The organism is Bradyrhizobium betae (genome assembly GCF_008932115.1).
In the GTDB taxonomy this organism is placed as follows: Bacteria; Pseudomonadota; Alphaproteobacteria; order Rhizobiales; family Xanthobacteraceae; genus Bradyrhizobium; species Bradyrhizobium betae.
On the sequence record NZ_CP044543.1, the window covers coordinates 6768681 to 6826351 of the forward strand.

At 61.8% G+C, this 57671-nt stretch carries 45 protein-coding genes, 1 tRNA gene and 2 pseudogenes (2 of these 48 cut by a window edge); 33 read left to right on the forward strand and 15 right to left on the reverse strand.

Going from position 1 to position 57671, the window contains the following annotated elements:
* Nucleotides 1-261: the 3' portion of a response regulator gene (locus F8237_RS32585; protein WP_151650172.1), read on the forward strand. 117 nt of this gene lie to the left of the window's left edge; only the last 261 of its 378 coding nucleotides appear in the window; its start codon lies beyond the left edge, outside the window; its stop codon occupies nt 259-261.
* A gap of 106 nt (nt 262-367) precedes the next feature.
* Here the strand turns inward: F8237_RS32585 and F8237_RS36540 are convergent, their stop codons facing one another.
* The 3 genes from F8237_RS36540 to glk form a co-directional block, all read right to left on the reverse strand.
* Nucleotides 368-523 carry a hypothetical protein gene (locus F8237_RS36540; RefSeq protein WP_167527504.1) on the reverse strand — a complete coding sequence of 52 codons (156 nt, stop codon included), beginning with the start codon at nt 521-523 and terminating at the stop codon, nt 368-370.
* Nucleotides 524-677: 154 nt separating this feature from the next.
* The gene (locus F8237_RS32590) at nt 678-881 is read right to left on the reverse strand and encodes a hypothetical protein (RefSeq protein ID WP_151650173.1); all 204 of its coding nucleotides are present in this window, start codon (nt 879-881) and stop codon (nt 678-680) included.
* A gap of 131 nt (nt 882-1012) precedes the next feature.
* A complete protein-coding gene (gene glk / locus F8237_RS32595; protein ID WP_151650174.1) occupies nt 1013-1984 on the reverse strand; it encodes a glucokinase in 972 nt (323 codons plus the stop codon).
* 262 nt (nt 1985-2246) lie between these two features.
* On the opposite strand from glk, the gene pncA reads away from it, so the two are divergent.
* The 13 genes from pncA to F8237_RS32660 all read left to right on the forward strand — a co-directional run bounded on the left by pncA (nt 2247) and on the right by F8237_RS32660 (nt 17248).
* Complete coding sequence (gene pncA, locus F8237_RS32600; RefSeq protein WP_151650175.1) at nt 2247-2885, forward strand: bifunctional nicotinamidase/pyrazinamidase; 639 nt, start codon at nt 2247-2249, stop codon at nt 2883-2885.
* Nucleotides 2886-2901: 16 nt separating this feature from the next.
* Complete coding sequence (locus F8237_RS32605; RefSeq protein ID WP_151650176.1) at nt 2902-4017, forward strand: alpha/beta fold hydrolase; 1116 nt, start codon at nt 2902-2904, stop codon at nt 4015-4017.
* 150 nt (nt 4018-4167) lie between these two features.
* Nucleotides 4168-6201 (forward strand): NAD(+) synthase, encoded by a 2034-nt coding sequence (locus F8237_RS32610; RefSeq protein WP_151650177.1) that lies wholly within the window; start codon nt 4168-4170, stop codon nt 6199-6201.
* A gap of 463 nt (nt 6202-6664) precedes the next feature.
* Nucleotides 6665-7480: a sugar phosphate isomerase/epimerase family protein gene (locus F8237_RS32615; RefSeq protein ID WP_151650178.1), complete on the forward strand. Its 816-nt coding sequence runs from the start codon at nt 6665-6667 to the stop codon at nt 7478-7480.
* Between the two features lie 30 nt (nt 7481-7510).
* Nucleotides 7511-9148: an ABC transporter substrate-binding protein gene (locus tag F8237_RS32620; protein WP_151650179.1), complete on the forward strand. Its 1638-nt coding sequence runs from the start codon at nt 7511-7513 to the stop codon at nt 9146-9148.
* A gap of 3 nt (nt 9149-9151) precedes the next feature.
* Entirely contained in the window at nt 9152-10135 is a 984-nt protein-coding gene (locus F8237_RS32625; RefSeq protein WP_151650180.1) for an ABC transporter ATP-binding protein, read from the forward strand.
* Nucleotides 10132-11124: an ABC transporter ATP-binding protein gene (locus F8237_RS32630; protein ID WP_151650181.1), complete on the forward strand. Its 993-nt coding sequence runs from the start codon at nt 10132-10134 to the stop codon at nt 11122-11124. Before F8237_RS32625 ends, F8237_RS32630 begins: the two co-directional genes overlap by 4 nt.
* The gene (locus F8237_RS32635) at nt 11124-12053 is read left to right on the forward strand and encodes an ABC transporter permease (protein ID WP_162006312.1); all 930 of its coding nucleotides are present in this window, start codon (nt 11124-11126) and stop codon (nt 12051-12053) included. The genes F8237_RS32630 and F8237_RS32635 overlap by 1 nt, the downstream gene beginning before the upstream one ends.
* Nucleotides 12050-12910, forward strand: coding sequence for an ABC transporter permease (locus F8237_RS32640; protein WP_151650183.1), 861 nt, complete (start codon nt 12050-12052; stop codon nt 12908-12910). Before F8237_RS32635 ends, F8237_RS32640 begins: the two co-directional genes overlap by 4 nt.
* A 164-nt stretch (nt 12911-13074) precedes the next feature.
* Nucleotides 13075-14925, forward strand: coding sequence for a dihydroxy-acid dehydratase (gene ilvD / locus F8237_RS32645; RefSeq protein ID WP_151650184.1), 1851 nt, complete (start codon nt 13075-13077; stop codon nt 14923-14925).
* A gap of 237 nt (nt 14926-15162) precedes the next feature.
* Nucleotides 15163-15486: a hypothetical protein gene (locus F8237_RS32650; RefSeq protein WP_060912228.1), complete on the forward strand. Its 324-nt coding sequence runs from the start codon at nt 15163-15165 to the stop codon at nt 15484-15486.
* Nucleotides 15487-15767: 281 nt separating this feature from the next.
* Nucleotides 15768-15857 (forward strand) — tRNA-Ser (locus tag F8237_RS32655).
* Nucleotides 15858-16018: 161 nt separating this feature from the next.
* Nucleotides 16019-17248 carry a tyrosine-type recombinase/integrase gene (locus tag F8237_RS32660; protein WP_151650185.1) on the forward strand — a complete coding sequence of 410 codons (1230 nt, stop codon included), beginning with the start codon at nt 16019-16021 and terminating at the stop codon, nt 17246-17248.
* 27 nt (nt 17249-17275) lie between these two features.
* Here the strand turns inward: F8237_RS32660 and F8237_RS32665 are convergent, their stop codons facing one another.
* The 4 genes from F8237_RS32665 to F8237_RS32680 all read right to left on the reverse strand — a co-directional run bounded on the left by F8237_RS32665 (nt 17276) and on the right by F8237_RS32680 (nt 22935).
* Nucleotides 17276-17815: a hypothetical protein gene (locus tag F8237_RS32665; RefSeq protein ID WP_151650186.1), complete on the reverse strand. Its 540-nt coding sequence runs from the start codon at nt 17813-17815 to the stop codon at nt 17276-17278.
* 474 nt (nt 17816-18289) lie between these two features.
* Nucleotides 18290-18616, reverse strand: coding sequence for a helix-turn-helix domain-containing protein (locus F8237_RS32670; protein WP_244626033.1), 327 nt, complete (start codon nt 18614-18616; stop codon nt 18290-18292).
* A 3005-nt stretch (nt 18617-21621) separates the two neighbouring features.
* Nucleotides 21622-22107, reverse strand: a complete 486-nt coding sequence (locus F8237_RS32675; RefSeq protein WP_151650187.1) for a hypothetical protein — start codon at nt 22105-22107, stop codon at nt 21622-21624.
* A 30-nt stretch (nt 22108-22137) separates the two neighbouring features.
* Nucleotides 22138-22935 (reverse strand): hypothetical protein, encoded by a 798-nt coding sequence (locus F8237_RS32680; RefSeq protein ID WP_151650188.1) that lies wholly within the window; start codon nt 22933-22935, stop codon nt 22138-22140.
* A gap of 84 nt (nt 22936-23019) precedes the next feature.
* Here F8237_RS32680 and F8237_RS32685 point away from each other — a divergent pair, with 84 nt between their 5' ends.
* From F8237_RS32685 to F8237_RS32705, 5 genes are all read left to right on the forward strand, one after another.
* On the forward strand, nt 23020-23229 hold the full coding sequence (locus tag F8237_RS32685; protein WP_151650189.1) for a hypothetical protein: 210 nt from the start codon (nt 23020-23022) through the stop codon (nt 23227-23229).
* A gap of 417 nt (nt 23230-23646) precedes the next feature.
* Nucleotides 23647-23826: a helix-turn-helix domain-containing protein gene (locus F8237_RS32690; protein ID WP_338025205.1), complete on the forward strand. Its 180-nt coding sequence runs from the start codon at nt 23647-23649 to the stop codon at nt 23824-23826.
* Between the two features lie 429 nt (nt 23827-24255).
* Nucleotides 24256-27747: a helicase-related protein gene (locus tag F8237_RS32695; RefSeq protein ID WP_151650191.1), complete on the forward strand. Its 3492-nt coding sequence runs from the start codon at nt 24256-24258 to the stop codon at nt 27745-27747.
* A 114-nt stretch (nt 27748-27861) separates the two neighbouring features.
* Nucleotides 27862-30750 carry a DUF1156 domain-containing protein gene (locus F8237_RS32700; protein WP_151650192.1) on the forward strand — a complete coding sequence of 963 codons (2889 nt, stop codon included), beginning with the start codon at nt 27862-27864 and terminating at the stop codon, nt 30748-30750.
* Between the two features lie 10 nt (nt 30751-30760).
* The gene (locus F8237_RS32705; protein WP_151650193.1) at nt 30761-34096 is read left to right on the forward strand and encodes a DUF499 domain-containing protein; all 3336 of its coding nucleotides are present in this window, start codon (nt 30761-30763) and stop codon (nt 34094-34096) included.
* An 81-nt stretch (nt 34097-34177) separates the two neighbouring features.
* Here F8237_RS32705 and F8237_RS32710 read toward each other — a convergent pair whose 3' ends face one another.
* The 6 genes from F8237_RS32710 to F8237_RS32735 all read right to left on the reverse strand — a co-directional run bounded on the left by F8237_RS32710 (nt 34178) and on the right by F8237_RS32735 (nt 40775).
* Nucleotides 34178-34639: a hypothetical protein gene (locus F8237_RS32710; protein ID WP_151650194.1), complete on the reverse strand. Its 462-nt coding sequence runs from the start codon at nt 34637-34639 to the stop codon at nt 34178-34180.
* A 1254-nt stretch (nt 34640-35893) separates the two neighbouring features.
* Nucleotides 35894-36238 (reverse strand): STAS-like domain-containing protein, encoded by a 345-nt coding sequence (locus F8237_RS32715; RefSeq protein ID WP_201280165.1) that lies wholly within the window; start codon nt 36236-36238, stop codon nt 35894-35896.
* Between the two features lie 4 nt (nt 36239-36242).
* Complete coding sequence (locus F8237_RS32720; RefSeq protein ID WP_151650195.1) at nt 36243-37454, reverse strand: hypothetical protein; 1212 nt, start codon at nt 37452-37454, stop codon at nt 36243-36245.
* A 30-nt stretch (nt 37455-37484) separates the two neighbouring features.
* A complete protein-coding gene (locus F8237_RS32725) occupies nt 37485-38126 on the reverse strand; it encodes a hypothetical protein (protein ID WP_151650196.1) in 642 nt (213 codons plus the stop codon).
* 193 nt (nt 38127-38319) lie between these two features.
* Nucleotides 38320-38487 (reverse strand): hypothetical protein, encoded by a 168-nt coding sequence (locus F8237_RS36165; RefSeq protein ID WP_162006313.1) that lies wholly within the window; start codon nt 38485-38487, stop codon nt 38320-38322.
* Nucleotides 38488-39101: 614 nt separating this feature from the next.
* Nucleotides 39102-40775, reverse strand: a complete 1674-nt coding sequence (locus F8237_RS32735) for an AfsR/SARP family transcriptional regulator (RefSeq protein WP_151650198.1) — start codon at nt 40773-40775, stop codon at nt 39102-39104.
* Nucleotides 40776-40986: 211 nt separating this feature from the next.
* Here F8237_RS32735 and F8237_RS32740 point away from each other — a divergent pair, with 211 nt between their 5' ends.
* The 8 genes from F8237_RS32740 to F8237_RS32775 all read left to right on the forward strand — a co-directional run bounded on the left by F8237_RS32740 (nt 40987) and on the right by F8237_RS32775 (nt 49054).
* Nucleotides 40987-42114, forward strand: a complete 1128-nt coding sequence (locus F8237_RS32740; RefSeq protein ID WP_151650199.1) for a phosphatase PAP2 family protein — start codon at nt 40987-40989, stop codon at nt 42112-42114.
* A gap of 116 nt (nt 42115-42230) precedes the next feature.
* Nucleotides 42231-44246 (forward strand): S8/S53 family peptidase, encoded by a 2016-nt coding sequence (locus tag F8237_RS32745; protein WP_151650200.1) that lies wholly within the window; start codon nt 42231-42233, stop codon nt 44244-44246.
* A gap of 252 nt (nt 44247-44498) precedes the next feature.
* The gene (locus F8237_RS32750) at nt 44499-44804 is read left to right on the forward strand and encodes a hypothetical protein (protein WP_151650201.1); all 306 of its coding nucleotides are present in this window, start codon (nt 44499-44501) and stop codon (nt 44802-44804) included.
* 98 nt (nt 44805-44902) lie between these two features.
* Nucleotides 44903-45919 carry a hypothetical protein gene (locus F8237_RS32755; RefSeq protein WP_151650202.1) on the forward strand — a complete coding sequence of 339 codons (1017 nt, stop codon included), beginning with the start codon at nt 44903-44905 and terminating at the stop codon, nt 45917-45919.
* Nucleotides 45920-46008: 89 nt separating this feature from the next.
* Nucleotides 46009-46257, forward strand: coding sequence for an acyl carrier protein (locus tag F8237_RS32760; RefSeq protein ID WP_151650203.1), 249 nt, complete (start codon nt 46009-46011; stop codon nt 46255-46257).
* 50 nt (nt 46258-46307) lie between these two features.
* Nucleotides 46308-47450, forward strand: coding sequence for a hypothetical protein (locus tag F8237_RS32765; RefSeq protein WP_151650204.1), 1143 nt, complete (start codon nt 46308-46310; stop codon nt 47448-47450).
* On the forward strand, nt 47447-48526 hold the full coding sequence (locus F8237_RS32770) for a hypothetical protein (protein WP_162006314.1): 1080 nt from the start codon (nt 47447-47449) through the stop codon (nt 48524-48526). Before F8237_RS32765 ends, F8237_RS32770 begins: the two co-directional genes overlap by 4 nt.
* Before the next feature lie 192 nt (nt 48527-48718).
* Nucleotides 48719-49054, forward strand: coding sequence for a hypothetical protein (locus tag F8237_RS32775; protein WP_151650206.1), 336 nt, complete (start codon nt 48719-48721; stop codon nt 49052-49054).
* 313 nt (nt 49055-49367) lie between these two features.
* Here F8237_RS32775 and F8237_RS37050 read toward each other — a convergent pair.
* Nucleotides 49368-49585, reverse strand: a pseudogene (locus tag F8237_RS37050) (hypothetical protein).
* Nucleotides 49586-50046: 461 nt separating this feature from the next.
* On the opposite strand from F8237_RS37050, the gene F8237_RS32785 reads away from it, so the two are divergent.
* Genes F8237_RS32785 through ccoG form a run of 4 tightly spaced genes read left to right on the forward strand, consistent with a single transcriptional unit; the run spans nt 50047 to nt 53647 of the window.
* Nucleotides 50047-51384 (forward strand): hypothetical protein, encoded by a 1338-nt coding sequence (locus F8237_RS32785; protein ID WP_151650207.1) that lies wholly within the window; start codon nt 50047-50049, stop codon nt 51382-51384.
* 10 nt (nt 51385-51394) lie between these two features.
* Nucleotides 51395-51904 carry a DUF2249 domain-containing protein gene (locus F8237_RS32790; RefSeq protein ID WP_151650208.1) on the forward strand — a complete coding sequence of 170 codons (510 nt, stop codon included), beginning with the start codon at nt 51395-51397 and terminating at the stop codon, nt 51902-51904.
* The gene (locus F8237_RS32795; RefSeq protein WP_151650209.1) at nt 51901-52215 is read left to right on the forward strand and encodes a metal-sulfur cluster assembly factor; all 315 of its coding nucleotides are present in this window, start codon (nt 51901-51903) and stop codon (nt 52213-52215) included. Before F8237_RS32790 ends, F8237_RS32795 begins: the two co-directional genes overlap by 4 nt.
* 7 nt (nt 52216-52222) lie before the next feature.
* Nucleotides 52223-53647, forward strand: coding sequence for a cytochrome c oxidase accessory protein CcoG (gene ccoG, locus F8237_RS32800; RefSeq protein ID WP_151650210.1), 1425 nt, complete (start codon nt 52223-52225; stop codon nt 53645-53647).
* A 162-nt stretch (nt 53648-53809) separates the two neighbouring features.
* Here ccoG and F8237_RS37490 read toward each other — a convergent pair.
* A pseudogene (locus tag F8237_RS37490) lies at nt 53810-53995 on the reverse strand (hypothetical protein); the annotation flags it as partial.
* 1103 nt (nt 53996-55098) lie between these two features.
* Between F8237_RS37490 and F8237_RS32810 the strand changes: the two are divergent.
* Both F8237_RS32810 and F8237_RS32815 read left to right on the forward strand, forming a co-directional pair.
* The gene (locus F8237_RS32810; RefSeq protein WP_151650211.1) at nt 55099-55842 is read left to right on the forward strand and encodes a DUF7168 domain-containing protein; all 744 of its coding nucleotides are present in this window, start codon (nt 55099-55101) and stop codon (nt 55840-55842) included.
* A gap of 390 nt (nt 55843-56232) precedes the next feature.
* Nucleotides 56233-57671, forward strand: partial view of a tyrosinase family protein gene (locus F8237_RS32815; RefSeq protein WP_151650212.1) — the 5' portion only. It continues 670 nt past the right edge of the window; 1439 of the gene's 2109 nt are visible here — the first part of the coding sequence; its start codon is at nt 56233-56235; its stop codon lies beyond the right edge, outside the window.

Sequence of the window (57671 nt, forward strand, 5' to 3'; positions counted from 1 at the left end):
GACGCCTGCGCCTTCGCGATGACCGCGCAATACGATTTCGCGATCCTCGACATCAACCTGATGGGTCTCTACGTCGATCCCGTCGCCGACCTCATCGAGCGCCGCGGAAAGCCGTTTCTGTTCGCCACCGGCTACGGGCCGGAACTGCTGCCGTCCTTGCTCCGGCGCAGGCCAATCCTGCGCAAGCCGATTTCCCTCGACCAACTCAAGGCGATGATCGACACGCTGTTTCCGGGTGCGATCGGCAGGTTGCCCCACTGAGCGATGGCGCCACGCCGGGCGACGGCAAAGTTGTCGCGCCGACATCGTCAACGAAATTGGCCGCCTTGAGGGCGGCCAATGAGTTCAGGGCAATTGCGCCGCAGCCTCAGATCAGGGCGGCGCCAAGATCGATGCCGCGCGCCATCACGCCTAATGAAGCGACGAGGCCCACGCAGCAGAACAGCAAGATGATCTTGAACGAAGAATCGGCGATGCGCGTTTCGACGGCAGCCGGCATTGCGGCGAGCGAAATCATGCTCATGTTCATTCCCCCCTTGTTGACCCTGAATTGCATCAGGTGAGGGAACTCTTAGAGCAAAAAGTTTGACGCGAGCTTGCGAGAGATCGTTAAGGGAACCGTAATCGAGGCGCGTGCTCGCGCGAGCAGCCGCCGGTCCCGCAAAGTCCCGCAAGTCTCAGCTGCGACCGTTCTTCAGCACGTTGGCAATGGTATGGGCCGTCATCGCCGCACGGTCCGACGCGCGCTGCGCGGACAGACGGTCGCGCGCCTTTTCCTCGATGAGCAGCTCGATCAGCGCCAGCCGCTTGCTCTCGTCGTCCGCCTCGAGCAGCAGACGGTGATAGCGGTGATAGTCAAACCCAATGTCCTGCTTACGCATGTCACGCCCCCGCAACTACGCCACACACTGACTGGATTGTTTCTCATCGGAAACAAACGGGCAAGCACGATCGTGCGTGGAACCGGGCGCCGGCTGCAATCAGCTGTGCATGACTGGAACCAGTGCGCGACTCAGTCCAGATTGTGGTCGGCGAACACCTTCAGGCCGAGGAAGCTTGCATCGGGCTTGGTGATCAGCCGGGTCGGGATGTTGCGCAGGTAATCCTGGAAGCGGCCTTTGGCTTCGAAGCGCGCGCGGAACGCCGAGGCTGCAAGGAAATCCGGAAAGCGCGGCACGATTCCGCCGGCGATATAGACGCCGCCGCGCGCGCCAAAGGTCACCGCGAGATTGCCCGCGACCGAGCCGAGGATGGCGCAGAACATCTCCAGCGTCGCCAGGCTGAGGGGGCAGCTGCCCTCCAGGGCCGCCTTGGTGATGGCGGCCGCGTCGCGGTGCGGCACCTGGGCGCCGTCGATCTCCGCCAGTGCCTCGTAAAGGCTTTGCAGGCCGGAGCCGGACAGCGCACCGCGCTCGATCGAGACATGACCGAGGCGTTTGCGCAGGCACGCGATGACACGTTCCTCACGCTCGTTCTCCGCGGGCAGGGTCGCGTGGCCGGCCTCGGTGACGACAGCCAGCCGGGCGCCATGGCGCTCGACCAGACAGGAGACGCCGAAGCCGGTTCCGGGCCCGACCACCAGCAAAGGTTCACCGGGGAGGCCTTGTTGGCCGCCGAGCGGGATCAGGTCGGCCGGCTTCAGGGCAGGCAGCGACCAGGCCACCACCTCGAAATCGTTGAGGACATGAACGCTGTCGAAGCCGAGAGCCGGCTGGAGCTCGTTGCCGTCGATGACCCAGGGGCTGTTGGTCATGACGCAGCGGTTGTTAGTCACCGGACCTGCGACGGCCAGCACGGCTCGGCTGGGCCGCCCGGCACCGGACCGGCGCGCGAGAACATCGGCGATGGCTTCCCGGACCGTGGGGAAGTCTGCGACCTTCACATAGTCGATGGGGCCGGTCTCGTCGCCATGGCTCAGCGCGAACCGAGCGTTCGTGCCGCCGATATCGGCGAGAAGAATTTGTCCTGTCTTGTCGATACTCATGACCCCGTGGCTGCCGCGGCCTTTGCCGGCCGTCGGGAACCTCTGCCTCCACACCTGATCCGATCCGCAGTCTGCGGACGGTTCCGAGAATCCTCGCTTGACTGTTCCTAGTCAACACGGACGAGGCCAAACCGTTGCATCCAACGGGGGATGGCGAACCATATCGCGCGATATCGCCGCATAGGGTCGGTGGTTGCGAAGCCGCGCGGGAAGATCGACACTGGAGAAGAGCGTCCGGCGCGTCTCGTGCCGGGCGGCCAGTATGGGGCCTGTGATGAAGATTTCCGACCGTGACGTGCTGCTGGTGATCGACGTGCAGAACGACTTCTGCTCCGGCGGCGCGCTCGCCGTTCCCGGCGGCGAGAAGGTCGTCCCGGCCATCAACCGGATCGCCCCAAAATTCGCCAATGTCGTGCTGACCCAGGATTGGCATCCGCGCGACCATGTCTCGTTCGCGCCGAACCATGCAGGCAAGCAGCCGTTCCAGACCATCGAGCTGGATTACGGTACGCAGGTGCTATGGCCGGCGCACTGCGTGCAGGGCACGCCCGGCGCCGAATTCCATGGCGATCTCGACCTCACCGGAGCAAGCATGGTGGTCCGCAAGGGCTTTCGCCGCGGGATCGATTCGTACTCCGCGCTGTTCGAGAACGACCACCGGACGCCGACGGGTCTGCTCGGCTATTTGCGCGAACGCGAGCTGAAGACCGTCTTCGTCGCCGGTCTGGCGCTCGACTTCTGTGTCCGCTTCTCGGCGGAAGACGCCCGCAATGCGGGGTTCGAGGTTGCCGTGATCGAGGACGCCTGCCGCGGCATCGATCTCGATGGTTCCGTGGCCGCGACCCACAGGAGTTTTGGGGAGCGCGGCATTTCCGTGATCAGCTTCGAGGCGTTCCTGTGAGCATCGCGAGCTAGCCATGGTGGAGAAGGCCGGCAAACAGCCAGGCGGACCGGAGCGCGCTCCGGATGACCCGCTGCTGTGGCCGTTTGCGGCGGCGCGGCTCGCGATGGACGCGTGCTTCTGGTGGCTGGAGCGCGGTCCGCCGGAACAGGACGAGAGCGGCGTGCCGTGGACGACGCCCAACTCCGTCGCGTTGGAGCTCGCAACGATGCGCCTGCGCGATTGCACGCGGGGGCGATCGGGCCAACCGGCGCTGGTCTGCGCGCCCTACGCGCTGCATCGGGCTGTCATCGCCGACTTTGCGCCCGGCCACAGCGTGGTGCAGTCGCTGCAAGACGGCGGCATCGACCGGGTCTATCTCACCGACTGGCGGTCCGCCACGCCGGACATGCGCCACCTCTCGATCGACAGCTATCTGTCCGATCTCAACGTCGCCGTCGACGAGATCGGCGTGCCGGTTGATCTCATTGGTCTGTGCCAGGGCGGGTGGTTGTCGCTGCTCTACGCAGCGCGCTTTCCCGCCAAGGTGCGGCGGCTGGTGCTGGTTGGCGCGCCCGTCGATCTCTCGATCGAGTCCGCGCTCTCCCGGCTCGCTCGCAGCGCACCGGAGATGGTCTACGACCAGCTCGTCGCGCGCGGCGGCGGCAATGTCAGTGGCGACGAAATGCTGCGGTTCTGGTCCAAGCCGCCGAGCCGCGATGATATCGCGGCGGCCTTGCAGAAAGATCTCTCGGACGAGGAGGGCGCGGCTTTGCTCGCGCGGTTCGACCGCTGGAATTCGGAGACGCTCAATCTGCCCGGCACCTACTATCTCCAGATCGTCAACTGGATATTCCGGGAGAACCGGATCGCGAGCGGCAGCTTCGTCGCGCTCGGCCGCCGGATCGACCTGAAGGACGTCATGGCGCCGGTCTTCCTGCTGGCCGGGCTCGACGACGACGTGGTGCCGGCCGCGCAGGCGCTCGCCACAGCCGATCTCCTCGGGACCCCACCCGCCTTCGTCACGGCGGCCTCCGAACCCAGCAATCATCTCGGCCTGTTCATGGGAGCGCGGACCCACGTGCATGCCTGGCCCCGGATCGCAAAATGGCTGCGCGACGATCTGTCCGGCATGCTGGTCCGCAGCGCCTGACGCGGTCGAGGCGGGGCCGGCGAAGCTGCAAATCCGTTATGCATGATGCCGGATGGCCTGCACGGGGGCATGCTGATGGGTTACATATAGCCTGTGCTTGCGGCCGCCCGACCAAGGCCGGCCGCAAAGAGATTGAGGGTCCTGCGCTCGATGAGTTTTCACTCGATTTACGCCCACGGGTTTGCGCGCGTGGCGGCCTGTGTCACCACCTCGCATGTGGCCGATCCCACGGCGAACGCGAAGGCGATCCTGGCGGCGGCCAACGCCTGCCACGAGCAATCGGTGGCGGTCGCGGTGTTTCCCGAGCTGTGCCTGTCCGGTTACGCCATCGAAGACCTCGTGAAGCAGGACCCATTGCTCGATGCGGTCGAGCGCGGGCTCGCCGCGATCGTCGAGGCCTCCGCGACGCTGATGACCGTGCTGATCGTCGGTGCGCCGCTGCGCTTTGGGGCCCGCATCTACAATTGCGCTGTCGTCGTCCATCGCGGCGCCGTCCTCGGCGTCGTGCCCAAGAGCTATTTGCCGACCTATCGCGAATTCTACGAGGGGCGTCATTTCGCCTCCGGCGCCGGCGTTGCCGGGGAGACCATTGGCTTTGGTGGGCTGCATGCGCCGTTCGGCGTCGACCTCCTGTTCGCGGCCGAGGACGTTGCGGGCCTGACCATCGGCGTCGAGATCTGCGAGGATATGTGGATCCCGGTGACGCCGGCTTCCGAGCTCGCGCTTGCCGGCGCCAGCGTCCTGATCAATCTCTCGGGCAGTCCGATCACGATCGGCCGGGCACGCGCGCGCGCACTGCTGTGCCAGTCGACTTCGGCGCGCTGCCTTGCGGCCTATGTGTATTCGGCGGCCGGGGCAGGGGAATCGACCACGGATCTGGCCTGGGACGGCCAAACCTCGATCTACGAAAATGGAGCTCTGCTGGCCGAGGGCGAGCGGTTCCGCCAGGGCGGCCAGATCACGCTCGCCGACGTCGATCTCGACCTGCTCAGGCAGGAGCGTGCGTTGATGGGCACGTTCGACGACAACCGCCGGCAGCGCGAGGCGTTCTTCCGCAAGATCACGTTTGCACTGAAGCCGCCCGCCGGCGACATCGGTTTCCTGCGCAAGATCGAGCGTTTCCCGTTCGTGCCCAGCGACGAAAGCCTGCTCGAACAGGACTGCTACGAGGCCTACAACATCCAGGTGGCCGGCCTCGTGCAGCGCATGCGAGCGACCGGCACCAAGCGCGTCGTCATCGGCGTGTCGGGCGGCCTCGATTCCACCCATGCGCTCATCGTCGCCGCCAAGGCGGTCGACCTGCTCGGGCTGCCGCGGGAAAATATCCTTGCCTACACCATGCCCGGCTTCGCCACCGGCAGCGAGAGCAAGACCAATGCGCTGGCGCTGATGAAGGCGTTGCAGGCGAATTGGCGGGAGCTCGATATCCGCACCACGGCGACCCAGATGCTGAAGGATATCGGCCATCCCTTCGGCAACGGCGAGAAGGTCTACGACGTCACCTTCGAGAACGTGCAGGCAGGCTTGCGCACGGACTATCTGTTCCGGCTCGCCAACCATCACGGTGGCATCGTTATCGGCACCGGCGACCTCTCCGAGCTGGCGCTCGGCTGGTGCACCTATGGCGTCGGCGACCAGATGGCGCACTATAACGTCAATGCGGGGGTGCCGAAGACCCTGATCCAGCACCTGATCCGCTGGGTGATTGCGTCGAAACAGTTCGGCGACGACGTCAACCGCACGCTTGGCTTGATCCTGTCGGCCGAAATCTCGCCCGAGCTGGTTCCGGTGGAGCCAGGTGAGAAGCCGCAGAGTACGGAAGCGTCCGTCGGTCCTTACGAGCTGCAGGACTTCAACCTGTTCTACACGCTGCGGTTCGGCATGCGGCCGTCCAAGATTGCCTTCATGGCGCAGCACGCCTGGAAAGACGTTGCCAAGGGCGAGTGGCCTCCGGCGTTCCCCAACGACAAGCGCAAGGCCTATGATCTTGCCGAGATCCGCCGCTGGCTGGAGGTGTTCCTGCGCCGCTTCTTCGCGTTCAGCCAGTTCAAGCGCTCGGCGATGCCGAACGGGCCGAAGGTTTCGTCCGGTGGCTCGCTGTCGCCGCGCGGCGACTGGCGTGCGCCGTCGGATTCGAGCGCGGCGGCATGGCTCGAGGATCTCGAGCGGAATGTTCCGAAGTGACTTGACGCGTGCAGGTTGGCCCCACAACGACTTCGCGCCGCGCGGCTCATGAAGCCGGCGGCGCGAAATTGCGTTCAATCTGAAAAGTTCGAGGTCCGGAGTGCCTAGGAGTCCGGACCTCGTAACCTTGCCCCAGCCTTTGATCCCCCGCCCCATGTGGTCCCCCAACCCCATGCAGCGCGATCAGAGGGTGATGCCCTTGGAAGGCCGCCGATCGATGGCTGGGATGTACGCGAAGTATGGTTAGGATTCCAATCCGGATCACTACGGACGCGAACGCGTTTGGACTCGCGCGGCGATGCATACGCCTGCACCGCTTGCGCGCGTGGCTGCCTGAAATCGATGCAAGCGATCGACGGGATGTCCACATCTCCCTCGGCGTTTCGGAACCCGCATTTCACGGGACTGTCATTGAACTGGTCTAGCGCTGCCCTTGTCATCGTTGACGGCCAAGGAGCAAGCCATGTCGAAGCCGGTGTTGGGCGCCGCACTGTCCATCAAATCGATCCCCGCCCACCGCGACTGGCTTCTCGAACGGCAGCGCGACCTCGAAATCCAGGATTTCTTCCGCGCCGATCTGCTCGATGGTGACTGGCGGAGCGCCGCCGCCGAGATCAAGCAGATGCTCTCGGGCCATACCGGCCGGCTCGGCATCCACGGCCCGTTCTGGGGCTTCGCAATTGGCAGCCACGATCCGATGATCCGCCAGGTCGTGACGAAGCGCCTGCTGCAGGGGCTGGACGCCGCTGAGTTCCTCGGCGCGACGCAGATGGTGATCCATTCGCCGTTCACGACCTGGGACCACAACAACCTCGATCTCTATCCTGACAATCGCGGCAATCTCGTCGAACGCGTCAAGGCGACGCTCGCCGCAGTCATCGCGCGCGCTGAAACGATCGGCTGCGAAATCGTCATCGAGAATATCGAAGACAGGGACCCGCGCGACCGCGTGCGGCTCGCCAAGGCGCTCGAAAGCGCCAAGGTCCGGGTCTCCCTCGACACCGGTCATGCCAATTACGCCCACATCTCCACCGGCGCGCCGCCGGTCGACTATTACGTCGAGACCGCCGGGGACATGCTGACGCATGTTCATCTGCAGGACACCGACGGTTTCGCCGACCGGCACTGGGCGCCGGGCGAGGGCAACATCCCGTGGGTTGCCGTGTTCCGCGCGCTCGGCCGACTGACCTCGAATCCGCGCTTGATCCTCGAGCTCCGCAATCATGACGACGTCCGCACCGGCGCAGCCCATCTGGCCGCGCTCGGGCTCGCCGAATAACCGCCGTTACAGAGCGCAGGATTGACCATCATGAGCAAGCTCACCCGTCGCACCATTCTGAAATCCGGCGGTGCTGCCGCCAGCACGCTGCTGCTGCCGCGCTTTGCGATCGGACAAGCGGACAACCGCCCGTCGGTGACGATCGCCGTACAGAAAGTCACGAATTCGAACGTGCTCGACGTGCTGCGCGAGCAGTCCAACGTCGGCGAGCGCGTGTTCTTCTCCTCGATCTGGGAAGGCCTGATCTCGAAGAACTGGCGCGGCAGCCTCGAGGCGGTGCCGGGCCTTGCCACCGAATGGCGCCGCATCGACGATCAGACCGTTGAGCTGAAGCTGCGCCAGGGCGTGAAGTTCCACAATGGCGACGAGCTGACGGCCGAGGACGTCGTCTTCACCTTCAGCCGCGCGCGCATGTTTGGCGAGACCGAGGCCAAGAGCCGCTCCACCATCCAGGCCTTCGAGAAAAATCCGACGCCGCGTCCGGGCAAGGAATTGCCGCCTGATGTGCCCGCGGTTGCGCGCCGTATCTGGCCGGACCTCGTGCGCGTCGACGCCGTCGACAAGTACACGGTGCGCTTCTACAACGCGACGCCCGACGTCACGATCGAGGGCCGCCTGTCGCGCTACGGCTCCGACATTGCCAACCGCCGCGCCTGGGACGAATCCGCGAGCTATCTCGACTGGGCGCGCAAGCCGATCACCACCGGCCCCTACAAGGTCGTCGAGCTCAAGCCCGACGTGTCGCTGACCCTCGAAGCACACGACGAATATTGGGGCGGCCGCCCGCCGCTCAAGCGCATCCGCTTCCTCGAAGTGCCCGAGGTCGCGAGCCGCATCAACGGCCTGCTCTCGGGCGAATACCAGTTCGCCTGCGACATCCCGCCGGACCAGATCGCCGGCATCGAGAAGAACGCGGCCTTCGAAGTGCAGGGCGGCACCATCCTCAATCACCGCCTGACCGTGTTCGACAAGAACCACGCCCAGCTCGCCAATCCGCTTGTCAGGCGCGCCTTCACCCATGCGATCGACCGCCAGGCCATCGTCGACAGCCTGTGGGCCGGCCGCACCCGCGTGCCGAAGGGTCTGCAATGGGAGTTCTACGGCGACATGTTCAACGCCGACTGGAACGTGCCCGCCTACGATCCGAAGCTCGCGCAGGATCTGTTGAAGCAGGCCAATTACAAGGGCGATCCGATTCCCTATCGCCTGCTCAACAACTACTACACCAACCAGGTCGCGACCGCGCAGGTGCTGGTCGAGATGTGGAAGTCGGTCGGCCTCAACGTGCAGATCGAGACCAAGGAGAACTGGTCGCAGGTCATGGAACGTGCGCCGACCCGCGCGGTGCGCGACTGGTCGAACTCGGCCGCCTTCAACGATCCGGTGTCGTCATTGGTGGCCCAGCACGGCCCGAACGGCCAGCAGCAGCAGATCGGCGAATGGACCAACGCCGAGCTGAACACGCTCTCGGAGTTCCTGGAGACCTCGACCGACCGGGCCGCCCGCAGGAAGGCGTTCCGCCGCATGCTGGAGATCGCCGAGCGCGAGGATCCCGCTTACACGGTGCTGCACCAGAACGCGACCTTCACGGCAAAGCCGAAGTCGATCAAGTGGAAGGCGTCGCCGGCCTTTGCGATGGACTTCCGCGCCGGCAATTTCGAGGCTTGATCGATGGCGCCGCTGATCAGCATCGAACGCCTCGGCGTCGCCTTCAACGGCGTGCCGGTGCTGCGCGGCGTCGATCTCACCCTGAACAAGGGCGAGGCCCTCGGCCTCGTCGGCGAGTCCGGATCCGGCAAGTCGGTGACATGGCTTGCTGCGCTCGGCCTGTTGCCGAGGCATGCGAAGGTCACGGGCTCGGTCCGGCTCGACGGTCGTGAGATCCTGGACGCTCCGGCGGCCGAGCTCGACCAGGTGCGGGGCGGGCGGGTCGCCATGATCTTCCAGGATCCGGCGAGCGCGCTCAATCCGGTGCTGACGATCCGCAAGCAGCTCTGCGAGGCGCTGGCGCTGCATCGCGATCTCTCGGGTGAGGCGGTGAAGGCCGAAGCGAGGCGGCTGCTCGATATCGTCGGCATTCCCGATGCGAAGCGGCGGCTCGAAGCCTACCCGCACGAATTCTCCGGCGGCCAGGTCCAGCGCATCATGATCGCGATGGCGCTGGCGGGAAATCCCGACCTGCTGATCGCGGACGAGCCGACCACGGCGCTCGATGCCACCATCCAGGCGCAGATCCTGGAGCTGCTCTCCAAGATCCGCCGCGAGATGAGCATGGCGATGGTGCTGATCAGCCACGATCTCGGCGTCGTCGCCGAAAATTGCGACCGCGTCGCAGTGATGTATGCCGGCTGCATCGTCGAGCAGGCGCCCAGCAACCAGCTCTTCGCCGATCCCGTGCACCCCTATGCCCAGGGCCTGATCGGCGCGCTGCCGCCGCTCGACGGGCCGCGCCGGCGCCTCACCGCCATTCCCGGGACCGTGCCTGATCCGGCGCGCATGCCCGGCGGCTGCGCCTTCGCGCCCCGCTGTAGGCTCGCGGCAGAGCCGTGCGGTCTGGCCGCGCCGAGCCTTGCGCCGATCGCGAATGATCGCGCTGTCGCCTGCATCCGCGCCGAAGCGTCGCGCCGGGCCTTGTTCGGGATTGCCGCCGAATGAACGGGCCGCTCGTCGAGGTCCGCTCGATTTCGCGTAGCTACAGTATGCGCTCCGGAATGTTCGGCCGAAGCACGGCAGTTCATGCCGTTGACGGCGTGTCGCTTACGATCCCCAAGGGCGAGACGCTCGGTCTCGTCGGCGAGTCCGGTTCGGGCAAGTCCACCACGGGCCGCATCGTGCTCGGGCTGGAGCCACCGGACCGCGGCGACGTCAGGTTCGGCGGCAAGCCGATGGCCACGCCGGGAACGCCTGCGTGGCGCGCGCAGCGCGCGCGCATGCAGATGATCTTTCAGGATCCGCTGGGCGCGCTGGACCGGCGCTTATCGGTCGCGGCGCAGATCCGCGAGCCCCTGGACATTCACGGCCTCGGGACATCGGCTGAGCGCGAGGAGCGCGTCCGGGAATTGCTGCGCGCGGTCGAACTGGCGCCGGGGCATGGCGTCCGCTATCCGGGCGCGCTGTCTGGAGGACAACGCCAGCGCGTCGTGCTGGCGCGGGCGCTGGCGACAAAGCCCGATTTCCTGGTCTGCGACGAGCCGGTCAGCGCGCTCGACGTCTCGATCCAGGCCCAGGTGGTGAATTTGCTTTGCGATCTGCAGGCGCAACTGTCGCTGACGCTGCTGTTCATCAGCCACGATCTGCGCGTCGTGCGGCAGATCAGCAACGTCGTCGCCGTGATGTATCTCGGCCGCATCGTCGAGATCGGCAACGCCGACGATCTGTTCGCGCGGCCGGAGCATCCGTACACGCAGGCGCTGGTCTCGGCCTCGCCGGCGCCGGGCCGCCGCAGCGCGGGCCGGATCGTGCTGGCGGGTGATCCGCCGAACCCGGCTGCGCGCCCCCAAGGATGCGCCTTTCATCCGCGTTGTTCGCGCGCGATCGCGCGCTGCGCGACGGAGACGCCGGTCCTCTCGGTCGTCGGCGGAGACCGTCAGGTGGCCTGCCATCTCGTGACGGGGCCGCGGGCCGAAACGCGGGACGCAGCGTGATGGGACGCTATTTCGCCATTCGCATCGGACGCGCGGCCCTGACGATCGTGCTCGTCGTCACCTTCGCCTTCGTCGTGCTGCGGCTCTCCGGCGATCCCGCGCTGATGATCCTGGGACCGGAAGCGCCACCGGAAGTGATCGCCGCCTTCCGCAAGGCCTGGGGTCTCGATGATCCCATCTGGTTCCAGTACCTCGATTACTTCCGCGCCATCGCGCAAGGCGAGCTCGGCCGCTCCATGCGCGACGGCAGGCCTGCGATCCAGCTCGTGCTGGAGCGAATTCCGGCGACGCTGGCGCTGACGCTGCCGGCCTTCTTCTTCAAGGTGGCGCTCGGCGTTCCCGCTGGTATGTTTGCCGCGCTGCATCGCGGCTCGGGAATCGACCGTGCCGTGATGATGACGGCGGTCGCCGGCTTCACCGTGCCGAGCTTCGTGCTGGCGCTGCTGCTCGTTCTCGTCTTCGCCGTGCAGCTCGGCTGGCTGCCCTCGGGCGGACAGGACAGCTGGCGCCACGCCATCCTGCCGATCGTGACGCTCAGCCTCGGCGGCGCCGCGGTGCTGGCGCGGTTCACCCGCAGCGCCATGCTGGAGGTGCTCGGCCAACCCTATATCCGCACGGCCTCCGCCAAGGGCGTGCCGTGGCGCAAGGTGGTGACGTCGCACGCGCTGCCGAATGCGGCGATTCCGACCGTCACCATCCTGGGCTTCATGGTGGGCACGCTGATCGCGGGTGCGGTCGTGGTCGAGAGCGTGTTTTCGTGGCCCGGGGTCGGGCGCCTGCTCGTCGTCGCCGTCGCCAACCGTGACCTCGCTGTCGTGCAATGCATCCTGCTGCTGGTGGCGATGACCATGGTCACGTCGAACCTGATTGTCGATTTCCTCTACGGCTTCCTCGATCCGCGGCTGCGCGCCAAAGGAGCGCACGCATGACCGACGCGACGCTCAAGGACACCTCCGTCCGCCGCCGTATCAGCCTGCCGGCGATTCCCGTCTCGGTCGCGCTTGCGGTCGCCTGGATCGTCGCGATGCTGGTGATCGCGGCGCTCGCCGAGAAGATCGCGCCCTATGGCTACACCCAGCTCGACCTGCGTAACCGGCTGTCCGCGCCCGGCAATGTAGCGCACTGGCTCGGCACCGATGAACTTGGCCGCGACGTGCTGTCGCGACTGCTCGTCTCGATCCGCATCTCGCTGCTGATCGCGTTCGGCGCGACGACGATTTCGGCGATCGTCGGCACCACGCTCGGTTTCCTCGCCGCGCATTTCCGTGGGGCCATCGAGCAGTTCGTGCTGATGCTGACCGACTTCCAGGCCAGCATGCCCTTCCTCATCATGGCGCTCGCGGTGCTGGCCTTCTTCGGCAACTCGCTGCCGCTGCTGATCGGCCTGATGGGGATGTTCGGCTGGGAGCGCTATGCGCGCATCGCGCGAGGCCTCGCCATCTCCGCCAATGCGCAAGGCTACGCCGCCGCGGTCCGCCAGCTAGGGGCGACGCCGACGCGGATCTATCTGCGGCACATCCTGCCCAACATCGCCTCGACCCTGATCGTCTCGACCACGCTGGTCTTTCCCGAGGTGATCCTGATGGAGTCAGGCCTGTCCTTCCTCGGCCTCGGCGTGCAGCCGCCGATGACCAGCCTCGGCAACATGGTCGGCTACGGCCGCGAGTATCTCACCCGGGCGCCCTGGATCATGCTGGCACCGGCGACCACCATCGTCGTGACCACGCTGGCCGTCTCCGTGATCGGCGACTGGCTGCGCGACCGGCTCGATCCGACGCTGCACTAGGGGCGCGCCGGGAGCAGGGGAGGCCTGCGAACGCCCGATCCGGGCCCGTTCGGCCCAAGTTCCCGTTGCGCCGAGCCACCCCGTGCGCTATCCGGCCGGAAAGGCCTGAGGCGGCTGCCATATTTTCCCGCCACGGCCGATGCAAACCGAGGACGGAAACCGCCATGCCAGCCTATCGCTCCCGCACCACCACCCACGGCCGCAACATGGCGGGCGCACGCGGCCTCTGGCGCGCGACGGGCATGAAGGACGGCGATTTCGGCAAGCCGATCATCGCGGTCGTCAATTCCTTCACCCAGTTCGTCCCCGGCCACGTCCATCTCAAGGACCTCGGCCAGCTCGTTGCCCGCGAGATCGAGCAGGCCGGCGGCGTCGCCAAGGAGTTCAACACCATCGCCGTCGACGACGGCATCGCGATGGGCCATGACGGCATGCTCTACAGCCTGCCGTCGCGCGAGCTGATCGCCGACAGCGTCGAGTACATGGCCAACGCGCATTGCGCCGACGGCCTCGTCTGCATTTCCAATTGCGACAAGATCACGCCCGGCATGCTGATGGCCGCGCTACGGCTCAACATTCCCGCCGTGTTCGTCTCGGGCGGCCCGATGGAGGCCGGCAAGGTCACGTTGCAGGGCAAGACCAAGGCCGTCGACCTCATCGACGCCATGGTGGCCGCGGCCGACTCCAAGGTCAGCGACGAGGACGTCAAGGTGATCGAGCGCTCGGCGTGCCCGACCTGCGGCTCCTGCTCGGGCATGTTCACCGCCAATTCGATGAACTGCCTCACGGAAGCCCTTGGTCTTGCGCTGCCCGGCAACGGCACCGTGGTAGCGACCCATGCCGACCGCAAGCGCCTGTTCGTCGAGGCCGGCCACACCATCGTCGATATCGTCCGCCGCTATTACGAGCAGGACGACGCCTCCGTGCTGCCGCGCAACGTCGCGAACTTCAAGGCATTCGAGAACGCGATGACGCTGGACATCGCGATGGGCGGCTCGACCAACACCGTGCTGCATCTGCTCGCCGCCGCCCATGAAGGCGAGGTCAAGTTCACCATGCAGGACATCGACCGGCTGTCGCGCCGCGTGCCCGTGCTGTGCAAGGTCGCGCCGTCGGTCGCCGACGTGCATGTCGAGGACGTGCACCGCGCCGGCGGCATCATGGGTATTCTGGGCGAGCTCGACCGCGCGGGGCTGATCGACACCTCCGTGTCGACCGTTCATGCGCCGACCATGAACGACGCGCTGGAGCGCTGGGACATCAAGCGCTCGAAGAGCGAGTCGGTCCGCACCTTCTTCCGGGCCTCGCCCGGCGGCATCCCGACCCAGGTCGCCTTCAGCCAGGAGCGCCGTTACGACGAGCTCGACACCGATCGCGAGAAGGGCGTGGTCCGCAATCTCGATCACGCCTTCAGCAAGGACGGCGGTCTTGCCGTGCTCTACGGCAACCTCGCGCAGGATGGCTGCATCGTGAAGACCGCGGGTGTCGATGCCTCGATCCTGAAATTCTCTGGCCCCGCACGCGTGTTCGAAAGCCAGGACGCGGCGGTGGAAGGCATCCTCGGCGGCAAGGTCGTTGCCGGCGAGGTCGTGGTCATCATCTACGAAGGTCCACGCGGCGGCCCCGGTATGCAGGAGATGCTGTATCCGACCAGCTATCTGAAATCGATGGGCCTCGGCAAAGCCTGCGCGCTCGTTACTGACGGCCGCTTCTCGGGCGGCTCGTCGGGCCTTTCGATCGGCCATCTGTCGCCGGAAGCGGCCGAAGGCGGCAACATCGGTCTGGTGCGCACCGGCGACCGCATCGCGATCGACATTCCGAACCGCAGCATCACGCTGGAGGTCTCCGACGAGGAGCTCGCCAAGCGCCGCGCGGCCGAGGAGGCGAAGGGCGATGCCGCCTGGCAGGCTGTGGGCCGCAAGCGCAACGTCTCGACCGCGCTGCAGGCCTACGCCGCGCTCACCACCAGCGCCGCGCGCGGCGCGGTGCGCGAGGTGAAGCGTCGCTCGAACTGAGAGCGTCGAGCGCGTTGCGTGATCGCGAGCGACGCTGCCCGCGCATGGTCAACAAGTTCTGAACGGCCGGCGAAAGCCGGCCGTTCGCATTAAGGATGCCTCAACGAACTTCAGCAGCCCAAGATTTTACGGCGTATACTGTGCCGACCTTCGCAAATCCATTTCGGGCAACTGGGGCACCACATAATGTCTCGTACTCTTGCTGTTGTTTTCTCGACCGCCGTCGCTGCGATTTCGATGACGGGCGCGGCGTCCGCCGGCTGCTACAATTGCTACGCGCCGCCGCCGTGCCAGACCTGCTACCAGCAGCAATACGTGCAGCCGCAATACCGCACCGTCGACGAGACCGTGATGGTGTCGCCCGGCGCCACCGTCGCGCATCGCACGCCGGCGCAGTACCGCACCGTGATGGTGCCGCAGACCGTGATGGTCGCGCCCCCGGGTGTCCAGTACGAGCGCATCCCCCCGCAATACGCCACGCGCCAGCGCGTCGAGATGGTCTCGCCTGGCTATTCCTATTACGCTCCGGTGCAGATGGGCTGCGCGTCCTGCGGCTACTGAGCCGATCGAAGCTCCAACCAATTCCAGGCGGCGCTCCTCACGGGGCGCCGTTTTCTTTTGGGGCAGCAAACGAGGCCCGGCAAAGGAGGCGAATCCAAACCGGGCCTCGCAACCAGCGACGCCCTGGGAGATGTCGCCAGTGTCCGGGATTGCTGAGGGGCGTAGGCTAAGGGACCAGGCTGACGGGCGCCTGACAGATCGGGCGGCCGAAGGGAGGCGAGGGGCCAACTTCGCGTTGCCTTGCGCCGTCGACTGCGTTAAGCGACAGCCGTTCGGGACTTGGAAGGGTGGCCGAGTGGTTTAAGGCACCGGTCTTGAAAACCGGCGTGCCCGCAAGGGTACCGTGGGTTCGAATCCCACCCCTTCCGCCAGTATATTGTTCTCCACTGTTCGCAGTCGTTCGAACTCCACAGCAAAATCAGTGACTTGTGCCGAAAGACTGTACTTCGCAGTTCGCCGGTGTTCTTCCTAGTCAGGTCGCTAACCGTAGTTTTTGCCCGTGTGTTCGGAGGACGGTTTTCCTGGAGGGACGATGGCTGGAAGGCTCAAACCGCTCGACGTAGAACGCCAAATCAAGCCCGGTAAATACCCCGACGGCGATGGGCTCTACTTGATCATCACCGGACCAACGTCGAAGAGCTGGTCATACCGATATTGGAAAGACGGCAAGGAGCGCTGGCACGGCCTCGGCTCCTTGAAAGATGTGTCGCTTAAGGATGCGCGCCTCGCCCGTGATGCGGCGCGCTTGCGCGTGAGGGGCGATCGCAGCACCGCCGGGGTGGACATCGTGCAGGAGAGACGGAAAGCTCGTGAAGAAGCGAAAGCCGTCGAGGCCAAGGTCGCATTGCCGACGTTCGAGGAATGCGCGGAAGCCTACATCCGAGCAAACTGGTCGACCTGGAGCGAGAAGCATCGCAACCAGTGGCCGTCCTCCCTCAAGCGCTACGCATATCCCCTCATCGGCAAGCTGATGATCCCGGAGATCAAGCCGAGCCACATCCACGATCTGCTCCAGCCGATCTGGTTGGGAAAGCGGGAGACAGCGAACCGTGTCCGCGGCCGGATCGAAACGATCATCGCGAGGAACGTGGATATCGACGATCCGGACTTTCGCAATCCAGCTGAGTTGACAAGGCAGTTGCGCGAGAAGCTTCCAAAGCGTCCCAAGCGGGTGATCCGCCATCATCCGGCATTGCCGTATACTGAGGCGCCTGCGTTTATGAAACTGCTTGCCGGTGCGTCGGGGACGGCTGCCGCCATGCTACGCTTCCTGATCTTCACAGCTTGCCGCACGAACGAGGCGGTCGAAGGGCATTGGTCTGAAATCGATCGGCCAGGCTCGACCTGGAAAATCCCCGGCGAGCGAATGAAGATGGACCAGGACCATCACGTTCCCCTGACTGATCCCGCGCTGGCGGTCCTTGACGAGATGCGCGATAGCCGCCAAGGCGAGTTGATCTTCACCAACCCCGATGGCGGAGCCTTCTCTGAAAACGCGATGCTGGCGGTACTTGATCGTCTCGGCTACGGACACGTTACCGTGCATGGCTTCCGATCTACCTTTGCTACCTGGGCCGAGGAATGTACGGACTATCCGGATGGCGTCCGCGAGGCCGCGCTCGCTCATAAATACAAGAGCGAAACGACGGCGGCTTATCAACGTGGCCAGAAGTTGGAAAAGCGTCGGGCGTTGATGACGGATTGGGCCGCATTCCTCACAGGCAGTAATGTGTGCCATTTAAACGATCGGAGAGCAGGGTAGGCGATCGTGCTACCGCTCTGGAGAAAATCAACCATCTCCGAGCAGAAGTTCGCGATCAGCTACTCTCTGCATCCAAGTGAGGCCTTTGAGCCTCGCATGCCATGTATGCGCATCATATTTGGTGATCCAATGAATCATGTTTTCTGGATGCAGGGAAAAACGATGCTCTGTGGCTGCCAGCTTTAGAAGTGCAGCTTCGATGGCGCTGCCGGATGCGCTTGAGGGGAGAGTCATCTGATACCGCTCACCGGTCAAACGGAAAAAGCCGAGATCCGCCATGATTGCAAACACGTCGATCCACACATCTTCCACTGAAAGGCTGAATGCTGTGAGGTCTTTCATTAGGAGCTCCAAAAATTTGGCGGCCCCGGACGAGAAGCAGACCTCATCGACAATTTCAACGGAGCTGATGTGCTTCTTCAGTTCTGCGTTGCGCTTGAATTGCTCCTTTAACGCTTTATCGGCAGCTGCTGCGGCCAACAACCAGCGGCCGAGAAACTCGGCTTCATCCGGCCCAGGACCTTCTACCAGAACCCACTGATTTTTATTAAGCGATGAATTAGCCATCGTGTCTGCCTACGTTCTAAACAGTTTGGTAATTGTCTGAACCGAAGAGATCATCACGGCGTGGCGATCGCCTCTTGCTCTCTCTATCCTCGATGAACCGAAAATTGCGACCGAATGTGCTCTGTCGCAAGTTCAGAAATCACACACAAAGACCCAAGTCTTCCACATGCCGGGTACGTCGCCGACAGATCCAAGCTGCCTGAAGAACGTTTTACACAGCTGGCTACGCAAGCACACGAGGATGCTGAAGGCGGGATTGCGACTGCATTTTTTAAGCCAAACTCATGGCGCCGTTCGACGCTTCAGCCGCGACGCGTTGTCTCCGACGAAAATCGTGGATTGAGACCGTAGTTTTCGTTGGACGAGCCCAAAAGCATCAGCCGATCAACTGAATGTGGACGATGGAGTATCCCCTACGGTATTGGAATTGGGTTTCGAGTCTGATGTCTTGCGAAACGGAGAGCAGGCAGTTTCCTAAACTTTAGGATTGCCACGCCGATGGGCTTCTTCGCCGAGCCGTCGCTCGACATATGCTTCAATGCTGCGCCACAAGACCTTGCGCGACTTCCCCTCAAGGAAGCTCTCTAGAATGCCAGAATTGAGAAGTTCGTAGAACTTTGCTCGGCCAATCCTGAGTGCCGTCATTGTTTCCTTAGGCGTCGCGACGATTGCACGCCCGTCCCACTGAGTCGCCATAAGCCATATTCCCGGTTGTTTGCCATCGTTCTCTAAGGCAAATTCTCGCCGTTTTTGACCTCTTGCAGTTTGCTTGAGAGGGGTTGACGGGCCGCGATTATGCAACAGATGAACCTCCCCCAGATCCAGGTCCCGCAAGACCGTCAAAGTGCGTTCGAGATTTATCGAAAACGGCTACAATCTGTGTTGCGTACCCCGAGTGCGCTCTCTGAGCTATTGCTTGCGTACATGGCTTGGCCCCGTGAGGAGAGTGGTAGAAACCGCTGGATGGCGGCATGCAATGCTACACGCTTGGCCCACGGGAAAAAGCTTGCCGCAAGTCCCTCGGTGGACCCGTTCGGCGGGCTTGCATTAGTCGCTTCCGAGGCCCTGGCCGCAACGGTCGGCTTATTGACAGACCGTATGAAAAATTGGGAATCAACCGCAGATGTGCTCCAAATGTTGGTGGATACGTCAGATCCCACTCTGGAGCTGCGCGGGGGCCAAGCATCTCGAAGGCCATTGAACTCTGCGCAGATGAGCAATCAGGCCGGAGCCAATCGCAAATTCGACGTTGTTGGGGTGACTTTCGGGAGGTGGCTCATTTGCTCGCGGCCGGAGCCGTTTTGGCGAAGCAGGTACCCGAGGGTGGTGGAAGCATCATTTCAGCTGCGTGGTATGCGCCAGACTCTCTTCTGGCAATTGCATCGGGGTTTCAAATATTCGGACTGGATCTGAAGCCGCATGGGCGACCGGACGGGGCGCTCCCAAGCTCGTTGTGGCGTATTCCACCTCACTGCATCCCGTATGGGCCTTGGATCGAGCGTCGTGCTCTCTCGAGCAGGCAGAAAGCAGTCCTTAGCGGGTACAAGGCGCTTAAAAAATACTCAAAGGAATGACCCCTCTCACCGGACTTTAGAGAGGTTACGATCGCGAAACGATCAGCACAATCTCATCCCGCTTCTGCTGGCTAACCATCAGCTTCAAGCGCCGCGTCCATAGAGATTGTGTGTGTCGTTTGCGGGTCCGCTCGGTGGTCCCCGCCGCAACCGAACCACCACAATATTTGGGTCGCGAGAATAGCGGACGGGTTTTGATCCTGCCTTTCTTCCCGTTTGCCGGCGAGGTCGCGGTGGCCTGCTGATTGGATAAATGACAGCAGCGCGCTCGGTCGCTTACTCCCGAGTTAGAGCCGGCTACACCGGCAATCTCGCGGGCTCTCACCCTGGCGGAACGGACGACGAAGCCGCATGTCAGGTTCTCCGGCCCTGCGCGCAGTATCACGATCGGCGCGCGATATACCGAGGCAACTCATATCCCCCTGTCGGATGGGTCCGACCCCCATTCGGAGGACCGACTGATCGCACGTCACGCGATGCCCGGATAAAGCGAGCGGAAATCGTGGTCCGAGACCGTGTCTCTTCCCTGGTGACGGGGAGGGGAGGACGACGGAGGAGGAGCTGTATCCTCAATGCAAGAGCAGCCTTACGGCGAAGAGACCGATATGCTTGCTCGGAGCTGCGCGCCGAAATGTCTTGGCATGCGTCTGCATTGCCGGGCAGCACGTCACAAGACGCTCGCCTCAAGCTCCTTCTTCGAGGCCACTCAACGTTCAAATACTCGCGTGCGCGCACCGTGAGTCACCGCGCTGACTCACCGTGTCTCATGGGACAGTCGCCGCAATGCCGATGCACGATTCATCTGTGATTTGCGCGACTTAGGGCAGTTCACGCCTGTGAGACAGGAGGTGGGACATGCAAGCCATGAAGGATCCGGCGAGCGTCGAGTGATCGCGGCGCAGGGCTGGAGGGCCTCAATGCTGGCGGCGCTGTGGGGGACCCAGGGCGCTTCTGCGGGCCTGTGCGGCTGCTGGAGACCGGCACCGGCGGCGATGGGTCCCTGTCCACAAGCGCGCCCGCGCCTTTTCGATCAACATGGCGCTGGAGCTGTACGGGGAGCCCATCCATGTCGGGCTGACGTGGGACACCCACCAAGCGCTGTGCGTGAGACCGGGCGCCATGCCCGAGGGGAGGCTACGTCCTCCGATGATACAGTACAAACCGGCCTAGGGTCTCACCCAGCAAGAGATACCCGCCCTTATGGAGCAGGCGCCACGCGATCCGGGCCAAGCTCAACTGGCCTGCACCCTAACCGAGGCGGCTGCGCCATGAGGCAGCTGTGGCGCGTCCCGGGCTCTGTCTGGAGCCTCGGCTCTGCCATCATCCTGACCCGGCTACTCGCTAGGAATCAGGTTCGGCTGTGGCAAGGCCGCACGAAACACGGTCCGATTCGTGATCGAGCTGAGACCAGGGCGTCTGCGAGACACCCGTGCCGTGGGACCGCGGCGGCATTTGATGGCAACCGCATAGCAACAGCTATGCCAAACGAATAGCAACGGCATGGCAAATGCCATAGGAGACGACGTATACGAGTGGCGCAGCGTCGTGAGCCAGCCATTGCACCGGCGGCCGGACTGCCCCGGCGGTCTATGGCGCGATCGTCGTGCTGGAGCTCAATCTCGTGCGTTCTCTTGTGGCGCGCTGCCGGGCTGCGGCAGACCGGGCTGCCGCTCGGCGTGGCGGCACGAACATCCGTTGCCGTCGCCTCCGCCATCATTCCGGCGCCCGATGGAGAGCGCGCCGAGGCTCGCGTGGCGCGTCCTAGGCTCGGTCTGGAGCTTGTGTGGCACTTGCATCGTGCTCAACGCCGGCTATCGGCTAGGACCAACGTCGGCTACGGCAAGGGCGCGCGAGGACTGGTAATCGAGTTTAGACAGGGCCCAAATATGGGATAGAGGCAACATCTGATCCCAACCGAAGCCATTGGCTAAGCCACTGGCATCCTACTGGCATAGGAGACGGCAAGGGCCACACAAGAGGCGGCTGCATCGGCAACTTGGCGGGCAACTACGATCACACCCGCGAGGAGCTGGAAATCAGGCCGGCGAGACACCGCGAGTCACCGCGCCGCCTCAGATGAGACAGGTGTCTCAGGCTTCACTCGGCCGAAAACCCAGTTTGGAGAAAGACTTCGCGTGAGACACCCAGCCGATTGGCCGGTGAGACACCCCGGGGGGATGCAAACCTATGCCCCTGAGTAACGAGTCGCTCAGCGCGTGAGTGCTTCCCGCTTCAACCCATCCATGTTCCTGGTGGATGCCGCTCGTCGCGCGCTTTCCTTGACTCTATCATCGTATCGTAGGCACGTCTTAGCTCGGATCCGAGCGGCGCCTGGGCTCCGTCCTGGTTGCATTCGGGCATAAAGGCGAAGCCGAACGCTCGCTTTAGCTCCCGTTCGTATGCCTCAATGGCCGAATGGTACTCCGCGAAATAGTCCCGAGCTGCGCCCTGGAACGGATCAGTAGGCTCTTCGGGGGAGCCGGTAAGTATTCCATTCAGAGCCGAGTTTGGTTGCCCAACATCTTCAGTCTGCTCTGCCGAAAGACGTGTTACAGGGGCGACATCAGCGGCCAATTGTTTGCGGGCTTTCTCGGCCAACCGCAGGAACACATTCGCCATGCGAGCCTGCTTCTCCGCTTTTTCTGGATCGGGCTCAACCTCGCATCGAGCCTGAAGTCGCCTGGCCATTTCCAAATGTTGTTCCGGTTTGAATCGCATCGCCAAACTCCCCTCTGAGATGCACGCAGACTAAGGGCATGATGAAATTTCGAATCTGCTGATGAGAGAACCAGAACGGTCCCGGTACTCATACGCATAAACTGCGCCCGCATCGATCTTCATCCGGTGCTTAGCGCATGCAGCATCGCGTAATCTCTGCTCACGGCCTGTCAAATCGAGCTGAGTTGGTCGGGTGACGAGGAACGTCTTGGTCAGCGAAAAAAAGCCAACTTGTGCCTCGACTAAGGTAATGTGGGAGTTTACTGCTCTTGGCACCAGCAGGGCGGCGGCTTCAGCTTGTAGGAGCTTGTGAAGCTCAATTTTCGAATTTATTTTTCCGTTGGCCCACATCGAAAGCGCAATGACAATCGCGACCACTGGCCGCGGGAAGCTTTGAACAAAGACAGACAGCGCGCGCGCGATGCGGAAACGGGTTGGCACCAAAATTCGGACGGCAGCGCTCAGCTCCGATGACGTCAAATATCCGAGTGTGCCTTTCGACGTATGCGCGGCGACCATATAGAGGCGGCTGAAGCCAAGGAGCATGGCCGTAAGGTCGACCGCCTTTTCTTCCTTACGCAACGGATGATAGATAGAATCCAGGACGACATGCGACAGTTCATGCGCAATCGCGATTGCGACCTTATCGTAGCTGTTCTCTTCGAGAAATTCTTTGCGAAGAAACATTCTAATCGAAAGCTTCTTAAACTCAGCGCTGCCGTAGAACGGCATGTTGGCTGGTATCTCGACCCAGGCCGGAGTTTGAGCCATTCCCTTGGGGCCACCGCTGTTTACCCAGCCTACCAGAAGGCGGACGTCAAGGTTCATGGCTCTCCGGATAAGGCGCACCATGCCCTCGTAGTCCCGCAACCGGTGCAGAGCTCTCAACTTCCGTGCCGGGATGGGCGAGACATGAGGAAGATGCTGCTGCAGCTGGGCGATGAAGGATGCAACATCTATGTCGGCCACGACACCGGCTCGCCTGAATCCCGCGCGTTAGATGTACCCATGTGCATCTGCGACGACTTCAGCCTGACCGAGCGGACGTTCGCCCTTGGACGTTCGCGCAAGGCTTTTCTGAGTGCGGTCTCAACAACCCGTACCGCTATCGACAGGTTGTGATGCTATAGCCATCGCCCAAACCGATAGTAGTGCACGTGATTCCTCCGTCGCTCGCGTGAGCTTTTCCGGAATCCGCCGGCACCGCGAATTGCGAAAAGTCCAGCGCGGGCGCGTTCTCTTCCTCTTTCTCTCGCCGTATTTGCCGCGCTCTTTCCCGCTGGTAATCTTCCGTCACAGATCTCGCCAAGTCAGAGGTAGCCGCACGGGGATCAAAGTCGACGCTCTGAGCTTCTACTGGCGAACCAACATGAAGCACGACCACCACGGACAAAGCGAAAATTGCAAAGCGCATGAACTATTCCTCCACAACCGTCGAATGTAACTTAAAAGCGGTCGCCTTAAAAGCGGTGTTGCGTCGAAATTGCGGGGGTGAAACGAACCCACAAAGGCCCGCTTCGGGACATCATGGCGAAGAACATGCGTCGCCTTCGCGCAAAGCGTGGGCTCAGCCAGGAGGCTTTGGCCTATGAGTGCGGTATCAACCGGACCTACCTGAGTGGCGTTGAACGATCTGAGCGAAATGTCTCAATTGACAATATCGCTCGCATAGCCCGCGGTCTAAAGATCGAGCCTTATCTCCTCCTGAAGGATGACTGACTCCATTTCGCGCGGCCTGCAGGCACGCTGGATTATCAAGAATGTCCGCCAGTGCGCCTGACTCACTGCGCGTGTACCGCAGGGCCTTCGACAGCGCGCATCAAGCTCAAGCCGGGTGCTGCCAGTTCTTGAGCTTGATCCAGAATTCACCGGCCGCGCTAGGGTCAGCGGAACGGGGCTCCTCCGAACCGGTTGGACCATGCCTTTGAAAAATCTAACGTTTCCCCTTGCGGGGAAAGGGTCGTATTTGGTATCCACGCTAACAAGCTACGATTCTAATTCCGCAGCCCCCCTGAGCAGAGAGTGCTGCAGCGCGTCTATCAAACAAGACCCGCCGACGCTAAGATTGCAATATGCTGGTCGGATATCTCCATAGTTTAGGTGGCAAGTAGCGTGTTTTCCTCTGAAGACATGTGCTAGCCGTCTTCCATGCTTTCTCTCGACAAGGTCATTGCAGGGGCAAAAGTGCGCGGTCTGGCGGGTGCATCGCCGGTCGAGATCCTGCGCACCGAGTGGATCGGGTCGGATGCTCTTAATGTCGTCTACCGCGGTTCCGACGGACCCGCTGAGGTAGTACTCTTCCGCGACTCGGAACCGAACCTTGAACTAGTCCAGGCGAGCCGCGCCTTCGGCTTCGATGGCGACGGAGAGACGTTCCGGATTGCATCCGAAGCGCAACGCATCCGACTTGCGCATCTGTTCGATCCCTACTTTGCAGTCCACAGCTCGCGGATCGAGCCGCTGCCGCATCAGATCACGGCCGTATACGGTGAAATGCTTCCCCGTCAGCCGCTGCGGTTTTTGCTCGCTGATGACCCTGGCGCCGGTAAAACGATCATGGCTGGGCTCTTCATCAAGGAGCTGATCATTCGTGGCGACCTGGAGCGCTGTCTGATCATCGCGCCGGGCAGCTTGGTGGAGCAGTGGCAGGATGAGCTGAAGGAGAAATTCGATCTTACCTTCGATATCGTCTCGCGCGAGCAGATCGAGACGTCGGTTACCGGGAACCCGTTCGTCGAGCGCAATCGCCTCATCATGCGGCTGGACATGGCTGCACGCTCGGAGACGTTGCAGGCGAAGCTGCAGGCCGCTTCAGATTGGGACCTCGTCATCTGTGACGAAGCGCATCGCATGGCGGCGAGTCTGTTCGGCAACGAGGTGAAGTACACCAAACGCTACAAGCTCGGACAGTTGGTCGGCGGTCGTACGCGCCACTTCCTTCTAATGTCGGCGACACCTCACAATGGCAACGACGCAGACTTTCAGCTTTTCATGGGCCTCCTCGATGCGGATCGCTTTGAGGGGCGGCCGCGCGAGGGAGCCCGCAAGGTCGATGTGTCCGACCTGATGCGTCGCCTCACAAAGGAAGAACTGAGAAAATTCGACGGTTCGCCACTGTTCCCTGAGCGCAGGGCTTCCACGATCCAGTACCAGCTCTCTGACCTCGAAGCCCAGCTATATGCCGCGGTCACCCAATATGTGCGCAATGAGATGCGCAATCTCAACAATCTTGGCGACGACAAGCGGAAGAACAACGTAGGCTTCGCGCTGCAGATTTTACAGCGCCGGCTCGCGTCTTCTCCCGCGGCGATCTATCGCTCGCTTCTCCGCCGTCGCGAACGGCTCGAAGCTCGGTTAGCGGAGGAGCAAATTATCGCAAGGGGAGGCCGGCCACAGAAACAGGAGCAACTCTCATCCCTTTTTGATGATGACGAAGACAGCGATCTCGACGAGGTCGGTGGCGCAGAGCTGGAGGATGCCGAACAGCAGATCGCGGATCGTGCGACAGCGGCCCAGACCATTCCCGAGCTTGAAGCCGAGTTGATTATTCTCCGTGACCTCGAAAAGCTCGCTAACCAACTGAGGAAGTCGGGCGAAGATGCCAAGTGGCGCCAGCTTGGCGAGATCCTAGACAAGCCTCCAATGGTGGATGAGGCGACCGGCCAGCGTCGCAAGCTGCTGATCTTCACCGAGCCGCGCGACACACTCGAATACCTGGCTGACAAGATCAGGCAACGCATTGGCAAATCCGAGGCAGTAGTCGTCATCCATGGCGGCGTGCCACGTGATGTGCGGAAGGCCAATATTGCGGCCTTCAACGATGATCCAGAGGTGCGCATCCTGGTCGCAAACGATGCTGCCGGGGAGGGCGTCAATCTACAGCGCGGCGCTCATCTCATGGTCAACTACGATCTGCCCTGGAACCCAAACCGCCTGGAGCAACGCTTCGGACGTATCCACCGCATCGGTCAAACGGAAGTCTGTCATCTCTGGAACCTCGTTTCCGCCGACACGAGGGAAGGCGAGGTCTACGCTCGACTACTTGAAAAGCTCGAACGGGCGCGAGAGGCCTTGGGAGGGCGCGACAGCGTCTATGATGTGCTCGGCGAACTCTTCGAGGGTAAGCCGTTACGCGAACTGCTCATGGAGGCCGTACTCTATGGTGACGACCCCAAGCACAAGCAGCGGCTGTTTACAGCTGTGGATGGAGCGGTCGACAAGGAGAAGATCGAGACGCTGATCCGCGAGCGAAAGCTCACCTCGGAAGGACTCGATCCGCGCACAGTCACGGAGATCAGGGAAAAGATGGAGCGCGCTGGGGCGCGACGCCTTCAACCCCACTACATTCGAGCGTTCTTCGAGAAGGCATTCGTGCGGCTCGGCGGGCAGATCAGGCGGCGCGAGACCGGCCGCTATGAGATAACGCGCGTGCCAGGGCGTCTCCGCGACCGGGACCGTTTCGCGGGTGGCGTCGTCCCGATCGCTGAACGTTATGAGCGCGTTTGTTTTGACAAGGCATATCGCGATACTCACAAGCCGCAGGCGGCCATCATCACCCCGGGCCAAGGGCTACTGGACGTGGCGATCGCCGTCACACTGGAGGAGGCGGGCGATGTCCTGAAGCGCGGCGCCGCCTTGGTGGATGAGGCTGACGAGGGCCGCACCGGTGCTCGCGTGCTCGTGACACTGGAACATACCATCCGCGATGGGCGACCGGGCCGACATGGCCAGCCGAGCGTAGTGTCGCGCAAGATGCAGTTCGTCATGCTCGATGAGCAAGGCAACGCCCTGGATGCTGGTCCTGCACCCTATCTGGACTTTCGCCCCCTCCAGCCTGATGAGACCAATACCGCAAGCAAGCTGCTCGAAGTCGACTGGTTGAAGGGCGACATCGAGAAAATGGCCATGCACTTTGCGATCGCTAATCTCGTGCCGCAGCACCTCAGTGAGACGCGCGAACGCAGGCTCGCAGAGGTCGATAGGGTCGAGGGCGAGGTAAGGGCGCGGCTCAAGCGCGAGATCAATTACTGGGATGGCCGAGCCGAGGAATTGGCCTTGAAAGAGCAGGCCGGAAAGGGTGGCCGGCTTAATTCCGGCAACGCCCGGGCCTACGCGCAGACGCTTACAGAACGGTTGGATCGACGCCTGCGCCAGCTTGTCGAAGAACGGGACATCCAGGCCCTGCCACCGCAGGTAAGGGGCGCGGCCTTGGTGATACCGATTGGCCTCCTAAGATCGCAGACGGGTATGGCGCCAAGTGGTTTCGCTGAGGATGCGGTGGCTCGGGCCGAGGTGGAGCGGTTGGCGATGCAGGCTGTTTTTGCCGCAGAGCGCGCCCTCGGGCGTGAGCCGCGAGACGTGTCGGCCGCCAAAGTGGGCTTCGATATCGAGAGCCGCAATCCCAAGAGCGGGCATCTACACTTCATCGAGGTCAAGGGCCGTATAGAAGGCGGCGACACCATCACTGTCACGACTAACGAGATGATCGTGGCGCTGAATGCCGAGGAGCATTTCATACTAGCGATAGTCCCTATTTCCGCCGGCGGGTTCGCCAATCAGCCTGTTTACGTGCGCAAGCCCTTCGACAGCCCCCGGCCCAGGACGCTTGCGCCACGATCTTTCATCTCGACAAGCTGGTGAGGCGCGGGACGGCGCCATGTTGAAACGAGAGAGCTCGAAGCCTTGGCGAACGACCATCGCTAGGACTGCACCTGCACATTTGCTCGGCGGAACATGCCGCGAGGAAAGGACTAAATGGCACTAGCCGCAAAAGACCGAAAAAAGCTGATCGAAGTTTCGATCCCGCTAGAGGCAATCAACGCTGAGGCTCGTCGACGTAAACAGAAAGCTCCGAAGGGTTACCCGACCTCGTTTCACAAATATTGGGCGCAGCGACCAGTGGCTGCCTGTCGCGCAGTCTTATTTTCACAGATCGTCGACGATCCGGCGTCGTGTATCGAGGAGTTTCCGACGATCGAGGCGCAGAATGTCGAGCGTGACCGGTTGCATCGACTGATCGAGCGAATGTTGCCGTGGGAAGTATCAAACGACGAGGCTATCCTCAGCGAAGCTCGCTACGAGATTGCCCGGTCGGTTGCCCGTGGTCGCAGTGAGAAATTGCCGCCTCTTGGCGAAATGAAACCGCAGGCGATTATAGACTATCTGCAAGCTCACGCTCCGCCGGTGTTCGATCCATTTTCCGGCGGTGCCTCAATGCCGCTTGAGGCACAGCGGCTGGGTCTTAAAGCCATTGGCTCTGACCTGAACCCAGTCGCGGTGTTAATCGGCAAAGCGCTTGTGGAACTGCCCCAAAAATTTACTGGCCGCAGACCGATAAACCCTGAAGTCAATGAGTTGCACCAGTGGAGGGGTGCACAAGGTCTTGCGGAAGACGTCCGCTTTTATGCCCGCTGGATGCGCCAGGAGGCGGAGAAGCGCTTGGAGCAGTTTTATCCTAAGGTCACTCTTGAGGACGGCAAGGAAGCGACCGTCGTCGCATGGCTGTGGGCTCGCACAGTTCGTAGCCCCGATCCGAAGGCAGGAGGAGCCTATGTTCCACTCGCATCAACATTTCTACTCTCGTCTAAAGAGGGGCGCGAGGTAGTCGCTGTCCCTCAAGTCAATCGGTTCACTCAAACATGGACGGTCGAAATCAATGACCATCCTACGTCAGAACAAATCAAACTGGCACGAAGCGGAACTAAAAAGGGAAGCGCAACATTCGCGTGCCTCCTTACTGGGGTGCCGATTGATGGGCGCTACATAGACGAAGAGGCATCTGAAGGCCGAATGCGATCTCGCCTTGTTGCCACTGTCATTGAGAGCAGGAATGGACGGCGTTATGTAGCTCCTACATTGCAGCATGAAGCAACGGCGCAGCGCGCTGTGGAATTTCTGGCGACGTCAGGGGAAGCAATGGACATTCCCCTTCAAGAGTGTCGAGGAACATTTGGCAGCAATGCTCAGGGGCGGCGGTACGGATTTCGCCGGTTTTCTGACTACTTCAGCCCGCGACAATTGCTTGCTGCCGTTACGTTTTCAGACCTGGTGATGTCGGTCCGAACGAGAGTGCTTGAAGACGGCCTTGCATGCTGGAGTGATCCGACAATAGCTGATCGGCGACCAATCGCCGAGGGCGGTCTCGGGCCTGTTGCTTACGCCGACACCATCGCTACGATGATGAGTATCGTTCAGGCCAGGATGAACCTTTATGGGTCGAGCCTTTGCAAGTGGCTCACAAAAGACAACGCCATGGCATCGGCGATCGCCCAAAAAGGGATCGAGATGGCTTTTGACTTTGCCGAGGGCAATCCGCTCGCGAAATCCAGTGCAGACATCCTTACCTGCAGTGAAGCAGTAGCTGGTTGCCTTGAGCTCCTATGCCCAGCAGCGCCAGCGACCATAGAGGTCGCGGATGCAGCCAGTACCAACGTTGTTGATCAACTGATCGTAGCCACCGATCCCCCATATCTCGATAACATCTCCTACGCTGATCTTAGTGATTATTTCTATGTTTGGCATCGCCGTTCGCTAAAGTCGATCTGGCCGGACTTGTTTCGGCGACTAGTTACGCCAAAGACAGAAGAGATTGTTGCGGAAAAGTACCGACATGGAGGAGAGGCGGCGGCGGCCGCGTTCTTCATGGCTGGAATGAAATCGGTGCTGACCCGACTAAGCAAAACTGTCGCCGACGATTATCCGTTAACTCTGTTTTACGCTTACAAGCAGAGCGACGCGGAGGCTGACAGGCAGTCGCCCACTGGTTGGTCGGCTTTTCTCCAAGCGGTCGTCGACGCAAACTTATCCATCGACGCAACATGGCCATTGCGAACCGAGCTAACAGCGGCGCTCAAGCAAAACGTGAACTCCCTCGCGTCATCTATCGTTCTCGTCTGCCGCCTTCGCCATCTTGCAGCGCCGACTACTACTCGGGCCGATTACATCCGCGCGCTTCGTCGCGAGATGCCTGATGCCCTGGCAGAAATCCGCCGCGGCGGTGTCGCTCCGACCGACCTCCAACAGGCTGCAATTGGGCCTGGGATTGGCATATTCACTCGCTACGCCCAAGTTCTCAATACTGATGGCACGCCGATGCTCGTCAGTGATGCCCTGAGGCTTATCAATCAGGTGCGCGAGGAAATAACTTCTACAGGGGATGCAGACTACGACAACGAGACTCGGTTCGCGCTGGATTGGTTCGCGGCGAAGGGTTTCGAAAATGGCCGGTCTGGCGACGCAATCACCATGACAAACGCTGTCAACGTCTCGCTCGACGGGTTGAATGCCGCCGGCTTCTTTAGCGCACGCAGTGGCGGGGCTCGACTTTTAAGGCGCGACGAACTTCCCAATGCATGGGACCCAGCTCTGGACGCCCGCGCCACCGTCTGGGAAGCTTGTCAGCATCTTGTCAAACGGCTTACGGCCGAAGACGGAGGCGTCGAGGCTGCAGCCGTCCTCTACAATCGTTTGGGCGCGCTCGCCGACCCCGCTCACGCGCTCGCACGTCGCCTTTATGACATCTGCGAACAGAAGCAGTGGGCTTCTGAGGGCCGAGTTTACAATCAACTGCACCAGGAATGGGCTGTGATCGAGAAGCGCGCAGCCGAACTGGCCGACACCCGCACCGACCTGTTTACCCGTTAGGGGGAGTTTCATGAGCGGATTCGTCTCGAATCAGCGCATTAATCAAGCGCTCCTTTTGTTGACCAAGGTGCTCCAGCCCTATGTCGAGAAGCGCATGCGTGATGCGTATCGCGGCAACTGGCAGCAGAACCTGTCAGTTGCCGCCGGCACCGACACATCGAAGCCACTCGATGCTTACGCGCTACTGAAAACCATGGTCGATAATTGGCAGCACGCATTCCGTGATGGGCTCAAACCGATTGTGCGCAATCACGTCTCGCTTGCTCTCGCCGCGCGCAACGACATGGCGCACGCTAGCGGCACGATCGAAGATACCGACGCGATCTCGTACCTCCGCTCAATCCAGGCTGTGGTCGAAGCTATCGAGCCCAAGTCTGCCGCTGGCATCAAGGCATTGCTCGACGACCAGACCAAGGCGATGGCCGAGGCAATGGGTGTCACGACTGAGGTCGCAGCCAAGACGGTCGCCGTCCCGCAACAGCAAACGCTCGATCTCGACGACAGCAAATACACATGGAAGCCCTGGCGCGATGTAGCGCCGCCTCATGCCGATGTGATGGCTGCGCGGTTCCAGGAGGCTGAATTTGCTGCTGACCTATCGACGGTGAGTCGTGGCGAAGGGGCTGAGACCTATCGAGACCCTCGGGAGTTTTACCGCATCACTTATATCACTGGGGGATTGCGCAAGGTACTTCAGAGCGCAATCGAGCGCTTGGCTGGCAAGGGCGGCGATCCCGTCATTGGGCTGCAGACCTCGTTTGGTGGAGGCAAGACGCACACTATGCTGGCGCTCTACCACCTGGCGAGCGCCAAGAGCCCCGAGACGCTGCCGGGTCTCGCTGACATCTTCAAGGATGCGGCCGTAACGACGTTGCCGATCCGCTCGAAGCCAGTTGTGTTTGTCGGCACGGCTGCCGGCGCCAATCAGCCATTCATCGTGGACGGCGCGCGCACTGTCAAAAGCCTTTGGGGACTGATCGCTGTAAAGCTCGGTGGCTGGAAAGCGTACGAGACAATCAAGTCATCAGATGAGGCGCGAACCAATCCCGGCTCCGAGGCAATGATTGCCATCTTGAAGCAAGCCGCACCGTGCCTCATCCTCCTGGACGAAGTAGTAGCCTATGCACGAAACCTCGAAGGTATTCCCTACGACGGCTTTGTTTCATTCTTGCAGTCACTCACTGAAGCCGCAAATGCGGTGCCAGGTGTGTTGGTGGTTGGCTCGCTGCCAGAGAGCGGCGCCGAGGTGGGCAATCAGCGAGGTCGCGAGGCCCTGTTAGCTCTCGAAAAGGTCTTCGGTCGTGTGCAGTCGGCGTGGGCCCCAGCCCAAGGCACCGAAACATTTGAGATCATCCGCCGCCGCCTGTTTCAGGAACTGGACCCTGAGGGTGAGAAGGCTCGCGAGCAAGCCGTCAAAGCTTTCACGAGCTACTACAAGAACAATGCGGGTGAGTTCCCAAGTGGCGCGCGCGAACGTGCTTACGAGGCGCAGCTAACCGCAGCATACCCAGTGCACCCCGAACTGTTCACGATGTTGCAGACTGATTGGGGTGCGCTTGAAAGGTTTCAGAGGACCCGCGGCGTTCTCAAAATGATGGCGCAGATCGTCTACCGGCTCTGGCGGGACGGCCATGCAGCGCCTATGATCCTGCCGGGCGACGTACCGCTGACCGACGACAAGGTGCGCGCCAATGCGCTGGTACCGCTTCCTACGGGATACGATGCAGTGATCTCCAAGGAAGTTGCTGGTGATCTCTCGAAGCCAGCGCAGATCGAGGCGCGATCCCCATCCATCGGTAAGAACAAGGCCGTGACCCGGGCGGCAACAGGACTGTTTATGGGCACCGCGCCCCATGGATCGACGAACAAAGGAATGGAGGTTGCGCGTCTTCGGCTAGCCTGCGCTATTCCTGGCGAACAGCCGTCTCAGTTTTCAGAAGCCCTTCGTCGACTCGGCGAGAACGCAGCCTACCTTTATAGTGCGGGAGAGAACTATTGGTTCTCCCCGATTGCCTCTCTCAATCAGGAGGCCGAAGACCGTGCCAAAGGACTATCTGGCTCCGATGTCGAGGCAGAATTGGTTTCGCTGATCCGGTTAGAGGAGCGGCACAAGGGAACCGGCTTCTTGCGTGTTCACGGTGCTCCCGACGATCCCTTGAGCATAGACGACGCCTACGAGGCCGCGCTGGTGCTGCTTCCTCCGTCCGCATGGCACCGGGGGCGCGACCAAGATACTCCAGCAATGACCCTCGCGGCCGACATTGTTGAGCACAAAGGTCCTGGCCAGCGTCGCAATCGAAACCGGCTAGCGTTCTTGGCCGCAGATCAGTCGGCCCTTGAAGATATTCAGAACGTGGTTCGCAAGAAGCTCGCTTGGGGTTCTATTGTGCGCGATGCGCGCGGCATTCTGCAGCTGCCGCCTGCCCAGGAGGATGACGCGAAAAAGAAGCTCGCCGAGCAAGAGGCCGCGGCGCTCAACGCGGTCCGTCGCGGTTGGAAGCACTTGTTGCTGCCGCAGGAGCCTCAGCCAGGGAGTGCTTACGTCGCCCGTGGTTTTGATCTTGAGCCCGTTGCACTGACCAATCGAGGCAGTGACCCGGCGCCGCTGGCCCAGCTCGCGTGGAAGAAGTGTGAAGATGACGGGCTCATAGTCGCGCGCCTCGGCGTATTGGACAATGACCTGAGCAAAGTGTGGCAGCCCAACCAGCAGCACGTCGCGGTCCGCCAATTGCGCGACTGGTTTGCTCAGTTTCCTTATCTCTCAAAGCTGCGAGAACCGCCCGTGCTGGCCAAAGCTATCAGCGAGGCGTTGGCGCGTTCGGACGCCAAATACGGTCTCGCTGATAGGTTCGACGAGGCGAAGGGGGAGTATGTTGGCCTAAAACTCGCGCAGTTGGTTAGCATCGATCTGAATTCGGATGTCGTACTGATCCGCAGAGAGGTTGCGGACGCCCAGCTGGCCAAGCAGGCGCCGCAGACGGCTCGGCTTGCTAACGGCAATACTAACGCGACCGGTTCAGGCCAGCCCTCCGTTTCTCAGCCACTGCCCACTGGCGGTACTCGCGCCGCTCGCCCCCGGCGCTTCTACGCCAAGATCGTCCTCGATCCCAATCGTCCCACGCCTCAGGTTAGCAATATCGCCCAATCCATTCTAAGCGAGCTGGATCGGGTCCGCGGTATCCGTATGACGCTGACGCTCGATATTGACGCCGAGGCCGCCGACGGCTTCCCCGAGGATGTTGAGAGCGTCGTGCGTGACAACGCCGCGAGCCTGCGGATTACGGATTTTGGTTTCGAGGGGAGTAAGCAAACAACTTCCGTTTGGTCTGCAGTTTCACACTTGTGAACAGTCGGTGCCTCCAGTAGGGCGCACTGGGTTCACCAAGAGCGACTCCGCTCTATCACCGCTCGCCATCCAGACAGACGATCAGAGCCTCGTCAATATGACGGCGCTATGGATCTCGATATTGTCGAGTGACAGGCGTTCGCCAGTGGAGCAGTCGATAGCAATGCTTCCATCCCAAGCTAGGGAATGATTTCCGACGACTGGGTCGCTGTCGACATAGCCTATGGTAGCCAGCCTCCCTGAGAGATCGGCCTTGAGTTGATCGTTTGATGGACCAAACCTGCCGATCTCAGCTTTGCGAAAGCCTTCTTCAGTCACAATAACAGCTGCTGACCACCCCAATCGAAAGAGGGGATAAACCACATCGAGGAGGTCGATGCCTGCGGGGTATTCTGAAAGATCCGGCAGGTTGGTCGTGGGATCAATTGTTATGCCCAAAACGGCGGCGACTTCCTCGTAAGATGTGCCGGTAACGGTTGCCAAGCTTGCGATCTCGCAATCCTTACAACCTGGCCGCTGAGGCACATATTCGAGCTGCTTCATCTCGGGGTAATCCGCAGGAGGAGGAGTGGAGGACATCCGAGCTAGTCGGACCAATCGCTGGAATAATCTGGGTGTCCAACTGCCGTATTCTTGCTTGCGGCATTTAAGTTGACAACTCAAGGATCCCGGATTTTTCGCTCACGGAGGCAACATGTCGGTGCGCGACGAGCCGTCGGGCAGATGCTGATGTAAGCCGACGGATCACCGCTCCTCCATACCAACTTCGCTATGCGGTTGGTATTTCTATGCTTCGTGGCCGAGATGACGATATTTCCGATCGAAGCTACGGTCGGAAGCTACGCTTTCTTGGATTGTGGTTCGACGCTAGCCGTTGGCGCATGCGCGATAAGGCGACTAGCTGCAGGCGCTGGTTACGTGAGCGGCGCGCTAAGCTCTCCAAGAACAACGACACGATCCATATTAGCGATCGCGCCACCCCGACAGATGCTCATGCTGCGATCATGCGGTATCTTGAAGACCGACCGCTGCTCGCCCTTGCGAATATGAAGACTGGACGTTCGATCGTGGGACCAGAGTGAATGCCGGCCGCGGTTACAACCGCGAACAACTGCAAGGACGTCCCCGATATCGGTGGAAATCGACCGCCCCTCCACTGGATGCTCACGCCGCTATCGTCGCCGGGAATTCGTAGAAGCGGGACGTGGACGCGGGGTCGTCCGCCTGGAAGCTGATTTGGGAGTTCTTGGTGTCTAGGCTCAACTTGAGCAAGTCGAATCCCTGACGAGCCATTATTCGCTCAGTCTAAGAACGAACTCGTATTCTTAGAAACGAACAACCTGGCATCGCGTATGTCATTGCTTCGACGCATGCACCAATGGGAAAACGAAAGTTGATGATTCGCTGCCTCCCAAATAGCCGAGATAAGTTCGCTGGCGTAAATTTGAACGAGGCGTGCACGATCGTGGTCCGACTCAAATGGGACGCTCTCGAAGTTGCCGCCCGTCGAACTATCGCGAAAGTCGTTTAAGGTCTGAATGAGCTGAGGCTCGTTATTTAGCTCCAAATCCGCGAACATAGCGTCTATTCTCGCCTGGAGGCCGAGAATGCGAGCTGCCGGAGCTGCGGATGCTGGAGCGTCGGGGCCAATCCAATATTTCGTGGACGCCTCGGCCGCGGCGTCGAGAACAGTGCAGAGTCCTTCAATACGCTTAAGCCACAAGTCCCGACGATACTGCCAAGACCTCAGCAAAAAAGCGGAAAGAAAGCCGACTATCGCGCCTACGACTAGGTTCGTCACCGAGCAACTTCTGAAAGCGTCGCTCTCGCGATGTAACCCCAAATCATTTTGGGGTACGTCTGCATGCGCGGAGTGAGTGCCTCGAAACGCAAAAGCGATTCCAGTTGTGACGGGCTGAAATCATGATGACGGACGAGACCGCCGAATGCTTCTTCTAGGAACGACGACGGCAGTCCGGCAACGCCATCCAGATTGACAACCAGCTGCGCTCCACTTTTCAACTTGGGCGCGAGGTGATCTTCCCGGAACGCCTCGCCGGAATTCGGCCCATCGGACCTGAACCTGCCGCTGGGGAAGCGGCTGAAGTCCTTGGCAATGCTCAGGTATTGTGCGGACATCATTTCATCAATTCCTGGCAACCCGCCAGATGATCAGGGTTCCGTCAATTGCGGTCGGCCGCGTATTATAGCGACCTTTTCGTCCCCTGTCTTTCCGGTATTCGCCGGCGCGGCTGCGGATGGTTAAGCGGCCGTTTGGAAAAGCATCTAGGGCATCCTCAAACGTCTTCAAGCCCCGCCCCCGAAATTCAAGGCCGGTAGAAGATCGGCCCACCTTCATGGCGGCAGCAATCGCCGCTCCGTCGGCGGTCATATCGGAAGGAGAGGGCATCCGACCGAGTAAGCGACCCATCAGTCGTTCCCATCCCGCGTGATGCTCCCAGGCGTTCGCGGGATCGGCCAAGGCCGCAGGGATGGAGATCCCCTTATCGTAGACAGTGATCAGCATTGAGCGATCGTCCACGAACCCGGTCATCCACCAACCTGGAAAATGCGGTTCGGGGAAATGTTGCCGTTCGGGATAGGCATGGTGCCGCGTGTTGGCCAACGCTTCGATCATTGCTTCATAGAGGCGAGGATCTCCAAAGACGGTATCGACTTCTAGCGATTTCAGGAGTTCATCGACTCGTTCACCATCAGCCTTGGTGCCTGATTCGAATCGAAGTACCTTCCACCCGACACCTTGGAGAATGGTCCCGTCGCTGTGATGGACGCCACACAGCGAAAGGAAGCCAATGGAGTCCAGCATCGCCCGCACATCGGGGCGCCAATTTTCGAAGTCGATGGCGTAAGGTCTCCAGCCTCCGCATTTCCGAAGCCGGTCGTATTCCGAGGCAACAATCAACGCAACAGGCACGGAGATGCTGTCGATGCGGGTGAAATCCCAATATCTTGAGAACACTGGTACGCGCTTGAGATTGCGCCGGCGGCTGCGTCGATTGGAGGAAAAGCTTGAAGTCAATCCGATCCTTAAGTCTTGCAGAAACTTGGCGGTCTCTTCGAAGTTCTCTTCAAACGAAAGAATTGCCGGCACCGGCCTCGGTTCATTCAGAACCCTAGTCAGCGAAAACTTTCCATCCCTGTAAACGTTGATCCAGCGCCCGCTTGTTCCGAATGCGGGCAGCTTGTGAGATCGTCGGATCGCTTGTTTAATACGTGAGACCCGATTTCGGTTTGCGGAAAGGCGAGCCCGCCGCTGCTGACGAAGCTTCTGCCGGAAATTCAATTTCTTCATAGCAGTGCAAGGAGCCGCCGGATCATAAGCCAGCAGCCTTGGCACGAGCTTGGTCCGCGGTTCTCATTGCACCCACTAATCCGCAGACGATCCAGATGCACCGAGAGGTGTCATTGGTCTCGGCTGCCACGGCCAACGTGAGCCGCAAATAGTTCCGATGACAAAGTAAGCGAACACAAGAAACATTGCCATGCTCCCTAGGACTAAACAGATAACTGGGAGTCGGAATGTCTCTTTCGGGTCGTCGCGCTGCAGGCACTTTGCCGTAACCTTGTCCAATGCCTGCTGGCGCGATTGGCTGATGTTAGCTTGAGTAGAAATCGCTTCTCTCACTAGGGCCAATAGCTGATCGCTTTGAGCCGCACTGGTGCGTGCAGCCAACTCCGATTGGCTCGAAACTTGGTTCAAAGCCGAATTCATCTGCAGAAGTAGACGCCCTATGGAGGAGTCGAATACCGCCAGCTCGTTATTGTTCGCAGCTGCGGTAATAATTTCTCCCACGTGATCACAGACCTTCTCTGGTCCGATCTCCAGGCCCGAGAGCGTAATGCCGCGCCCAGATGCCATGGAAGTAAGCGCCACGGGCAGCGCGATCAGGGCTAAATAGCCAAATATGACCGCGGTCAAAATAGCTATCGCGAGCTTAATGCTGGCAACCGCCCGAACTTTTGACCACGCCGATGTCTTCGACGCTTCCGGTGAAGTCCCAACGTTCATGATGCTTCCTTGGAAATGGGCACAACCAGCGGGCAATGACTCAATCAAATGTTGTGTCTCTAACAATGCCCCCAGTTTCTGTCCAGCCCGCGCGCAATCAAGTCCTGTGCTCAGTCATTATCGCGGCGGTCGAGATCCGGTCTGAACCCCGCACGCTCTTGAGCGGGGCCTGCTCACTCGCCCTTGCCGTCGATCAGCTTTGGCTGCCGCGCTGCCTCTCGTGCGCCCACGTCTCCTCCATGGCCTGGCGCACGTCGTCGACCGTCGCGGCCGTGTAGAACATCGCGGTGGTTTTGATGTCGGTATGGCCGAGCAGCTCCTGCACCATGGGCAGATTATGGGTCTTGCGCAGCGTGCGCATGCCGGTGGTAAGGCGAAGGTGCGCGCGTTGAAAGTAGCCTTCGTCCAGGTGCGCTGCTTGTACGACCGAGGCCCTCACAGGTAATTGGATGCCGCTTCGCCTTTCAGGCGCCAATCGTCCCGGTGCGGCCGCTGCGCGAGTTGGGCTTGGCCTTGTTGGTGCAAACCGCCGCCGGGTGATGGCTCCCCGGCGCCGGAGGATGGGGCAGGGCTCTTTCTTCAGCAGGAGCACGCGCCAGGCGTCTACCTCGGGACGTACTCGACGAGCATCCGTGGAAGCTGGTTCAAGAGGGAAACCGTGGCGCATCCTCACCTTGCAGAAGAGGATATCCACTCCTCCAAACCGGAGCGCCGAACATATTGAGCTCTCGACAATTTTGGATGGCGCGCTTGAGGATCGCGTGGTTAGCTACGGTGATAAACTACAAATCGCCAAGCCGAAACTCGCGTGTGTGTCCTGTACGAGTGGTGGAGTAGGGCGCCATCCAATCCAGCAATGGCGACCGACTACGCTCGCGATGGCGTCCTATTTAGGCCGGCATCCGAGCCAATCGCTTGTTATTCAAACTTCAGAAGAGCGAAAAGATATCACCGATTCAGAGGAGAGCTCTCGCGCTAAAGTTGGTGGGCCGGCAGCGAATTGATGATAGACGTTCGATGGAGGCCAGCCGCGGGGTAAGCCTTGTCGCGCAGCTTGTCATATGAGAAGTCCGGCTCGGTTGCTTGCAGCTTGCGGACCATTTCGAAGGACCGTTCATGATCTCCCTTGTGCGCGTAAAGCGCAGACAAGTATCGGAGAGGGGGAGCAAAGGTTGGGGCGAGTGCATGGCTCGCTTCTGCAAGATGGATTGCTTGGTCCAGCTCACCCGACATCGTACCGGCAATGCAGCTCAAAGCATCGATCTGGTAGCGGAAGGGCGCCGCACCCGCGATGGTCCGCGCAAGCAGTGTGTGTTGAAAGCCGTCCTCAGGCTTTCCGAGATAGCTTTTTGCGATTCCCAAGCAGGCCCAGGCGATCGGGTTAGCATGGTTCAGTTGGATAGCTCGTTCGGCCAACTCGTAGGCTGCGACATACGCGCGCCGCATCATGCTTTGGACGTGTGCGCTCAGGCTGGCAACGTAGGAATTGTAGGGCTCCAACTCGAGCGCCCTGTACATGAAATCGAAAGCCTCGGCCTCAAGGGTCTGGCGGCAGCTGAACTGGCGCTCGGCTAGCATAAAGGTACGCAGATAGGCTCGCCAAGCGAGATAAATGCCGCGCGGCTCGGTCTCGAAGGCGGCAGCGAACATTCTGTCGGCGGTCTCGAAGTTGATCCTGCCCAGTCGAAAAAGGTGCAGGATGCCGGCATAGCAGAGATGGGGCGCTGAATTCGGGCCGCAATCCTCGACCTGGGCGAATTTGTCGACGGCAAAGTTGACGATGAGGTTGATCATTCTCATCGTATTGGCATCGTTCAGGTCGAGCCCGCCGTTCATCTGCAGAGTTGACGACCATGCCAGCGTATTTTTCGGGTGCTGCAACAGTGCGACCCGGACGATCTTGGTCGCATCGGATCCAAACACGTCTGAGCGCAGCGACAGCTCACTGGACGATCCACCATCGTTCGTCGGCGGCATGGACGCCGCGCCGGCCTCGCGCTGGTCTTGAATCGCCGCGACACCGAGCTCAGTAATCGTCTTGGCAATGGAATCGACCAGGCTGTCGGCCATGATCGCTATATCCGCCGGCCCGGTCTGACATCCGCGGGTCAATATGATCCGGTTCCGCGCGGGCTGGTCCGCCGCCGGCCCGATCTCGGCCGCGCGGACAGGTGTGGGCGATGCCGCGACACGGCCACGGAATCGCCCGCGCTCCTCCCGCAACCAATCCTCGAACTCCTCCTCCGCGATGTCGAAGCCTTCGAGCAGCTCCCCCGTCGGCTGCGATGTCGGGCCGGCACGGCTTGGAAAGCCGGAGCTCGCCATATCCCCCGCAACATCCGTCTTGAACGATTTCGGATCGAGCGAGATTACGAAGCTGTCGGCCAACAGCATGGCTTGCGCATCGCCGAGTGCCCTGCGGATCTCGGTCAGGCTTTGGCGCAGGCTCGCCGCCCCCTGTTCTTTGCCGCGGCTCCCCCACAGTTTATCCTGAAGCCAGACTCGGGATCGCTTGTGCTCGGGTGCCAGCGTCAGCATCGCAACGAGAGCGCAAGCTTTACGTCCTTTCGGCGTGCAATCTTCTCCCGAGGCCTTTTGCATGCGAAATGGCCCAAGGAGCTTGATCAGCAGTTTTGGATCTGAGCTCACATCCACCGCCCACAATCATAAAATAACTAGGTCAAAAATCTTAAAACCACTGATTGAGTAGTGAAGTCCCCAATACCATCGCTGTCAACGTGAATTATCCGTGAAACGCCGTCATTTCGACGGAGGGCTGCTTGACCGCACGAGCCTTCAAACCGACCATTCCGGGTAACCGAGCGGAGCAGGTTCGCCGGGCCAAGCGGGGAGGCGTCAGATGGCATGGCTGAGCGGTGAGAGTGGAGAAAGTGGCGAGAGCGGCGAAAGTGGCGAAAGTGGTGAGAGCGGCGAAAGCGGCGAGGGCCGTCGGGCGCCGGCTCCATCGCGCGCACGCGCGTTAATCACGAGCCGGGAAGGCGTCGTCGGTTACTGGAACCCGCCGACGCACATCCCCGCGCAGTATGCAGCCGGGCCAGAGGCGCTTGATCGCTGGTCCCGCGATGTGCGCCAGCGCATCTTTGTGGGAGAATTGCTGTCGGGCCTCGTCTATGACGAAGGCGAGGCGTCGATCTCGCTCCAGTACCGCGGCCGCAGCGACGAGACGTTCACGCCGATCGTGCACATGATCCGTCCCGACGCCGCGGACTTCGCCAAGCAGGCAGCCTGGGTGTTCAACTACGCTGCGTTGCGGGTGGAGCGGAGCAGCGAGATCTTGGCCGAGCTGCACGACATCACCAGCTTCCTGGGTTCGGTCGGTTACTTGAATCCCAGTCGCAGCCCTCGCACCGCGGAGCTGCTGGCGCTGGTCCTGCAGGTGACGACGACCATTGAAATGCGGATCAAGCATTCGCTGACCTGCCGGCGCCCCATCGAATATTCACCGCAGATCCAGCCGATGATTCAAACTCCGGGCCACGGCTCCCTTCCGAGCGGCCATGCTACGGAATCCTTTGCCACGGCCTTCGTCATCAATGCGCTCATTCGCAAGGCGAAGACGGGCAAGGACGACGTTGATACGGGCGATCCGCTGTTCGTGCAGTTCATGCGTCACGCCGAGCGCATCGCCATTAACCGCACGGTCGCCGGCCTGCACTTCCCGGTCGATAGCGTGGCCGGCATGGTGCTGGGCTGGGTTCTGGCAGAGTTCTTTATCGCGCGCTGCACTGGGAGCGCCCAGGTCACGATGCGCAAATTCGACGGACGGGGATTCGACGACGATTTCCGCTACGAGGATGTGCTGACCATGTCCTACCGGCGGTCGGCCGAAGCCAACAACGCGGTCGAGCCGGGCGGGAGCGATCTTATCATCCAAGCCGCAAACAGAGCGTGCGCTGTTCCATGCTCGCCCATGCTGCAGCATCTCTGGACACAGGCGCTCGCCGAGTGCCGCCTGATCGTAGGCTGACACGAAAGGACAGGCGCATGAGTGATTGGCGGAGAGATCGTGCTGAGCGTGCCAGTCCCTACCTCGATTGGGAGTTTCGAAACCGGCCTGTCAGCAAGAGCCAGGACTGGTGCAGCGTGCGGATTGAGCTGCTGGCGGATGCCGACGGGGGGTACGTCGCACATCTCGAGCAACTCGCCGCCGTCGTCGAAGCCGGCCGCGAGCCGGACGAGCCGGCGGACGCCTTGACGGTCCGCATGTCGGCTGACGAATTAGCCATGCTGACGACGCTGATCGACCGCATTCGCACCAACCATGCCCCGCCACCGACGGATCCGCGCGATGTCCGTTTTTTCATTTATCGCCCCGAAGGCATCGCCAATAGTCCTCGTGCCAACGGTCTTTTCAAGACCGTCTATGTCGGTCCGCCGATACCCGGCCTCCGCTTCGAGACCGGAATCGCCGAGCCGACGGATCTCGGCAAGCCCTGGACGGATCTGACGCGGCAGGTCGCGATCGGTATCATCGACGACGGCATCGCCTTCGCGAACCACCGTTTTCGCCGCAAAGGTGGAAACTCGCGCATCCGAGCGATTTGGCTGCAGGATGTCGAACGACCAACGAAGGACTTCGGCGTCGCCACCGGTCAACGGCTGCGCGGCGACGACCTCGACAAGCTGTTTGCGGCCCATGCCAGCGAGGCTGACATTTACCGGGCGTTTGGCTTGATCGGTTTTGGCGATGGACAGCGGAAGCCGCTGGCGCAGCGCGTCTCCCATGGCACCCATATCCTCGATCTCGCTGGCGGCTATGATCCGGCCACGGAGGATGTCGCCGACAAGCGGCCTCTGTTTGCCGTGCAATTGCCATCGGCGGCATCCGGCGACACGACGGGCGTGACCATGGCGAGCTACGTATTGCAGGGGGCGCGGCAGATCATGTTATGGGCAGACAAGATCAGCACGAGTTTGCCGCTCGTCATCAATTTCAGTTATGGCATCGCGGCCGGCCCCAAGGACGGCACCCACGAGATCGAGCAGGCACTGTCGGAGATGATCGACCGCCGCAACCAGCTCGGTGGCCCGACCTATTTGGTGCTGCCAGCCGGCAACAATTATCGCGAGCGGACCACGGCGCGTATGGACCTGACGTCAGGCGCTACACACCATCTCGACTGGGTCATGCTGCCCGACGACGGTACACCCAACTATATCGAGATCTGGCTCGATGGTGACGCGATCGCGCAGCAAATGCCGCGCATTGGGGTCAGCCTAACACCGCCCGGCGAGATGCCGCGCATGATCGATGCATTTGAAGACGGCGACGTGCAGGTGCTGGAAGACGACCGCAAGCCGATCGCCGCCATCTATGGCCACCTGGCCGTCGTTCCCGGCCAGCCCGACCGCGTCCGCTTTCATCTGTCGGTCAATCCGACCAGCGCGCGCTGGAGCGAACGGCCTGCTGCGCCGGCCGGGCGCTGGCGGATTGCTATCGCCAACGGATCGGACGCGCCGCTGACCGCGCATCTCTACATCCAGCGCGATGATACGCCACTCGGCTATGTGCAGCACGGCCGCCAGTCTTATTTCGATCACGACGCGGGCTATGAGCGGGCAGCGCGCGATGGCAGCTATACCGGGCCGAGCAGCGGCTGCCCGATGACGCGCGAAGACACGCTCTCAGCGCTCGCGACCGGCGCGGGCGCTCTCGTGGTCGCCGCCGTGGATGCTGCGGGCGAGCCGGCAGAGTATAGCGCAAGCGGGCCGACCCGGGGGCGCGCCGAACCCGATTGTGCCGGGATTGCCGACCAGGGACCTGCGCATTGGGGCGTGCTCGCGGCCGGCACCTGGAGCGGGTCGGTAGTGGCGATGCGCGGCACCAGCGTGGCCGCGCCGCAGCTTGTGCGTAGGCTCGCCGATTATCTTGAATCGCGGCAGCCCGGTCCGGTTCTGGAGTTGCGTGCCGTGACCGACGGCCCTGTCGCCAACTCCGCTGTCCCACCACCAGGCGCGGCTGTGCTCGAGCCGATCAAACAGGACGCAGTCGCCGCGTCGCCGCGCGACAAGGCTCGCATCGGTAGCTTCATCCTGCGCCCAAGCGGCCATCCCCGCCTGCCGCCGCGGACCTATCCGCGCAGTCCAGACTCGCGCTGAGCTTGGCCGTCGCGGCTGATTGCCGGCGTGATTGCAGCACGCCGGCAAACGTACCGCGCGCGCTAGGATTTCCAGCCTGCATTCGATGTCTCTTGCGCTGCGACGCCGTTGGCGTGCGATGAACGCAGCGTGACTGCGAAAGGCGTCCTCGCCAGCTGCATTTTTGACGATGCTCTTGCGATCTGCTGACGATCGCCTCACGGCGCACCGGCATATTTCCTCCCGTACGAACACGTCAATTAGGAGGATTCAATGCGCTGCTCCACCATCTGCATCATGGCCGGCCTCATCAGCTCGGCCCTGCTGACATCCCAGGCGTCGGGTCAGAACTTTCAGAGCCTGACGCCGAACTATCAGCCGCATCAGCAAACCGACACTGAGCGATTGCAGAACTTCCGCGCACCAGGCCCAGCTCCGACCACCTATCCCAACATCAGTCGTGATTCTGGCACCAACGAGCCGCGGCTCAACGTCAACCGCGATGTCTCGCTCGGCGGCAACGTGACGCGGGATAGCGCCGAGGGGAATGTGCGCTTCCCGATTCCGGGCTCCCGCTAGGGTCTCTTCGGACGAAAAGGCGAGCGGCCTGATGTCTAGGCACCGCGCGTCGAAAACCGACTGCCGATTCCAACCGATCATTACCTAGGAGATTGCAGATGAAGAGTCTTCGAACGGTGGCCTGCTTAGCGACGCTTTTACCCAGTGTCGCGCTGGCGCAACAGCAAATTCCGACAGGCTCCCTGCCGCCCGACATCGCGGCGGCGATCAAGGCGGCGCCGCTGACGCAGACGCTGATTCCGATAAGCGGCGAGGAGAAGTTCTCGCAGCAGATCATCAAGGCGGACGAGATCTCATTCGCGGCGGGGGCAAAGCTGACGCTGACCGGCTTGAATCATCCCTACATCGTGGTGGCCGCGCAACGCATCAAGTTCGCCAATCCTGATGCCTACAGCATCATCCAGCGCGATCCGCAGACCGCGGCCGCCCTCGGCAGCGACGGCCCCGTCGGCCCCAACGGCGCCGACAATCCCGGCGAGACCAATCGGACTGGCAATCCCGGCTATCCCGGCGGCCCCGGCGGCCCGGCCGTGGCCGGACAGACCCGGCAGTTGCCCGATGTCTATCTGGTCGCGGGAGAGATCACAGACCCGAAAGGACCGATCCCAGCGGGCCTCCTCAATCTCGTTCTTCTCTTCCGCGGCATTGACGGCGGTGATGGCGGCACCGGCGGAAGGGGCGGCAACGGCGGTCGGGCGGGAAACGGCAAGGAGGGCGCTACCAGCCTTTTCGATTGCAAGGAAGGCGGAGGCCCGGGTGGGACGGGAGGCGCTGCCGGCGCCGGAGGACGCGGCGGTGATGCCGGAGCCGGCGGACAAGGCGCCGATCTCATCTTCGTCACCACAAAGCCTGCCTACGAGGTCCTGAGCTATTCGCGGACCAACAATGTCGGCGGCAGGGCTGGGCTTCCCGGTCGAGGCGGCAACCCCGGCAATCCGGGACCTGGCGGGCAGGGCGCGCCGGCGAATGGCTGGTGCAAGGCCACGGGCGGGGGATCGCCTGGCAGCTTTCCTTCGCCCGCCAACCTCGGCCTCGGCAATACGGCCGCTGACGGCGCGAAAGGAACAGTGACGGCGGTCATTCTGCAGTCCGTGGGCCCTCTGTTCGGCAAGTGAAGCGCCGCCGAGTGCAAGTTCAATGAGCGAGGTCGCGCGGCAGCAGATGCAAGTACGCGACCTCAGGTTTTTCAACCTTGGAGCAAGCCATGACAACGACACGCGACAGAGTGGAGCAATACGTCCTCGACTATTTCCATCGCCAATGGCCATCGGCGACCGACGGCACCTCGCTTGCGGACGATCTCGGCCTCGACGCCTACGACATTTACGACATCGGTCGGCATTTGCGAGGTTGGCGTGGCGCCAGCTACACGCCGAGCGAATTCGCGGCCTGCGCGAAAGTGAAGGACATCGTGACGCTGATCTTCCAGAAGGTCCACGTCGCCGAAGGTTGAGGCGGGCCGGAGTCCAGTCTTTCGAGTCAAAGGGGGCAACGATGAGGCGAATGAGTGTGACCATTGCCGTCACGGGTTGTGTCTTTGTCGGGCAAGCGGTTGCCGCTGCGGCAGCTGCAGACGACATCTTCGCCTGCTACAAGACTGGTCCTGCGGCCGAACCGAACTGGAGCGCGGTCGCGCGGGACTATGCGCACAAGCGCTTCAAGCGAGACTGCAGTCCAGAGCGGCCCATCGCGGCGGTTGCACCCCGCTTGCGGGCTATGCCGGCCCCCCCTCATGCGTTGGCGGTCAAGGCGCTCGCCAGACCTGAATCGGGCAGTGACTTGATCTGGTTCGTGCGCAAGGACTTCGCCGATGTCGACTTGTTCGGCAGACCGCAGCCCAATGAGAAGGCGACCGGCGCGGAGGTGTCCTGGTCGCGCAACAACACGGCCGCAGACACGATCTGGCAGGTCAATGGCCTGGTCGGTCTCGCCTACAGCTATCTCAACGAAGACTACTCACCCTTCATCGGCCTCAGCCTGGCATCGTATGTGAAGGTCGACAGGGAGGCTCATTCCGCGGCGGCGAGCGACGACAACCGAGATGCGGTCACCATCGGTGGGAGCGGCGAGATCGGTTTCATCAATCCGATCGGAGGCGCAGACTATGTTCGCGGCAGCTGGCTTGAGACCCGAGACGGCACCCTGGACCGGGTCACAGGACAAGCCAAGCTCGAATGGATGCCGATTTATCTGCGCGTTAACCGGCAAATTCCGGGCACCTTTGTGACTACCAATTTCCGTCCTGAACTCAAGGTGCAATATGATGAGCGCCAGGGCGGCCTCGCGCCAATTGGCTTCTCCGGTCTGGGTCGTTCGCTGCGTATCGGTCCCGAAGCGACGTTTCTGTTCCGTGTCACCGATTTCGGCGCCACGTTGCCTGGCTGGGCCGAACCGCTCGCTGGCCTGAGCGGCGCTGTGACCTATCACTGGTGGCGAGAAATCTACTCCGGGCAGAGTGGCAGTCGGCTCGACAGCACCCTCAAATACGACATCAATCCCAACGTCGCACTTGCCTTCTCCTATCAGAAAGGGCGCGACGAGGAGACTGCGAAACGGACGGACCTTTACAAGCTCTCGCTCAATTTCAAGACCTGCGCGGCATTCGCGAGCTTCTCGGGCGAGCGCTGCTCTGCCCAGAAGGAATGAGCTGGCACGAGCGGGCTGTGCACTCTTTAGGCTTCATGATGGAGGGAGATGATATGGACAAGGCTGTCGAGGGATTTGTTCAGGTGCTGAGCTTCGTGCTGGCATCCTCTTCGACCGCGTCGCTGCTGGCGGTCGGACTGATCCTGCTGCTTATCACTACCGTGTTCGCCTGCATTGCGCTCAGGTCGAAGCCTGAGGAGGTGACTTCGTTCTTCAAGGTGGCATTCTTCCTGTGCTTGGTCGGCGGCATCCTGTTCTCCGCGGCTGGCCCTTCGCTGGCGCTGTTCTACGTGTCTCAGGATCCGATCCGTAGGAAGCCCGTCAACGCGGCGATCGACGACCTCGCGAGCAACAGGCGCGTGCGCTACGTCATCCGCCTGATCTCGCGTAGTCCCTCCGATGCCGCGCTGGGGATTGACGCGCTGACCCAGCTCGGCCCGGCCCGGCAGAAATATTCCTTCGTCGCCGACTACGAGGAATTGAAAGGCTATACGGTCAAGGAAGCGCTCGACTTGTTCGGCATCGGCTACGTGGCCGGCTACCGCGTTTCGGTGGTGATCTTTCCGCTCCAGGTCGATCTCTATCCGGCGAATGCCCGCGGTCTTTTGCAGGTCGTCAGCAACGTCGAGGCCGGGGTCTCGCCGCAGGACCGCTTTCTCAAGCCAGGCAAATTGTCAGACGACGAGCTCAGGGAATTCGGCGACACGGGCATTCCGACCTATCGTCTCGACAACTTCAAGCCGCTCTATCCGCATTATTGTGAATTGGCGCAGACCTTCTTCTGCGGGCAGTACGCCGCCAAGGAGCTTGTCGGCGGCCTCTATCGCGATTGGCATCCTCTCGGCTTTTCGCAGAAGAACCCGCCGACGCAGCCCTGCGCCATCCCTAAGGAGAAGTTCTGCTCCTTCTCGGACTGGGACAAGGTGCGGCAAGAATTCAAGGGCCATTTCGGTGTCCGAGCGTTCTTGATCGAGAACCTTGAGATTAGTAAGATTCCCGGACGTATGTTGTTCGACTTTCAGGATCCGCTGCGAGACAGGATCCCCGATTTGGGCCTTCCGTTGTCGTTCGACTGAGCGAAGCTTGGTGAAGAGTAACTCAGCCGAGCTCATGCGGGTGGGTGCATGCCAACTTAGCGATGGCAAGCTACGTAGACACCCGCCAAGTCGGCCGTTGCAAGCACCGTAGATTTCATGGGAAGCGGCACTGACGATAATCCCGTTCTGGAAGAGCGTTGTCCGTCAGGTCCGGATGGTTGGATCGTGAGCATGTTCTCCGCGGATGCTCGTGAGTATGTGCGGTTTGGTCGTCCGGCTGAGGGCGGAAAGACTGTCCCCGATGCGCTGGAGGGAGCGTTCGCCGATCCGAACGATGTGATTGAATGGAGACTTCGTGACGGCAAACCATTCGCAGCCATCCATCGATATTTCTTGGACAACCGCCAAGTGCTGACGATCCACAGATTGCAAGCAGACAAGACCTCTTGCGTGGCTGCGATCGTTAACGTCCGTCGAGGGCGGGATGCAAACGAGCAGGCCATAAGGACCGCCGACGGGCTGGGGGCAGGGTTTGAATGTGGTCGCGATTCACTTGTGGTGGATTGAGGCGTAGGCACCTCTTAAATTCGCCTAGGCCTGGAGGCGAGATGCCCGACACCAGTGTCTCACGACGTGCCGCGTCCGCAGGGGGCGGAGCGGCGGAAAGAGGAGGCGGTCCGCACGGAGGAGCGAGCGGGCCCGGAGAATGCCGTCGCAAGAGCACGGGCCGATCTCGGAAGGCCAGACGAGAGCACGAGGCGCGAGCTCGCGAAATCGAAGCCGAGCGTGCGGCGCTCGATGAACGCGCTCAGGTCGCGGAAATGCGCTGGCACAGACAGAGGCAGAATCTGACCGCACTGCGCCGCCCGGGAGGAGCGCCTTAGGCTTCGCCTGCGCCGGAGAACTGCACCGCCGGCGGCGTCGCGCGCGGCGGCGGCATAGACCGTCGTTTCCGGATCCGGGTCTGCTCTTGAGATCGTATCGTTGGGTTAGGTCGAGCAGCCGCCGCCTGGTGAACGGGTCTGCCTTCTCGGCCAGATCGCGCGTCCGCTGCGCGAAGCCTCTGTAGAAATCTTCCACGACGCCACCCCGCAACATCACTGAAACGCCAATTTCAGTGTGAGACTCGCAGCGCGTCAAGTGGTCGACGCATCGGAAGTGTTCTTCGGCGATACGCTTGTGCTTGCGGCGCATCGGCATTCCTCTGCAGGTTTTTGTTGTCCGCGAGCCCCGTTCCCTTCGCGCCACGCAGCGGCCGAGCTGAGTCTGCTTCGGTTTGTCTCTCGCAGCCGTCCACCTCGTCAATGTCGTTTCCGCAAGCTGGAACTCGAATGCGCTCCCGAAGTCGTTCGAAAACCCTCATCTATCGTACTCCGATGTTAGATTAGAGCTTATCGCACTGCGGAATCTCGGTTTCTTTGCGGCTCCGCAAAGTTCTCGGTGGCGCCTCAGGTAGCTTGAAAGCCATGCAATCTGAAGCATCCGGCAAAGACTGAACTAGGCAGGCCGGTGTGGCCTGCGCGTCCTCTTCGGCGTGTCGGAAGGAACACTGAATAATCATGATCGGCGGCAGCATTTCCCGGTGGACGATGACTTACTTCGCGGCGGCGCTGACCTGGTTGCTTGCCGTGCTCACCCTGATGATCGTCGGCATCGGCCATCCCGCGACAGACCTGGCCGCACCCGATACGCTTGTTCTGGTGCACGTGGTCTGCATCGGGTGGCTGAGCCTCGCCATGTGCGGAGCCCTCTTCCAGTTCGTCCCGGTCCTCGTCGCAAGGCCTCTGTTTTCCGAGCGCTGGGCCTTGCCAGCCCTGGCCTTGCTGACGGCGGGGCTGGTATCGCTGCTCGCTGGCTTCATGGCTCTGGGCGGACGCCTGCCTTCCGCACCTTGGCTTCTGCCGCTCGGCGCCGTGCTGCTGGTCACCGGCTTCAGCCTCGTCGTGGTCGATCTCGGTTTGACCGCTTGGCAGAGGCCGACGGGGCCGGCACGATTCGTCCTGGTCGGCTTGGCGTCTCTTTGCGCGACCGTGGTGTTCGGTACGGTGTTCGCGTTCGCGTTGGCCGGATGGGCCGGGCGGATCGGCGAAGTCGTCCTTGCGCGGGGCATCCCGCTGCACGCCATTGCCGGGCTAGGCGGTTGGCTTACGTTGACCGCCATGGGCGTCAGCTACCGCTTGCTTGCCATGTTTATGCTCGCGCCTGACGTGGAGGATCGTCAGAGCCGCCTGACGCTTGTCGCCGGCGCGCTTGCCGTGGCTATGATCGTCGGCGGCGGAGCCGCAGCGATCGGATTCGGAGCGGGGCTGAATACCGTGCTCGCGATCGCCGCTTTGCTCGGCTTGGTTTGCGCCACCCTCTACGGGCGGGATCTCGCCAGCATCTTCCGTACTCGCAAGCGGCACCATCTTGAGCTGAACATGCGGATGGCGCTGCTGTCGTTCGCGAGCCTGGCAGGAACGGGGCTCTTGGGCGTCGCGCTCGTCTCGACGGCAACGCTGCCGATGCACGTGGGCGCTCTTGCCTTCCTAGCGGTCTTCGGCTGGCTGTCGGGGCTGGTCCTCGCCAAGCTCTACAAGATCGTCGCGTTCCTCACCTGGCTCGAGACCTACGGCCCCGTGATGGGGCGCGCGCCGACGCCCCGTGTCCAGGACCTGGTCGCGGAGCGCCGGGCGACGAAATGGTTCGCGACCTACTACGTCTCCGTCTGGATGGGGACGCTCGCTCTGCTGGCAAAAGAGCCGGACGCCTTCCGCATGGCCGCGGTCGCGATGACCGTGGGAGTGGTCGGAATCGTCCACGAAATCGTCCGCATACGGCGTCTGGAAGACGTCGCGTCGCCGTTGCGCCTGCCGGCGGGTGCCGTCGCGCCGCATCTGCTGTTCGCCAAAACCTGAGGAGATCGCAATGACCGCTTACCTGGATGTCGATGCCCGTCCGATCCTGCGCAGCGGAGGCGAGCCCTTCTCGGTCATCATGGCCGCGCTGGAGCGTCTGGAAAAGGGGCAAGGGCTCCGCCTCTACGCACCGTTCAAGCCGGTCCCTCTGTTCGCGGTCATGGCTGACAGGGGATTCGCCCACTCTGAGAGAGCCCTCGATGGCGACGAATGGGAGGTGCTGTTCACACCTGTCGAAGCAAAGGCGGAAACTGGATCGCCCGGCGGAGAGCACGCGCCCTTTGCCCCATGGCCCCAGCCGATCATGGAACTCGACAACCGAGACCTCGACCCGCCAGAGCCCATGGTCCGAATCCTCGCTGCAGCGGAAAAGCTCGGGCCCGGCGAGACGCTGTCGTCGCTTCTGAGTCGGGAGCCGGTGTTCCTGTTCCCGCAGCTCGAAAAGCGCGGCTTTCGCTGGCTCGGCGGATTTCGCCCTGACGGTGCCACCTACGAATTGACGGTGAGGGCGCCCTCATGACGGACCCGCTCGTCGAACCTGTCCGCGACGCTTTGCGGGTCGTGATCGATCCTGAACTGGGCGAGAACATCGTCGATCTCGGTTTCGTCTACGACATTGCCGTGGCCGATGGCGCCGTCCGCATCACGATGACGGCGACGACGCCGGGATGTCCCGCGACCTCGTTCCTGAAGGAAGGGGCGCAGACGGCAGCATCCACCGTTCCAGGGGTCGTTTCCGTCGACGTGAGGATGACATTCGAGCCGGCTTGGACCCCCGACCTCATCGTGCCGGCCGTCCGAACCTCGCTCGGTTTCGCCGCAGTGAACTGACAGCGCCATGGCCATCACCATCGAGATCGATCATGCAAAGACGCGCGCCAAGGCTGCAGCGGCCGCTGTCCTGCCCGTGGTGCCGCAGGCCGTCAAGGGTCCGATCCGCCGGATCAAATGGGGCATCCTGCTGCTGACGCTGTCGATCTACTACGTCACGCCCTTCATTCGCTGGGACCGCGGGCCGAACGCGCCCGATCAGGCGGTGTTGCTCGATTTCGCGAACGGACGTCTCTATGCGTTCTTCGTCGAGATCTGGCCGCAGGATCTCTATCTGGTCACGGGTCTGTTGGTGCTCGCCTCCACCATCCTGATCCTTACGAACGCGCTCGCAGGCCGCCTCTGGTGCGGCTTCGCATGCCCCCAGACCGTCTGGACCGATTTGTTCCTGCTCGTCGAACGCCTGATCGAGGGCGACAGGCGCCAGCGTCTCAAGAACATCGGTGCGCCTCTCACGGCCAAACGGACCGCCCAGATCATCGCAAAGCACGTGACTTGGCTTTTGATCTCGCTGGGAACGGGCGGCACGCTGATCTTCTATTTCACGGACGCGCCGGATTTGTTAGGTGGCTTGGTCGCCGGAGACGTATCCGCCAACGTCCTGACCTGGGTCGCGGTGTTCACCGGAACGACCTACGGACTGGCGGGTTTCGCGCGCGAGCAGGTTTGCACGTTCATGTGCCCTTGGCCGCGCTTGCAGGGCGCGATCTGGGACCCGGAGGCCTACACCGTCAACTATCGCGACTACCGCGGCGAGCAGCGAACCTCGGCGAAGAAGGCCGCCGAGTTGCGGCTTCAGGGCAAGTCTGCGGGCGATTGCGTCGATTGCGGCCAGTGCGTCGCGGTCTGTCCGATCGGGATCGACATCCGCGAGGGACCGAACTTCGCGTGCATCAATTGCGGCCTCTGCGTCGATGCCTGCGACGGCGTGATGGCGAAGCTCGGGCGCCCGCGCGGGCTGATCGACTACGAGAGCTGGGCCAATATCGAACGGGGACACCGCAGGGAGGCTCCTCGAAACCGGCTGTTGCGGCCGAAGACGATCGGCCTTGGGGCGGCCTGTGTCGGCTTAGCGGGCACCATCGGCGTCGCGTTCGTCACCAAGACTTCGGCAACGCTGTCGGTCCAGCACGATCGCGATCCCGTCGCCGTCCACCTGTCGGACGGCTCGCTGCGCAATGCCTATACCGTCAAGCTGCTCAACAAGTCGTCCAGTCCTCGTCGATATACGCTTTCCGTCGGCGGCATCGATGCGAGGCTTTCCATCGTCGGCAACGAGGATCTCTCTCCCATCGAGGTTGCCCCGGATGCCTCGGAGTCGTTGCGCGTGACCTTGACGGCGGCGGACGCCGGACACCGGGACATCGTGTTCACTGCCCGCGACGAGACGGGCAGCGCGATTTCTGCCACGGATCGGTTCGTCGAGCGGTAGCGTCCCAAGCTCAAGGTTTAAATCCGGACTGACGGAAAGGGCACACTCCGTCAGCGCCCAGTGAGGATCCCAAATGTCTCGCATCGCACGCAATACGGGCAGCCTTGATGCCGATGCAAAGCAGCCGTGGACGAACAGGGCAATTTGCTTGCGAGGGAATACTAGGTCGGGCGACCCGGGAAGACTTCGGTCGTGGAGTCGGAATCTGTAGCCCAGCCTAGGTGCGGCGCTCTTACCAAGAGCTCGGGTTTGGTTCCCTTTCCTCGAATCCGGCTCATCATCTGGGAGCGACGAGTCGGGGAAACGATGTCTACCACAGGTGCACATCCTCACTCGCAACGAATGCATGATCGCTTCTGAGTGTGCTCGGTAGGGAGCGTCCCGAATGTGGCCAGCTGGCTGGCGACCACGCGCGACCACTCCCGTGAGACGATGCGCACGCCCCAGCCTTCTTAGACAAACGACGCCGGACAAGGCTATCCGCCAACGAACGCATGCTGAACGAGGTTTGTAAACTTCGGCTCAAAATTATAAACCAGAGCGGGCTTGGCGCTCGCGCTATTCGAAAGACGAGATTTAATTTCAAAGGCTTCCTGGTGAGCGCGCTGGGGCTCGAACCCAGGACCCCGTGGTTAAAAGTCATGTACTCAGGTGTCCGTCTCAGCGTGACCGGCAGATTGTCCGATCAACAAAATGGATCCGCGCCGCGGCCGATTTGAAGGCAGGCAGCAGGGCGCAAGCCTCGCTCACGGGCAGAAAACTACGGTTGAGAAATCGCTGGGATGATCGTTGCAAACACCGTAGCTATTTTTCCGAGGTGTAAGAAAAGTCCAGTTGAATCAACGAGGTTGACAAGACACCCCTTCCGCCAGCACTGGAGCCTCCAAAGTCGAGGCGGCCTACGGCCGGCGCGCCGTTGGAGCAGGGCGGCAAGGTGGTGCCGATAAGAGAGACGATATTCCAAGATCTGAATGTAGAGCCCGCCGGGCATGACAACATTGGCAATATCGGAGACGCCAAGCATCCAGGGCGGGTGGCGATATCCGCAGGTTCCACGGCTTGAAAGGCTTGGCTCGAACCTCCGCACATGTTTCCGCGACCGTAGGCCAGCGCAGGATGCGCGTATCCTGATGCTTCAACCGAAATCCTATTGTGGCTCGGCTGGTTTATCGCGCTCATGACTTTCGGCTTCGACGGCTGCGCACGCGTCCATGCCATGGCAGCTGCGGAGATAGTACCAAGTGCCCGCCACGATCGAGCAAACAACCAGCACGGAAACCAATAGGACGATCGTCCACCGTCTATTCGACATTCAATGGCCTTCTGCGGTAACAGCCTTCTACCAAACGCTGTCCGATATCCCGATCGGGAAGGCAAGGAGAGATGTGGTGCGCTTCCGCCAGTGTCTCCGATCGGGATCTGTTAATTAGGCTTTCCCGCGCAGGTAATCCGTGAATCAGACATCCAATCCCGCCGCGCTCGACAAGCTCAAGCTCCGCATTCAGGCGTTGCGCGCCAAGACGATTGCCAATGGCTGTACCGAGGACGAGGCGCTGTCGGCTGCCGCCAAGGTCGCCGAGCTACTCGATCGCCACGATCTGTCGCTCTCCGACGTCGAGCTGCGGGCCTCGCCGTGCGAACGGAGGGTCTTTGAGACCCATCGCAAGAAGCGAATTCCCCTGGACGACTGCATCGGGGCGATCGCGCATTTCTGCGATTGCCGGGTCTGGCGCGAGAAGAACGCGGGCGGGGAGAACAGCTACGTATTCTTCGGCCTCGGCGCGGATGTCGAGGTCGCGCATTACCTGGCCGAATTGATCGACGGCGCCGTGCGCACTGAGCTCGGCCGCTTCAAGACCTCGGTCGACTACGCCGCGTTCCGCCACCAGGAGCGGCATCTGGCCAATTCCTCCTTCGCGCTCGGGATGGTGGCGTCGATCGCGGACAGGCTGGTGGCGATCAAGGCCGGTCGCGATCAGGTCAACGAAAGCACCGGCCGCGGGCTGGTCGTCCTCAAGACCTCGGTGGTCGATGCGGAATTGGACAAGCTCGACCTCAAGCTCCGAACCGTCCGCAGCACCAGCCGGATGGTGTCGATGACGGCCTACGAAGCCGGCGGCGCCGCCGGCGCGTCGCTGGCCATCAATCCCGGTCTTGGCGGGGCGCAGTCGGGGGCCACGCGCAAGGGAAGCTGAGCGGATCGGGGAAGGGACGTGAACTCGCTCGACCGGGCCACACCGCCACCGGGCACACGCCCGCAACAGAGGCGCCGTATTTCGGAATAATAGCAGTATGCCACTGTTTTGCCCGACGTGTCAAATCGGGCTTTGCGGGACGCGCGAGGCGGGTCGTGCAAGCCCTTGATCTGACACACGCGGGCTACTGTGCATGGGGTTGTTTTCGACATCTTGGCAGGGCTGGTCCGGAAACCTGTCATCCCATCAAGGTTGTATGAAATAGATCACGCGACCTGAGAAATATATTCGCGCGCGCACGGTGCCCAACGTGCGTGTTTAGATGACAGCACCCAAAAGTTGTGATTAGTCTCGCCCGCCTTCTTCGTCTTGCTTGCCCCGGGGGCTGGAATGGACACCGAAGCACTGACCGTCGCGTATGCGCGCGTGAAGGCGATCCTCGATGAAGCCGCGGGTGACAGCACCGCCGATTATGGTGGTGCGGGACGGTTTTGGGACAACGGTGCGCGGGCGCTGGAGGACGCCGAGATATTCGACGTCAAGATGGTCGCGCCAGTTCCGGAGGGCCATTCCTGCTGTGTGCCGGCCCATGCGCGCAGCGACGCATCCGGATTGATCAAGGGATTGCGCGGCGAAGCGCCGTTCGATGGCGGCCGGTTCCCGGCGCTGCCATGGGGCGGGCACGCGGTCGCGCCCGCCGATATCGACCGCATCGCCGACTGGATCGACGCCGGCTGCCCTGATGATGCGACCAGCGTCGCGGTCGAGCTTGCGCCCGGCAAGCCGGCAAGGACCACGACCGTGAAGGTCAGCGACATCGCCGAATTTGCCGAGGCCGCCGACGGCTATTCGCCGGCCGCTTGTATCGGCGAGCCCAGGCGGCGTATGAACATCGATTGCATGAGCGAGCCGCAGATCGAGCGGCTGCGCCGTGGCTTTCGCCAGCTCTATGCGCTCAATCGCTGGCCGGAAGACCGGCGCAGCTACAACAACCAGGCGCTGATCCACCAGAACCATTGCCAGCATGGCTGGGAGCGCTTCCTGCCCTGGCACCGCGCCTATCTCTACGAGTTCGAGCAGAACCTGCAGGATTTCGAACCCGGGTTGATGCTGCCGTACTGGGACTTCACCATGCCGGAGTACCGGCCGGAAGAGCCGGACAAGGGACGCATCATTCCGAATTCGATGAAGGCGTTCCTCACCGAGGAGGCCGCCGAGACGCTGGTGGCGGCGCTCGACCCGGCGCCGACGGCGGCGCAGAAGAAGGCGATCCTGGCGCTCGCGCAGGACCGCGTCACCTTCACCTCGCAGCACAGCTTCTTCTGCTACCTCATCAGCAAGATCGGTTATGCGGCCGTCACGCCGGATCCCGCGAACGCCAACCGGCAGCGCTTCATCGATGCGCTGCTGATGTCGAACGCGCTCTGGTATCCGCTGCGCTATCCGGCCGAGTATGCCGGCGGCGGCACGATCAACCAGGTCATCAACTATCATTACCCCTCGGCCGACGACATCGCGCAGATTCTCAGCCTCAACAATTTCCGCGATTTCGGCGGCGGCAGCATCTACGATTCAGCGTTCGGTTTCCTCGACCAGAACCCGCACAACACCATGCACATCTGGACCGGCGGCCAGAATCCCGACGCGGGGCAGGCGGCCTATGTCTGCAAGGACGGGCCCACCGCGACGGGAGCAACGCCGCAGCCGGGGGCTGCGACCGAGCGCGTCCGGACGCTCGCGAACCGCCGTAACGATGCCGCGCAGGTCGGGGGGCGCCGCTTCCATGCCCGCTCGGATCTCTATTCGCAGCCGGGTCTCGGCGACATGTT

What these genes read in the sequence shown, in the direction of transcription:
- F8237_RS36540 (WP_167527504.1), bottom strand. Translation starts at nt 523, where the DNA reads ATGAGCATGATTTCGCTCGCCGCAATGCCGGCTGCCGTCGAAACGCGC.
- F8237_RS32590 (WP_151650173.1), bottom strand. Translation starts at nt 881, where the DNA reads ATGCGTAAGCAGGACATTGGGTTTGACTATCACCGCTATCACCGTCTG.
- glk (WP_151650174.1), bottom strand. Translation starts at nt 1,984, where the DNA reads ATGAGTATCGACAAGACAGGACAAATTCTTCTCGCCGATATCGGCGGC.
- pncA (WP_151650175.1), top strand. Translation starts at nt 2,247, where the DNA reads ATGGGGCCTGTGATGAAGATTTCCGACCGTGACGTGCTGCTGGTGATC.
- F8237_RS32605 (WP_151650176.1), top strand. Translation starts at nt 2,902, where the DNA reads ATGGTGGAGAAGGCCGGCAAACAGCCAGGCGGACCGGAGCGCGCTCCG.
- F8237_RS32610 (WP_151650177.1), top strand. Translation starts at nt 4,168, where the DNA reads ATGAGTTTTCACTCGATTTACGCCCACGGGTTTGCGCGCGTGGCGGCC.
- F8237_RS32615 (WP_151650178.1), top strand. Translation starts at nt 6,665, where the DNA reads ATGTCGAAGCCGGTGTTGGGCGCCGCACTGTCCATCAAATCGATCCCC.
- F8237_RS32620 (WP_151650179.1), top strand. Translation starts at nt 7,511, where the DNA reads ATGAGCAAGCTCACCCGTCGCACCATTCTGAAATCCGGCGGTGCTGCC.
- F8237_RS32625 (WP_151650180.1), top strand. Translation starts at nt 9,152, where the DNA reads ATGGCGCCGCTGATCAGCATCGAACGCCTCGGCGTCGCCTTCAACGGC.
- F8237_RS32630 (WP_151650181.1), top strand. Translation starts at nt 10,132, where the DNA reads ATGAACGGGCCGCTCGTCGAGGTCCGCTCGATTTCGCGTAGCTACAGT.
- F8237_RS32635 (WP_162006312.1), top strand. Translation starts at nt 11,124, where the DNA reads ATGGGACGCTATTTCGCCATTCGCATCGGACGCGCGGCCCTGACGATC.
- F8237_RS32640 (WP_151650183.1), top strand. Translation starts at nt 12,050, where the DNA reads ATGACCGACGCGACGCTCAAGGACACCTCCGTCCGCCGCCGTATCAGC.
- ilvD (WP_151650184.1), top strand. Translation starts at nt 13,075, where the DNA reads ATGCCAGCCTATCGCTCCCGCACCACCACCCACGGCCGCAACATGGCG.
- F8237_RS32650 (WP_060912228.1), top strand. Translation starts at nt 15,163, where the DNA reads ATGACGGGCGCGGCGTCCGCCGGCTGCTACAATTGCTACGCGCCGCCG.
- F8237_RS32660 (WP_151650185.1), top strand. Translation starts at nt 16,019, where the DNA reads ATGGCTGGAAGGCTCAAACCGCTCGACGTAGAACGCCAAATCAAGCCC.
- F8237_RS32665 (WP_151650186.1), bottom strand. Translation starts at nt 17,815, where the DNA reads ATGGCTAATTCATCGCTTAATAAAAATCAGTGGGTTCTGGTAGAAGGT.
- F8237_RS32675 (WP_151650187.1), bottom strand. Translation starts at nt 22,107, where the DNA reads ATGCGATTCAAACCGGAACAACATTTGGAAATGGCCAGGCGACTTCAG.
- F8237_RS32680 (WP_151650188.1), bottom strand. Translation starts at nt 22,935, where the DNA reads ATGAACCTTGACGTCCGCCTTCTGGTAGGCTGGGTAAACAGCGGTGGC.
- F8237_RS32685 (WP_151650189.1), top strand. Translation starts at nt 23,020, where the DNA reads ATGAGGAAGATGCTGCTGCAGCTGGGCGATGAAGGATGCAACATCTAT.
- F8237_RS32690 (WP_338025205.1), top strand. Translation starts at nt 23,647, where the DNA reads ATGCGTCGCCTTCGCGCAAAGCGTGGGCTCAGCCAGGAGGCTTTGGCC.
- F8237_RS32695 (WP_151650191.1), top strand. Translation starts at nt 24,256, where the DNA reads ATGCTTTCTCTCGACAAGGTCATTGCAGGGGCAAAAGTGCGCGGTCTG.
- F8237_RS32700 (WP_151650192.1), top strand. Translation starts at nt 27,862, where the DNA reads ATGGCACTAGCCGCAAAAGACCGAAAAAAGCTGATCGAAGTTTCGATC.
- F8237_RS32705 (WP_151650193.1), top strand. Translation starts at nt 30,761, where the DNA reads ATGAGCGGATTCGTCTCGAATCAGCGCATTAATCAAGCGCTCCTTTTG.
- F8237_RS32710 (WP_151650194.1), bottom strand. Translation starts at nt 34,639, where the DNA reads ATGAAGCAGCTCGAATATGTGCCTCAGCGGCCAGGTTGTAAGGATTGC.
- F8237_RS32715 (WP_201280165.1), bottom strand. Translation starts at nt 36,238, where the DNA reads ATGATGTCCGCACAATACCTGAGCATTGCCAAGGACTTCAGCCGCTTC.
- F8237_RS32725 (WP_151650196.1), bottom strand. Translation starts at nt 38,126, where the DNA reads ATGAACGTTGGGACTTCACCGGAAGCGTCGAAGACATCGGCGTGGTCA.
- F8237_RS36165 (WP_162006313.1), bottom strand. Translation starts at nt 38,487, where the DNA reads ATGCGCACGCTGCGCAAGACCCATAATCTGCCCATGGTGCAGGAGCTG.
- F8237_RS32740 (WP_151650199.1), top strand. Translation starts at nt 40,987, where the DNA reads ATGGCATGGCTGAGCGGTGAGAGTGGAGAAAGTGGCGAGAGCGGCGAA.
- F8237_RS32750 (WP_151650201.1), top strand. Translation starts at nt 44,499, where the DNA reads ATGCGCTGCTCCACCATCTGCATCATGGCCGGCCTCATCAGCTCGGCC.
- F8237_RS32755 (WP_151650202.1), top strand. Translation starts at nt 44,903, where the DNA reads ATGAAGAGTCTTCGAACGGTGGCCTGCTTAGCGACGCTTTTACCCAGT.
- F8237_RS32760 (WP_151650203.1), top strand. Translation starts at nt 46,009, where the DNA reads ATGACAACGACACGCGACAGAGTGGAGCAATACGTCCTCGACTATTTC.
- F8237_RS32765 (WP_151650204.1), top strand. Translation starts at nt 46,308, where the DNA reads ATGAGTGTGACCATTGCCGTCACGGGTTGTGTCTTTGTCGGGCAAGCG.
- F8237_RS32770 (WP_162006314.1), top strand. Translation starts at nt 47,447, where the DNA reads ATGAGCTGGCACGAGCGGGCTGTGCACTCTTTAGGCTTCATGATGGAG.
- F8237_RS32775 (WP_151650206.1), top strand. Translation starts at nt 48,719, where the DNA reads ATGTTCTCCGCGGATGCTCGTGAGTATGTGCGGTTTGGTCGTCCGGCT.
- F8237_RS32785 (WP_151650207.1), top strand. Translation starts at nt 50,047, where the DNA reads ATGATCGGCGGCAGCATTTCCCGGTGGACGATGACTTACTTCGCGGCG.
- F8237_RS32790 (WP_151650208.1), top strand. Translation starts at nt 51,395, where the DNA reads ATGACCGCTTACCTGGATGTCGATGCCCGTCCGATCCTGCGCAGCGGA.
- F8237_RS32795 (WP_151650209.1), top strand. Translation starts at nt 51,901, where the DNA reads ATGACGGACCCGCTCGTCGAACCTGTCCGCGACGCTTTGCGGGTCGTG.
- ccoG (WP_151650210.1), top strand. Translation starts at nt 52,223, where the DNA reads ATGGCCATCACCATCGAGATCGATCATGCAAAGACGCGCGCCAAGGCT.